Annotated in this window: 45 protein-coding genes and 1 pseudogene (2 of these 46 cut by a window edge); 11 read left to right on the top strand and 35 right to left on the bottom strand. The window is 63.3% G+C overall.

From position 1 onward, the window contains the following. Both cysS and C7446_RS06165 read right to left on the bottom strand, forming a co-directional pair. Positions 1-207, bottom strand: partial view of a cysteine--tRNA ligase gene (gene cysS / locus C7446_RS06160; protein WP_211327873.1) — the beginning only. Its footprint begins 1,182 nt before the window's first position; 207 of the gene's 1,389 nt are visible here — the first part of the coding sequence; the start codon lies at positions 205-207; its stop codon lies off the left edge, out of view. Between the two features lie 5 nt (positions 208-212). Then, entirely contained in the window at positions 213-1,895 is a 1,683-nt protein-coding gene (locus C7446_RS06165; protein ID WP_121172215.1) for a glutamine--tRNA ligase/YqeY domain fusion protein, read from the bottom strand. A 193-nt stretch (positions 1,896-2,088) separates the two neighbouring features. On the opposite strand from C7446_RS06165, the gene C7446_RS06170 reads away from it, so the two are divergent. Then, on the top strand, positions 2,089-2,586 hold the full coding sequence (locus C7446_RS06170; RefSeq protein WP_121172216.1) for a peptidylprolyl isomerase: 498 nt from the start codon (positions 2,089-2,091) through the stop codon (positions 2,584-2,586). Between the two features lie 53 nt (positions 2,587-2,639). After that, positions 2,640-3,386, top strand: coding sequence for a UDP-2,3-diacylglucosamine diphosphatase (locus C7446_RS06175; protein WP_121172217.1), 747 nt, complete (start codon positions 2,640-2,642; stop codon positions 3,384-3,386). 1 nt (position 3,387) lies between these two features. Here the strand turns inward: C7446_RS06175 and C7446_RS06180 are convergent, their stop codons facing one another. Together C7446_RS06180 and C7446_RS06185 are read right to left on the bottom strand one after the other, a co-directional pair. Next, positions 3,388-7,239, bottom strand: a complete 3,852-nt coding sequence (locus C7446_RS06180) for an ATP-binding protein (protein ID WP_121172218.1) — start codon at positions 7,237-7,239, stop codon at positions 3,388-3,390. Positions 7,240-7,269: 30 nt separating this feature from the next. Next, positions 7,270-7,890: a MiaE family protein gene (locus C7446_RS06185; protein WP_121172219.1), complete on the bottom strand. Its 621-nt coding sequence runs from the start codon at positions 7,888-7,890 to the stop codon at positions 7,270-7,272. A gap of 295 nt (positions 7,891-8,185) precedes the next feature. On the opposite strand from C7446_RS06185, the gene C7446_RS06190 reads away from it, so the two are divergent. The 3 genes from C7446_RS06190 to C7446_RS06205 all read left to right on the top strand — a co-directional run bounded on the left by C7446_RS06190 (position 8,186) and on the right by C7446_RS06205 (position 11,737). Then, positions 8,186-8,788, top strand: a complete 603-nt coding sequence (locus C7446_RS06190) for an outer membrane beta-barrel protein (RefSeq protein WP_121172220.1) — start codon at positions 8,186-8,188, stop codon at positions 8,786-8,788. Positions 8,789-9,447: 659 nt separating this feature from the next. Further along, a complete protein-coding gene (locus C7446_RS06200) occupies positions 9,448-11,154 on the top strand; it encodes a proline--tRNA ligase (protein ID WP_121172222.1) in 1,707 nt (568 codons plus the stop codon). A 25-nt stretch (positions 11,155-11,179) separates the two neighbouring features. Next, a complete protein-coding gene (locus tag C7446_RS06205; protein WP_121172223.1) occupies positions 11,180-11,737 on the top strand; it encodes a lytic transglycosylase domain-containing protein in 558 nt (185 codons plus the stop codon). 30 nt (positions 11,738-11,767) lie between these two features. Here the strand turns inward: C7446_RS06205 and rfaH are convergent, their stop codons facing one another. After that, complete coding sequence (gene rfaH / locus C7446_RS06210) at positions 11,768-12,286, bottom strand: transcription/translation regulatory transformer protein RfaH (RefSeq protein ID WP_245977719.1); 519 nt, start codon at positions 12,284-12,286, stop codon at positions 11,768-11,770. 147 nt (positions 12,287-12,433) lie between these two features. Here rfaH and C7446_RS06215 point away from each other — a divergent pair, with 147 nt between their 5' ends. After that, entirely contained in the window at positions 12,434-13,648 is a 1,215-nt protein-coding gene (locus C7446_RS06215) for an AmpG family muropeptide MFS transporter (protein ID WP_245977722.1), read from the top strand. Between the two features lie 8 nt (positions 13,649-13,656). Here C7446_RS06215 and C7446_RS06220 read toward each other — a convergent pair whose 3' ends face one another. Further along, the gene (locus C7446_RS06220; protein WP_121172226.1) at positions 13,657-15,486 is read right to left on the bottom strand and encodes an SEC-C domain-containing protein; all 1,830 of its coding nucleotides are present in this window, start codon (positions 15,484-15,486) and stop codon (positions 13,657-13,659) included. Between the two features lie 133 nt (positions 15,487-15,619). Here C7446_RS06220 and C7446_RS06225 point away from each other — a divergent pair, with 133 nt between their 5' ends. Further along, positions 15,620-17,533 (top strand): hypothetical protein, encoded by a 1,914-nt coding sequence (locus C7446_RS06225; RefSeq protein ID WP_245977723.1) that lies wholly within the window; start codon positions 15,620-15,622, stop codon positions 17,531-17,533. Positions 17,534-17,632: 99 nt separating this feature from the next. Here C7446_RS06225 and C7446_RS06230 read toward each other — a convergent pair whose 3' ends face one another. The 16 genes from C7446_RS06230 to rpoE all read right to left on the bottom strand — a co-directional run bounded on the left by C7446_RS06230 (position 17,633) and on the right by rpoE (position 37,466). After that, a complete protein-coding gene (locus tag C7446_RS06230; RefSeq protein WP_121172227.1) occupies positions 17,633-18,268 on the bottom strand; it encodes a superoxide dismutase in 636 nt (211 codons plus the stop codon). Between the two features lie 258 nt (positions 18,269-18,526). After that, complete coding sequence (gene ppc / locus C7446_RS06235; protein ID WP_121172228.1) at positions 18,527-21,232, bottom strand: phosphoenolpyruvate carboxylase; 2,706 nt, start codon at positions 21,230-21,232, stop codon at positions 18,527-18,529. A gap of 64 nt (positions 21,233-21,296) precedes the next feature. Then, positions 21,297-22,193, bottom strand: coding sequence for a nucleoside triphosphate pyrophosphohydrolase (gene mazG / locus C7446_RS06240; protein ID WP_121172229.1), 897 nt, complete (start codon positions 22,191-22,193; stop codon positions 21,297-21,299). Then, a complete protein-coding gene (gene relA / locus C7446_RS06245; RefSeq protein ID WP_121172230.1) occupies positions 22,190-24,460 on the bottom strand; it encodes a GTP diphosphokinase in 2,271 nt (756 codons plus the stop codon). Before relA ends, mazG begins: the two co-directional genes overlap by 4 nt. A 38-nt stretch (positions 24,461-24,498) precedes the next feature. After that, the gene (locus tag C7446_RS06250; RefSeq protein WP_121172231.1) at positions 24,499-25,899 is read right to left on the bottom strand and encodes a methyltransferase domain-containing protein; all 1,401 of its coding nucleotides are present in this window, start codon (positions 25,897-25,899) and stop codon (positions 24,499-24,501) included. Positions 25,900-25,903: 4 nt separating this feature from the next. Continuing rightward, complete coding sequence (gene cysM, locus C7446_RS06255) at positions 25,904-26,803, bottom strand: cysteine synthase CysM (RefSeq protein ID WP_121172232.1); 900 nt, start codon at positions 26,801-26,803, stop codon at positions 25,904-25,906. 117 nt (positions 26,804-26,920) lie between these two features. Then, complete coding sequence (gene pdxJ / locus C7446_RS06260) at positions 26,921-27,718, bottom strand: pyridoxine 5'-phosphate synthase (RefSeq protein WP_121172233.1); 798 nt, start codon at positions 27,716-27,718, stop codon at positions 26,921-26,923. A gap of 73 nt (positions 27,719-27,791) precedes the next feature. After that, positions 27,792-28,505 carry a DNA repair protein RecO gene (recO, locus tag C7446_RS06265; RefSeq protein WP_121172358.1) on the bottom strand — a complete coding sequence of 238 codons (714 nt, stop codon included), beginning with the start codon at positions 28,503-28,505 and terminating at the stop codon, positions 27,792-27,794. A 194-nt stretch (positions 28,506-28,699) separates the two neighbouring features. Further along, positions 28,700-29,632 (bottom strand): GTPase Era, encoded by a 933-nt coding sequence (era, locus tag C7446_RS06270; RefSeq protein ID WP_121172234.1) that lies wholly within the window; start codon positions 29,630-29,632, stop codon positions 28,700-28,702. After that, entirely contained in the window at positions 29,629-30,330 is a 702-nt protein-coding gene (gene rnc, locus C7446_RS06275) for a ribonuclease III (protein ID WP_121172235.1), read from the bottom strand. The genes era and rnc overlap by 4 nt, the downstream gene beginning before the upstream one ends. A 66-nt stretch (positions 30,331-30,396) precedes the next feature. Next, positions 30,397-31,212: a signal peptidase I gene (lepB, locus tag C7446_RS06280; protein WP_121172236.1), complete on the bottom strand. Its 816-nt coding sequence runs from the start codon at positions 31,210-31,212 to the stop codon at positions 30,397-30,399. 81 nt (positions 31,213-31,293) lie between these two features. Next, positions 31,294-33,111 carry a translation elongation factor 4 gene (lepA, locus tag C7446_RS06285; RefSeq protein WP_121172237.1) on the bottom strand — a complete coding sequence of 606 codons (1,818 nt, stop codon included), beginning with the start codon at positions 33,109-33,111 and terminating at the stop codon, positions 31,294-31,296. Between the two features lie 257 nt (positions 33,112-33,368). Further along, a complete protein-coding gene (locus C7446_RS06290) occupies positions 33,369-34,757 on the bottom strand; it encodes a DegQ family serine endoprotease (RefSeq protein WP_121172359.1) in 1,389 nt (462 codons plus the stop codon). A gap of 330 nt (positions 34,758-35,087) precedes the next feature. Next, positions 35,088-36,098 (bottom strand): MucB/RseB C-terminal domain-containing protein, encoded by a 1,011-nt coding sequence (locus tag C7446_RS06295; RefSeq protein ID WP_121172238.1) that lies wholly within the window; start codon positions 36,096-36,098, stop codon positions 35,088-35,090. Beyond that, entirely contained in the window at positions 36,099-36,761 is a 663-nt protein-coding gene (locus C7446_RS06300) for a sigma-E factor negative regulatory protein (protein ID WP_121172239.1), read from the bottom strand. Between the two features lie 99 nt (positions 36,762-36,860). Next, on the bottom strand, positions 36,861-37,466 hold the full coding sequence (gene rpoE / locus C7446_RS06305) for an RNA polymerase sigma factor RpoE (RefSeq protein WP_121172240.1): 606 nt from the start codon (positions 37,464-37,466) through the stop codon (positions 36,861-36,863). Between the two features lie 309 nt (positions 37,467-37,775). Between rpoE and C7446_RS06310 the strand changes: the two genes are divergently transcribed. After that, positions 37,776-38,852: a 3-deoxy-7-phosphoheptulonate synthase gene (locus C7446_RS06310; protein WP_121172241.1), complete on the top strand. Its 1,077-nt coding sequence runs from the start codon at positions 37,776-37,778 to the stop codon at positions 38,850-38,852. 61 nt (positions 38,853-38,913) lie between these two features. On the opposite strand, the gene dinG is transcribed toward C7446_RS06310, so the two are convergent. Both dinG and C7446_RS06320 read right to left on the bottom strand, forming a co-directional pair. Then, the gene (gene dinG / locus C7446_RS06315) at positions 38,914-41,064 is read right to left on the bottom strand and encodes an ATP-dependent DNA helicase DinG (RefSeq protein WP_121172242.1); all 2,151 of its coding nucleotides are present in this window, start codon (positions 41,062-41,064) and stop codon (positions 38,914-38,916) included. Positions 41,065-41,095: 31 nt separating this feature from the next. Further along, positions 41,096-42,379 (bottom strand): annotated as a pseudogene (locus tag C7446_RS06320) (DEAD/DEAH box helicase); the annotation flags it as partial. Between the two features lie 1,490 nt (positions 42,380-43,869). On the opposite strand from C7446_RS06320, the gene C7446_RS06325 reads away from it, so the two are divergent. Continuing rightward, a complete protein-coding gene (locus C7446_RS06325; protein ID WP_121172243.1) occupies positions 43,870-44,103 on the top strand; it encodes a hypothetical protein in 234 nt (77 codons plus the stop codon). 5 nt (positions 44,104-44,108) lie between these two features. Next, positions 44,109-44,921 (top strand): exodeoxyribonuclease III, encoded by an 813-nt coding sequence (gene xthA, locus C7446_RS06330; RefSeq protein ID WP_121172244.1) that lies wholly within the window; start codon positions 44,109-44,111, stop codon positions 44,919-44,921. A gap of 27 nt (positions 44,922-44,948) precedes the next feature. Here xthA and C7446_RS06335 read toward each other — a convergent pair whose 3' ends face one another. The 8 genes from C7446_RS06335 to C7446_RS06370 all read right to left on the bottom strand — a co-directional run bounded on the left by C7446_RS06335 (position 44,949) and on the right by C7446_RS06370 (position 52,316). Beyond that, complete coding sequence (locus C7446_RS06335) at positions 44,949-46,250, bottom strand: tetratricopeptide repeat protein (RefSeq protein ID WP_121172245.1); 1,302 nt, start codon at positions 46,248-46,250, stop codon at positions 44,949-44,951. 11 nt (positions 46,251-46,261) lie between these two features. Further along, a complete protein-coding gene (locus tag C7446_RS06340) occupies positions 46,262-47,038 on the bottom strand; it encodes an energy transducer TonB (RefSeq protein ID WP_121172246.1) in 777 nt (258 codons plus the stop codon). Continuing rightward, positions 47,038-47,442, bottom strand: a complete 405-nt coding sequence (locus C7446_RS06345; RefSeq protein ID WP_121172247.1) for an ExbD/TolR family protein — start codon at positions 47,440-47,442, stop codon at positions 47,038-47,040. Before C7446_RS06345 ends, C7446_RS06340 begins: the two co-directional genes overlap by 1 nt. Continuing rightward, entirely contained in the window at positions 47,435-47,968 is a 534-nt protein-coding gene (locus C7446_RS06350; RefSeq protein ID WP_121172248.1) for a MotA/TolQ/ExbB proton channel family protein, read from the bottom strand. Before C7446_RS06350 ends, C7446_RS06345 begins: the two co-directional genes overlap by 8 nt. Continuing rightward, positions 47,952-49,355 carry a MotA/TolQ/ExbB proton channel family protein gene (locus tag C7446_RS06355; protein ID WP_121172249.1) on the bottom strand — a complete coding sequence of 468 codons (1,404 nt, stop codon included), beginning with the start codon at positions 49,353-49,355 and terminating at the stop codon, positions 47,952-47,954. Before C7446_RS06355 ends, C7446_RS06350 begins: the two co-directional genes overlap by 17 nt. After that, positions 49,352-50,182: a DUF3450 domain-containing protein gene (locus C7446_RS06360; protein ID WP_121172250.1), complete on the bottom strand. Its 831-nt coding sequence runs from the start codon at positions 50,180-50,182 to the stop codon at positions 49,352-49,354. Before C7446_RS06360 ends, C7446_RS06355 begins: the two co-directional genes overlap by 4 nt. 425 nt (positions 50,183-50,607) lie before the next feature. Continuing rightward, the gene (locus C7446_RS06365; RefSeq protein WP_121172251.1) at positions 50,608-51,567 is read right to left on the bottom strand and encodes an electron transfer flavoprotein subunit alpha/FixB family protein; all 960 of its coding nucleotides are present in this window, start codon (positions 51,565-51,567) and stop codon (positions 50,608-50,610) included. Next, entirely contained in the window at positions 51,567-52,316 is a 750-nt protein-coding gene (locus tag C7446_RS06370) for an electron transfer flavoprotein subunit beta/FixA family protein (RefSeq protein WP_121172252.1), read from the bottom strand. The genes C7446_RS06365 and C7446_RS06370 overlap by 1 nt, the downstream gene beginning before the upstream one ends. Positions 52,317-52,611: 295 nt before the next feature. Here C7446_RS06370 and C7446_RS06375 point away from each other — a divergent pair, with 295 nt between their 5' ends. Then, positions 52,612-54,297 carry an electron transfer flavoprotein-ubiquinone oxidoreductase gene (locus C7446_RS06375; protein WP_245977727.1) on the top strand — a complete coding sequence of 562 codons (1,686 nt, stop codon included), beginning with the start codon at positions 52,612-52,614 and terminating at the stop codon, positions 54,295-54,297. Positions 54,298-54,315: 18 nt separating this feature from the next. On the opposite strand, the gene C7446_RS06380 is transcribed toward C7446_RS06375, so the two are convergent. The 3 genes in view from C7446_RS06380 to C7446_RS06390 are tightly spaced (at most 11 nt apart) and all read right to left on the bottom strand, a layout consistent with a single transcriptional unit that may run on beyond the window. Further along, complete coding sequence (locus C7446_RS06380; protein ID WP_121172253.1) at positions 54,316-55,164, bottom strand: sulfurtransferase; 849 nt, start codon at positions 55,162-55,164, stop codon at positions 54,316-54,318. Between the two features lie 8 nt (positions 55,165-55,172). Beyond that, the gene (locus C7446_RS06385) at positions 55,173-57,377 is read right to left on the bottom strand and encodes an ATP-dependent helicase (RefSeq protein ID WP_281272341.1); all 2,205 of its coding nucleotides are present in this window, start codon (positions 57,375-57,377) and stop codon (positions 55,173-55,175) included. Positions 57,378-57,388: 11 nt separating this feature from the next. Next, positions 57,389-57,671, bottom strand: partial view of a DUF1285 domain-containing protein gene (locus C7446_RS06390; RefSeq protein ID WP_121172254.1) — the final stretch only. 314 nt of this gene lie beyond the right edge of the window; only the last 283 of its 597 coding nucleotides appear in the window; the start codon falls outside the window, past its right edge — the gene reads right to left on this strand; the stop codon is at positions 57,389-57,391.

Genomic DNA, 57,671 nt, shown 5'->3' on the forward strand with positions numbered 1-57,671 from the left:
GATGTCGGTAATATTGCGCACATAGTCAACGGTATAACCGTGAGCACGCAGATAGCGCACGATGACATCGAAGGCCACCAGCACCCGGGCATGCCCCAGATGGCAGTAGTCATAAACGGTCATGCCACAGACATACATGCGCACATGGCCCGGCTCGATCGGCTGAAAGGGCTCCTTGCGTCGGGTCAGCGTATTGTAGATCTGCAACTCGCTCATGAGCCCTGCCTTTTCTGGGCCTTGGCCCAGCTGTCCTTGAGACTGACCGTGCGGTTGAAGACAGGACGTTCAGGGCGAGTATCGTGCCGATCGGCACAGAAATACCCCACCCGCTCGAACTGATAGCGGCTTTCCGGGGACACATCGGCCAGCGCCGGCTCTCCCCAGGCGTGCACGACCTCGAGCGAGCCTTCATTGAGATGTTCGAGAAAATCGACATCCCGATCCCGATCGGGCTGCTCCACCTGGAACAGGTTATCGTAGTTGCGCACCTCGACCGGGATGGCATGGGCAGCACTGACCCAGTGGATGACACCCTTGACCTTGCGCCCTTCGGGGTTCTTGCCCAGCGTCTCGAAATCGACGCTGCAGTGCAGTTCGCTGACTTCACCCTGCGCGTCGCGGATCACCTCATCACAGCGGATCACGTAGGCGTTGCGCAGACGGACCTCACGCCCCGGCGCCAGTCGAAAGTACTTCTTCGGCGGCTCTTCCATGAAATCGTCGGTATCGATCCAGATCTCACGGGTCAGCGGCAGCTGCCTGGTGCCCATGTCACTGCGAGCCGGATGCCCCGCCACCTCGAACACTTCCTCGTGCTCATCGGGCACATTGGTCAGCACCACCTTCAGCGGCTTCAGCACGCACATCGCCCGCGGCGCGTTATCCTCCAGATCACTGCGAATGGCGTGATAGAGCATCTGGATGTCGACCAGACTGTCAGCGCGCGTCACCCCGATCATGTCGCAGAAATGACGAATCGAGGCCGGTGTATAGCCGCGGCGACGCAGGCCGGCAATGGTCGGCATACGGGGATCATCCCAGCCATCGACGATACCGCGCTCCACCAGCATCCTGAGCTTGCGCTTCGAGGTTACCGTATAGCTGAGATTGAGACGCGCGAACTCGTACTGTCGCGGTCGGCCTGGCACCGGCAGATGCTCGAGGAACCAGTCGTAGAGCGGCCGGTGGTCCTCGAACTCGAGCGTGCAGATCGAGTGGGTCACGCCCTCGAGGGCATCGGACTGACCATGGGCGAAATCATAGGAAGGATAGATCTTCCACTGCTCGCCGCTCTGATGGTGACTCGCATGGCGGATGCGATAGATTACCGGATCACGCAGATTGATATTGGGCGAGGCCATGTCGATCTTCGCCCGCAACACCTTCTCGCCTTCCGCGAACTCACCGTTGCGCATCCGCTCGAACAGCGCCAGATTCTCCTCGGGCGAGCGATCACGCCACGGGCTGGGGCGCCCCGGTTCGGTCAGGGTGCCGCGATATTCGCGGATTTCCTCGGCGTTGAGATCGTCGACATAGGCGTCACCCTGGCGGATCAGATGACAGGCCCAGTCATGAAGCTGGGCGAAATAGTTCGAGGCGAAGCGGACTTCCCCCGCCCACTGAAAGCCCAGCCAGGTGACATCCTCGCGGATGGAATCGATGTAAACCTGCTCCTCGCTGACGGGATTGGTATCGTCAAAGCGCAGATTGCAGCGGCCACCGAACTGCTCGGCAAGCCCGAAATTGAGACAGATCGACTTGGCATGACCGATGTGCAGGAACCCGTTGGGTTCGGGGGGGAAACGCGTCACCACGGTTTCATTGCGCCCGGCCTCGAGATCCTCGCGGACCTGGGTACGGATAAAATTCGGTGCGCTGGTGCTCTCGTCACTCATGGGGCGTAACTGGGCCTCCTGACGGCTCTTGGGGGCAGGCCGGGCTGGTTGTTTCGCCCGAACAATCAAAACCGTTATTATAACGTGGCCGCTGCCGGGCTTCACCAGGCAGTCGAAATGCCCTGTGTCGGGATCATCTGTGCATCAGTGGTTGCCGGCACCTCCTGTCATCGCCTCAGTCGGGAAATCTTGCATGATCGTGTTCACCACCAGTGTCGGGGATATCACAGTCGAGCTCTTTCATGAGCAGGCCCCGCAGACCACCGCCAACTTCGAGCGCTACGTGCGTGATGGCCATTTCGACAATACCCTGTTTCACAGGGTGATCGATGGTTTCATGGTTCAGGGCGGCGGTTTTACCACCGACTTCGAGCAGAAACCGACCCGGACCCCGATTCGCAACGAGGCCGACAACGGGCTGAAGAATACCCGCGGCCGGCTGGCGATGGCCAGAACCGGCGACCCGCATTCCGCAACTGCCCAGTTCTTCATCAATGTGGCTGACAACAGCTTTCTCGACCACAGTGCGCCCACTCCTCAGGGCTGGGGGTACTGTGTCTTCGGGGAAGTCGTCAAGGGCATGGATGTGGTCGATACCATTCGTGGCGTGGCCACCACCCGTCGTGGCATGCACGCTGACGTGCCCAGCGAGGACATCGTCATCCACCGGGCCCGCATTGCCGAAAGCTGATGCCCGCCCCGCGTCCGGCGCTCGCGAGTGCGCCGGCCCTGACCGGAGACTTCATGACCATACTCTTCGTTGCCGATCTGCACCTGCACTCCGGCATCCCGGGGATCGCCGACGGCTTCATCGCTTATCTGCGCCACCGGGCGGCCGGGGCCGAAGCCCTGTATATCCTGGGCGATCTTTTCGAGGGCTGGATCGGGGATGATGGCTGCGGCCCCTTTGAAAATCGCATCATCGACGCACTGCGCCAGTGCAGTGATGCCGGCACGGCGGTCTACTTCATGCACGGCAATCGTGACTTCCTGATCGGGGAGGAGTTTGCCCGGCGTGCCGGGGCCACACTGCTGGATGATCCTACTCCGATCGAGCTCGAGCCAGGCAGCCCGGCCCTGCTGATGCATGGCGACAGCCTGTGTACCATGGATGAGGAGTACATGCAGTTTCGTGCCATGACCCGCGATCCCGAGTGGCAGCGGCGCACGCTTGCCATGCCGCTCGAGCAGCGTCAGGCACTGGCCGGCCAGCTGCGCGAACACTCGGCCAGTGCCAACCGGGACAAGCAGGACGAGATCATGGACGTCACTCCCCAGGCGGTCATCGATATCATGGCCGAATGGAACGTGAGCACCCTGATCCACGGTCATACCCACCGTCCGGCCGAGCATGAGCTGACCCTGCCCGACGGCACTCCGGCACGGCGCCATGTGCTGGGTGACTGGCACGCTGACTCCGGCTGGCAGCTTCGGCTCGAGCATGGTCGGCTGACGCTGGAGAGATTCACCCTTTCGGCGCTGACCGACTGAATCAGTACCGATCGCCCGGCAGCGACTGGCCGCCGGGCCATTGCCGCCAGCGTTCGGGCACCGCCCGATCACGCGGACCAAGCGCCTTCAGTCGCTCGGTCAGGACCGGTTGCCAGCGTGCGCTCCCTTCCAGCCGGATACGCCACTCCAGCGTCATCAGTTCACCATGCAGCGAACCATGACGACGTGCCGCCGACATGGCCTGATCCAGCAGCCATCCTGTCCGATTTCCGGCCCCCTGCTGCTGATCCAGACGTGCCGCCAGCAGTAACAACTCCGCCAGATAGAGCAGATCATGCTCCTGGGCAGCCGCCAGATGACGGCGCAGGTAATCCGCTGCACGCTCTCCCTCCCCGAGCAGCAGACACCCCTCGATATACCAGACAATCGGATGGTCCGGCACTTCATGACCGACCTGCATGGCAATCTCGCCCATTGCCGCCTCCAGTGGCTCCGCGGAAAGCTGTTCGCCCTGGCGGATACGGCACCACTCGAGGATGCAGTGAGCATGATGCTGCCAGAGCATTCCCTCTTCATGCTCTGTCAGAGCCATGACTTCATTGGCTCGCGCCCGGACCTCGTCAGGCATGCCCAGATGACGATAAAGCACGGCAGCCCGGATCAGGACCAGCGCCCGGGTCCGTGAATGCTCCAGTGACTCGGCCAGCCGTACGGCGGATTCGATCCACAGCACGGCCTGCTGATACTCGCCCCGCATGCAGCATGTCATCGCCCGATAGCCACAGGCACACGCCCGGGGATGCTCGCTCCACGGCAGCTCATCGGGTAACGATACCTGATGCAGCAGGTCCAGCGATTCGAAACGACGGCTGGCCTGGTGCAGGCTGCCTCCCCAGTAATCGACATAGCCCCGGGCATATTCCGTGAGATAGCGATAACAGGGCCTGTCGAGCTGCGCTGACAGCTGCTGCAGGTGCCCGAGCATGGCACGACTGCTTTTCAGTCGCAGCCGAGTGCTGAAAACCAGCCATACTCCCCAGCAGATCATGAACTGCTGTTCCGGATCCCTGTCATCTCCCGCCATCTCGCTTCGCCTGCGTGCCTCCACCAGGCTCTGGACCGCAATATTCGAAACATGTCCCTCGAGAGCAAAGCCGAGTCTGGCGCGCAGTATCAGCAGTGTCAGACGGGGCCCCTGCACGGCACTGTTGGTCAGACACTCCAGCCCCCGCTCGGTCATCCGCAGCGCCATGCTCAGTGCCGCCCGCGCCAGCGCCTCACGGGCGGCCAGCAGATAGTAACGAGCCGCCCGCTGACCGGCACCACTGCGCTGCAGATGCTGGGCGAAATGGCCTGGATATCGACTCAGCCATTCAGGCTGATGCTGCTCGAGATAGCCGATCAGATGATGGTGGGTCTGTCGCCGCGTTTCGATCGGACAATCATGATAGGCAACCTCCTGTAACAGCTGATTGGTAAAACGGTAATCGAACTCCGTAGCGACAGAGCATGAGGTGATGATCTCGAGGTGCTGCATCCGCCGGATGCCTTCCCGCAGGAAGGCGGAATTCCCGGGACCCAGACACTCCCGCAGCACATCAAGACTAAACTGCACGCCCAGCACTGCCGCAACATGGGCGACACGACGATGGACATCCAGCTGATCGATCCTGCCCGACAGCAGGCCGTGCAGCCCTCCGGGCAGGGCTTCCAGCTGCTGGGGGTGTCCGACATCGCGATCATGGACAAACCAGCGATACAGCTCACACAGATAGAGTGGCACCCCGCCACTGCGCTCGATCAGACGCCGGCACGAGACTTCATCCGTACGGATGCCGCAACGCTGCGAAAGCCGTGACAGCAGCACTCGACTCTGAACGGTATCCAGCGGCTGCAGGTTGATCTGGCAATCCCAGCCGGAACGGGAGGTAACCAGGTCCTGGCTGCCCTGACTGGCTACCAGCATGACGCGGGAGTTGATCGGCAGCCGGGTCTGCACCCTGCTCAGCACGCCGCGCGAGGCCTCATCAAGCCACTGCAGGTCATCGATCATGACCACCAGCGTACGCCCGGATCCGATGCTCAGCAGGGTCAGCACCAGGCGGGTCATCAGCTCGAGCGCCTCGCCACCGTACTCCCCGGGCTTGTGCAGCTCGGGCATCAGTATGGCTCTCAGACGTGCCCGTCGGCGCTCATCCCACCAGCCGGTCAGATGCCTCGTCATCCACTGATCCAGCACCTCCTCCGCAAGCGCCTCGCCCAGCTGCCAACGCAGCAGCGAGGTTACCAGATGACAGGGTTCCTGCTGGGAGAGCCGGGTCGCCGCCAGCCAGAAAAGCGTCACGTGCTGACTGCATTCGACCTGACGAAAATTCACCATCAGCGCGCTCTTGCCCATGCCGGCAGCACCGCGAATCAGCACATTCTGTCGCACCCCGAGCTCTACCCGGTCAAGGGCCTCACGAAGCTCATGGCGTTCATGATCCCGGCAGTGCAGCTCCGGCAGGGAGGTATCAACATCCTTCGCTTCGGCAAGCTTCAGGGCGTTGAGCCTGACCTCATCATCCAGTGTCACGGTCCGCGTCTGCAGCCGCGGCTGCAGGTCAATTGCCGGTGGCATGTGCTGACTGGCCAGCCGGGAAAGCACCAGCTCACCCTCACGGGCGGCATACAGCAGCTCCAGCGCTGACTGGGTGACCTGCCCCAACGGATCGATCAGCCGGCGTTCGGGCATGTACAGGACCCGCCCACTGTGCAATCCCGCCGAGAGTTCAAAATCCGGCAGGGAGGTGCCATCGGCCGGCCAGCGCCTGCCGACTTCTGTCATCAGATCCATTCGGCAGCGTTCATGGAGCGCTACCAGTTCCATCAGCTGACGCGCCGGCCCATGGGTCCCGAAACACGCCATGCCGATACCCGCGGTACTGCCCCGGACCCAGTGCCCTCCGAGCGCTCGACACCGCTGCTCCAGCCACGCCATCAGATCGCGCAGCAGCAGCATCACGTCAAGTTCCCAGTGGCGGTCAACCTCTCCGATCTCACGAAATGTCAGACGCATGGCCAGCACCGTCACCTGACGATGATCCAGCTCGGCTTCGCTCGGGATGTTGCCCTGGCCGGGAAGCGCGTTATCCAGAAATTCCGGGACGACTGCCGAAGGTTCATCATGAGCCGCCTGGCGCAGGCTGGTGAATTCCTCGGGGGGCTGACGACCGAGCAGTTCCAGCTGCTGCAGATGGGCATCATGATGGGCCTGTGCGGAGGCCTTGTGCCCTGCTGCCAGCAACTCACTGATCAGACGCTGATGGAATGGCGTATGATCGCTGAATCGCTCGGCCAGATGCCTGAGCTGGGCCAGCGAATGCGTCTGCTGAGATGCCAGCACCCGTTCGGCGAACTCCAGCACCCGCTGACGGCATCGATGCTGCTGCTGCAACAGCCAGCCCCGGAATTCGGCGCACTGGTTCAGCCTCAGCGCGGCGGCCGGCTCGCCATGGTAAAGCTTGAGCACTTCATTCAAGCGCGTTGCGCTAGCAGGCTGTTCGAGCAGTGCCTCGAGCATGCCGGTATCGAGCCGCCAGTGGACGGGTATTTCCAGCCGGATCGTGTTGCGTGTAACACCCAGCTGACGCTCGAACTCCGCACCCAGTACCCGGCGCAGCGTGTGCAGGGCATGACGCAGATTGTTACGAGCACTGCTGACCTGATGCTCCGGCCACAACAGTCTCGCCAGTTCGACACGCTCGACCGGCGGTGGCTGCAGCAGCAGGTACACCAGCAGCGCGCGCACCTTGTCATAGCCGAAATCTACCGCCCCCTCGCCGTTTTCCGCCTCGACGGCGGTGCCCAGCAGGGTGATACGCAGCGAAACCGGCGGCCGTGACCCGCTCATGTCGATCTTCGACCCCTCGGCCGGTGCGCCTCAGGCATGGACGGGTACACCGCTGTGAAAACGGAACTCCTGATCCTCGGACTCGATCAGCTGACGTTCGCACTCTGCAAAGAACTGTACCCGCTGCTCGATGGGGGCTGCCGCATATTGCTCCGCAAGTGCCAGATAATCCTCGAAATGCCGCCCTTCCGACTTGACCAGTGCACGATAGAAACGCGCCAGCTCATGATCCAGATGAGGAATCAGCGCCGCGAAGCGCTCGCATGACCGGGCCTCGATGAAGGCCCCGATGATGAGCAGGTCTATCAGCCGCCCCGGCTCTTCACGGCGCATGTGCTGACGCAGGCCCTCGGCATAGCGGGAGGCCCCGATATGTTCATAATCGATGTTGCGCTGACGCATCAGCTTGACCACCTGCTCGAAATGCAGCAGCTCCTCGCGTGCCAGCTGGGACATGCTGGTCAGCAGATCGGGATGATCCACATAGCGGAACATCAGGTTCATGGCAGTGGATGCAGCCTTCTTTTCGCACTGGGCGTGATCGATCAGCAACAGCCGCTCGTGCTGCAGCGCCTCGCTGACCCAGGCTGCAGGCGTGCGGCAGGGCAGAAACGTCAGCAGGCTGTCGGGCAGGGTTACGTCATCATTCATGGGGGTTCTTCCTGTTACCGGACCTCGATCCGTATCGGGCTCGGCCGATATGACCGTGATGATGCCATTCTAACCGCCACCCCGGTTACCGACGACCGCAATTCCCCGGCATCCCTGCGTTACGTCAGCCTGAAGTAACACTGCTTCGGATTCACAAACCAAACATCACCCTTCTACACTTTACTCGGCAGCAAAAACAGTGTTAAAAAATGGTTTTGAAACGCTGTTCACATAAACGCAATGTTTCTCATGGCAGGACGCCTGGTCTTGTAGAATCAAAGCAAGGAGATCATCAATGAAACGTATTGCGCTCGCGACCGCTCCGCTGCTGGCCACTTCACTGCTGGCAGCCCCCCTCGCCAACGCCGCTGATGACACCTCGAGCGGAATCTATTCCGGGGTCGGCGTCGGTAACACCATTTCCCACGACTGGGATCCCCAGGATTTCGGCGGCAACGATGGCCCCAGTAGCCGTGTGGATGACAACAACGATGCAGCTCAGAACGCCTTCATCGGCTACAAGTACAATGACTGGTTCTCCACCGAGATCGGCTATACCGACTTCGGCAAGATCGGCTTCACCGGTGGTGGTGAGGACGGCGGTTACCAGACCAAGGCCTACACCCTCAGCGCCCTTGGCGAGCTGCCGATCTGGAACGGCCTGAGCGGCTATGCCCGCGTGGGTGCTGCCTACTGGAAGGCCAATGGCCGCGGCAACTTCGCCGATGGCAGCGACGTCTCCAACGAATACGGCACCGATCCGATCTACGGTCTCGGCCTGAAGTATCAGTTCAGCGAAACCATGCCGCTCTTCGGTCGTCTCGAATACACGCGCTACGACCTCGACAGCGACTTCAAGCTCGACACCACCATGGCCTCGGTGGGCGTGCAGTTCTGAACAGCCCGCTCAGGGCAAGGATGGAGCAGCCTGGCTGCTCCATCTCCCGCAAGGGCGTGAAGACAGGCTTCACGCCCTTTTTTTCGCCTGATATTGCGACTCGGCAACCACCCTGCGGACTCGACCGTGTTCAGCAATCCCGTCTGCTATCCACCGGCTGCGGCACACAGGGCCCGGTACCGTTCTCGTATCCCTGATCGTTGACCCTGGGGGGTGTCATGCGCAGGTCCGTATCATCCCCGATCATGACCGGCTCCTGGCCCACGCAACCACTCAGCGTCAGCAACAGGCATCCCGTTACATACCACTTCTTCATGTGCTCGGCTCCCCTGCTCATTGTCTGTCAGTGCAGGCGCCATGCAAGCTTTCGGGCACAGATCCGGTGCACCCCCTGTCGATTTCATGACGCTGCCCTTCCACAGTAGAGCATGAAAGCCGGTCCGGACGCTGTCATTTCCCTTCCGTCATCCCTGCCTTGCCGTTCCGGTCGGCCTCGAGCATGCCGGCAGGGTGACCGGCACCGGCAAACCGCCGGGACAACCCGAATCGGACCATACTTTGCCGGGCCTCTGTGGTTGACCGTACAATAGCGGGCATTGCGTCGATGCCGACACCGACCAGTCAGCCCACCATCAAAGAATCGGGGAATTCGCGGACCCATGCGCGCCAGTCAATTGCTGCTTTCAACCCTCAAGGAAACCCCTGCTGATGCCGAGATTGCCAGTCATCAGCTGATGCTGCGCGCCGGCCTGATCCGTCGTCTTTCGTCCGGACTGTACACCTGGCTGCCGCTGGGACTTCGAACCCTGCACAAGGTCGAACAGGTCATCCGCGAAGAGATGGATCGTGCCGGCGCCCAGGAAGTGCTGATGCCATCGATTCAGCCTGCCGAACTGTGGCAGGAATCCGGCCGCTGGGATCAGTACGGCAACCTGCTGCTGAGAATCCGGGACCGGCACGAACGTGACTTCTGCTACGGGCCGACCCACGAGGAAGTCATCACCGATCTGGTACGCAACGAGATCCGCTCCTATCGTCAGCTGCCGTCGAACTTCTACCAGGTCCAGACCAAGTTCCGCGACGAGACCCGGCCCCGCTTCGGCGTCATGCGCGCCCGCGAATTCATCATGAAGGATGCCTACTCCTTCGATGTCGATGAAGCCGGCATGGCACGTTCCTACCAGGCCATGTACGACGCCTACGTCCGGATATTCACTCGGCTGGGACTGGATTTTCGTGCCGTCCAGGCCGATAACGGCGATATCGGCGGTTCCGGGTCACACGAGTTTCAGGTGCTGGCGGAGTCCGGTGAGGATGCCGTGATCTTCTCTACCGGCTCGGACTATGCCGCCAACATCGAGAAGGCGGAAGCCGTGCCTCGCGAGCAGGAACGGGCAGCGCCGGTCCAGCAGCTTCGCCGGGTCGACACCCCCGATGTGCGCACCATTGCCGCACTGGTAGAGGGCTTTGACCTGCCGATCGAGAAGACGATCAAGACGCTGGTGGTGCACGGTGCCGAGGGCGGTCTGGTCGCGCTGCTGGTGCGCGGCGATCATACCCTCAACGAGGTCAAGGCCGAGCACCTGCCGGAAGTAGCCACTCCGCTGACCATGGCCGGTGAAGCCGAGATCCGGGCAGCGGTCGGCGCCGGCCCCGGCTCCCTTGGCCCGATCGGAATCGGCATGCCGCTCGTGATCGATCGCAGCGTCGCCATGATGAGCGACTTCGGCGCCGGAGCCAATACCGATGATCAGCACTGGTTCGGCATCAACTGGGAGCGCGATCTGCCGTTGCCGAAGGTCGCCGACATTCGCAATGTGGTGGAAGGTGATCCATCGCCGGATGGTCAGGGCACGCTTGCCATCGCCCGCGGCATCGAAGTCGGCCATGTCTTCCAGCTGGGTACCAAGTATTCGGAAGCCATGAACGCTACCGTACTGGATGAGAACGGTCGGGCCGTCCCCCTGCTGATGGGCTGTTATGGCATCGGCGTGACCCGGGTGGTCGCTGCCGCCATCGAACAGCATCATGACGAGCGCGGCATTACCTGGCCGGCCCCCCTGGCCCCCTATCAGGTAGCGCTGGTGCCGATGAATGCCCACAAGTCGGAAGCGGTGCGCAACGAAGCCGAACGGCTCTATGCCAGCCTGACCGAAGCCGGTTTCGAGGTGTTGCTGGATGACCGCGACGAACGCCCCGGCGTCAGGTTTGCCGACCTGGAACTGATCGGGATCCCGCATCGCATCGTGATCGGTGATCGCGGTCTCAACAACGATGAACTCGAGTACAAGGGGCGCCGGGACGATGACGTCACCATGGTGCCACGTGCAGACGTGGTGGAGATGTTGCGTACGAAACTGGCATGACCTCCCCTGGCCGGCAGCGGGGCTGATGGCCGCGCTGCTGTTGCTGCCCGTCCGGGGCATGGCGGCGACCATGCCCCCTGCCGACATCCCCCGAGAGCTGCTGCAGACCCTCAAACAGACCCTGGCCTCCGATCACGGCTTTCGTGATCACTATGCCGCGGAAGTCTGGCTGATGGACATGCAGCATCGGCTGAGCGATTTTCTGCCGGAGACTCAACAGCGCCTGAAGCTGCTGGAACTGCTGCGGCGTCAGGCCTGGCGCACGCAACTGGACCCGCAGCTGATTCTGGCCCTGATTCAGGTCGAGAGCCGGTTCGATGCCGAGGCCGTGTCGACGGCCGGCGCCCGGGGGCTGATGCAGGTCATGCCCTTCTGGAAACGGGAGATCGGGCGCCCGGGGGATGATCTGAGCGACCCTGCCACCAATCTGCGCTACGGCTGCACGATCCTGGCCTGGTACCTGCAGGACGAACATCACGACCTGACACGAGCCCTGGCACGCTACAACGGCAGTCTCGGTCGAACCGACTACCCGGAACGGGTCATGCAGGCCTGGACCAGCCGATGGTGGCTCGAACGCTGACTGCCCGGGCCCGGGATCGGATGCCGAGGCTCAGAGGGAACGCCGCACCTGTCCGATCGAAAACTGCATCTGATGCTCCCGCTGCAGGATATTGAGCAGCACGATGACACGCTCCTCTCCCTTGCGATCGAAAAACACCCCTTCCATCTCGCGAAAGGGCCCCTCGGTGATCTCGATCCGATCACCAGGGCGGAAGTAGTGCTCGCGGCCCTCTTCGTCCACGCTCCGGGCGTGATGGCGCAGGGTGTCGATCAACTCATCAGGGATCGGTGTCGGTTCATTACCGAAGGCCACCAGCTTCAGCACCCCACGTGTGGAACGAATCGGACGCCAATTGTCGGAGAGACGATCGAGACGAATGAACAGATACCAGGGAAAGAGCGGTTCACGCACCGTCCTGATGCGTCCCCGCTGGCGACGTTCGATATCGATCACCGGATGAAACAGCTGATAGCCCTGGCGGGTCAGGTGTTCTGCAGCACGAAAGGACTCTCCACCCTTGCACTGGATGGCATACCAACGGGGCTGCTCGATATCGGCGGTGCTCAAGGGGATGCCTCCTGATATGGCCTGACGCCTGCGGCTCTGCGAGAATCAACGGCCCCGCCGTCACCCATGTATCAAAGGATCGGACGACACACCTTGATTTCAGCACGCTCATTGAAAGCCGTCGTAATCCGGCATGGTATCACGTTCATGATGGGACTGGCCTCCGGCCTCCCGCTGCTGCTGACAGGCAGCGTCATGCAGGCCTGGATGACCGATGCCGGGGTCTCGCTGGATGCCGTGGGCGTGCTGGCACTGGTCGGGATTCCCTATACCCTGAAATTTCTCTGGGCGCCGCTGCTCGATCGACTGCCACCGCCACTCATGGGCCGCCGGCGCGGCTGGCTGAGCCTGATTCAGTTCGTACTGGCCCTGTTGATCATGCTGCTGAGCATGTTTGACCCCGGTCATCTGCCGCTGGCGGTAGGCGTGATGGCGCTGCTGGTCAGCTTCTTCAGTGCCAGTCAGGATATCGTCATCGACGCCTATCGACGGGAACATCTGCCGGAGCGCGAGCTGGGTCTGGGGTCAAGCTTTTATGTCTACGGCTACCGTATCGGCACCCTGATTGCTTCCGGCGCCGGTCTGATGCTGGCCGATCAGGTCGGTTTTCAGACGACCTATCTGATCATGGGCCTGCTGCTGGGGGGCTGCATCCTGATCACCCTGCTGGCTCCCGAACCGACAGCCGCACAGCCCGACACGTCACTGGACTGGCGCAATACCTTCCTGGAGCCGATTCGCAACTTTCTTGATCGATCGGGGGCCTGGTGGCTGCTGCTGTTCATCCTGCTTTACAAGCTGGGCGACTCCGTGGCCACCAATCTCACCATCCCCTTCTACAAGGAAATCGGTTTTTCCAATACCGAGATCGGCACCACCGTCAAGCTGTTCGGCGTCTGGATGATCATGGCGGGCACCATGCTGGGCGGGGCGCTGATCGTCCGGCTGGGCATCTACCGCTCACTATGGTGGTTCGGGCTGCTGCAGATGGTCTCCACTGCAGGGTTCATCTGGCTCAATCATGTCGGACACTCGCTGACCGCCCTGGCTGCAGTCGTCAGCTTCGAAAACCTCGCCGCGGGCATGGGCACGGCCGCCTTCGTCGCCTTCATGGCAGCGCTGACCGACAAGCGCTTCACGGCCGGCCAGTATGCGCTGCTCTCCTCGATCATGGGGCTGCCGCGGGTCATCATTGCCTCGCCCAGCGGTGTACTGGCAGACGCCGTGGGCTGGGACCTGTTTTTCCTGATCTGCACCCTGGCGGCCCTGCCGGGCCTGGCCATGCTGTGGCGCTTCCGCGAATGGCGTGACCAGCTTGAAGCCGGTCGCCAGCATGACCAACCGGCAGAAGCAATTGAGTGAACGCCCCGCTAGCCGGTTCGCAGGGCCCGGGTCAGCCATGCCAGCGCACCGGGAGTGGAAATCCACTGCTCGCGCATCAGCACCCGATACTGCCAGGCCTCGGCGCGTGAACCGGGAAGCGGCGTATCCTCGCTTGCCGGTTCACGTCGCGGATTATCCCGGGTCAGTAGCGAAAGAATATACGGGTTCACCTCGTTGACCCGCTCGAGTATTTCGAGCGCCTCCTCTTCTCGCGCCAGACGGTAAAGCGCCAGTGCCTGACCGATCAGCAGTCCCAGCCACTGCTGTTCTTCCCCGGCCTGCCGGGCCGCCATGGCTTCACTCATGCGTACCGCTTCCTGATTGTGTCCCGCCCGCAACAGCTGCTCGAGCAGTACTTCCCGCAGGCCAAGCGGATCACTCCCATCAAGCGCCAGCAACCTTTCCGCCAGCGTTCGGGCACGCTCCCCACTGCCACGTTCAAGCCCGAGAATCAGTGCCAGACCAAGGCGGAACAGCGTGGCGTTATTGCCCTCGGCAAACAGGAACCGGCGGCCGCTGCGCTCGATCACGGTCAGCCATTGTGACAACCGCTCATGCAGCGGTGTAAAAAAGGGGGCAGCCATCCAGGGCAGATTGCCCATGCGGCTGGTCAGTGCCATGGCCAGCTCTTCCAGAATCGGCGGAGACGCCAGCCAGCCGGGATGACGCAAGAGTGCGTCCAGCCAGTCACCGGCATGGCCCCAGACATCCTGTCCGGGCTCCAGCTCGTACTCATCACCCGACATGGCACGAAAGACCCCCTGCCAGGCCTCGTAATGAGCGATATCGATATCATCGAAATGATACTCCAGCCGCTCTTCGGCATTGACCGCAAGCGATAATGGCGGCGCCGGCCCAAGCTGCCCCAGCATCTCCTGCAGATCACTCAGCGGCAGTGCCAGCTCCTCTTCGGAGTGGATCATCTGCTCAGCCAGGGCAGCAGCAGGATTGGCCGCCAGTTCTTCCAGAAAGGCCAGCTGCTCGCCCTCGATATCGTCACGTCGTGACAGGCGACGGTACCAGAAACCGGCTCGCTCCTTTGCCTCGCCCTCATGGCCCTCGTGCAGCAACAGCATGATTTCCAGCCATGCCAGGGCAGGCGCGTTGGGCAGGGTCTGCAGGGCCCGCAGAAAGGTCTGTCGGGCATTGCCGAGATCGTCACTGTCCAGATACATCAGACACTGACGCTCAAGCGCCGCACCGCGCAGGAAGGGCGGCCCGTGATCAACGGCGCTGTCCAGCAGGGCCGTCTTCTTGCGATTGAAGCCGCGTTCCTGGTAAAGGTCGGTCAGCAGTTCCAGTGCAGGTTCCGACTGCTCCGGCATGCCGCACCAGTCAGGACACTTGAAAAACACTTCAAGAATCAGCTGGGCACGTCCCGGCTGGCCGTTCTCAGCGGTAATGATACCGGCCTCGAGCAGTGCCTGGGCCGGCACCTCCGGAAACTGCAGCGCCCGACGCAGGGTATTGCCCCGCCAGCGGCGCAGCGACAGCATCCACATCAGATGCGCTGGCAGCGGACCGGGCAGCGTTACCTGCTGGCAGCAGTCGCGATGGCGCCGCCCCGAATCGCACCAGCAGGGTTCCTCGGGCCCGGGCCGCGCCAGCGGCTCGCTGGCGAAATCTTCACGTAACAGGGGTGTCTGGTTCCACAACTCAGGCGCCAGCGCCTGGGCCAGCGCCAGATCGCCGCCTACCAGCGCACTCCCCTCATGGCGGGCCCAGTGCATCAGCGATGGATAGCTTTCATCCTCGCGGATGCTATCCAGTGCCCCGCTGGCATATCCCAGTAACAGATCCACCCACTCTGCAAGCATTCAGGCACTCCCCGCCAGCCACTCAAGCCTTTCCCCGCATCGTAACATGCCGGTCGAACAGCGCTATGACTGGTTCACTGCGCAGGCCAGTGATACCTTGTGCCCGCCCGTCGACAGCGCATCAGGTAATGCCGTGCAGTCTCCGTTTGTTCTATTCCGACGCCCCCGTCGCAACCGTAACAGTGACAGCGAGGATATCGCCCAGATCCGGCTGGAACGCGAGGGTCGCAACGAGATCCGACGCATCACGGCAGCCGTTGAAAAGGTGCCCTGGTCGGTCAGCACCCTGCAGATCCTCTGGACAGCCGGTCCGGTTACCCTGATCGGTGCCTGGGGCGGCTATCTGCTGGGATACGGCAAGGCGCCATCGATGGAGAACTACATCTTCTTCATCTCGTATACGGTGATCACCGGTGTCGCCGGCATCATTGCCAACCTTGTCTATCATCTCACCCGCGGCCGTCAGTATGAACGTACTGCCGACAAGATCTCGCATGTCATCGACGAACTGCCCGAGCTGATTCTCACCACCCGCAATCTGATTGTCGAAAGCCTCGAAGGCGAAGCGCGACGGCGGGAGTCCGCGGCGATGCTGTTGCGCAAGCAGGATCTCTCCCCGGAAGGCGTCGAACTGGCCGCACTGGAACTGCTCGATGATCGCGACAGCGCTCGCATCATCGCCCAGATTGACATCTATCGGCGCGTTGGCCTGCAGGCCCGCATCCAGGACATGATCGAGCTGTACCGGGATACCATCGACCCCCAGCTCAGCGAGCTGACCGAGGTTGCTCCGGAAGCGATCGCCCTGCTGCGCGACCGCTTCGCCGGGCATGCGCCCAACCTGCACCACGGGGTGCCACGCGATGACAACTTCATCGAACGCATCATGGCGGCCATCGAGGAAGATAACGAGCTGCTGATGACCCTGCAGGACGTTGAAGAGGTGCTCCTGCTGGCCTTCGAGCTGATCAGCGGCCGCGAAATTCCCATGCTGACGTTCGAATACCGCGGACGCTGGCAGCTGGCACGCACTCTTGATGCGCTTGAAGAGTCCCGCTCACGCTATCGCATCAGCCAGGCCACCGGCCTGTCGCGTCTGAAGGCACTGACGGTCTATCTTGCCGAACAGTCCGGTACCCTGGTCGAAGATGCCGCTCAGGGACTGCGTGCCGAAGCACTGGCCCAGCGTTCCCGGGAAGCGATGGATGCCCTGGCCGAGCAGATTCACCAGCTGGCAGCACGGGTACGTCAGGGAGAGACAGGGCTGCGCGGTGAACTGCGCAATCGAGCCAATATCCTGACCAACGCACTGAAACTGTTTCGCAGCGTTCATGAAGCCTACGAACAGGTGGGCCGCAACCATGCCAGCCTGCTGCGCATGTCGGAACGCTGGGACCGCATGACCAACACCGAATCGGATGACGCCACCCGGCTGCAGGTGGGCCCGGGCAGTCGCGGTCTGCGCATCCGGGAAAAACGCATCGAACTCGATGATGCCGCCAAGGCACAGGTCTGCAAGCACCTCTTCCGTCATCTGCGTGACACCCGATTGCCGCATCGGCGCTTCGAGCATCAGACCACCCTGCCACAGGATCATGCCGGTGACGTCGAGGCCGCCAAGCGACTGGCGATCGAAATCGCCCTTGCCCTTGAACCCCACATCCAGCTCTCTCGCCCCGAGGTACAGCGCGCCATCTATGCCAGCAATGCTGCCTACTTCGGTCAGCTCGAGCCCAACCTCTCCGCCTCTGCCAAGGCGGCGCTGGGCAGTGCCATGGTCAAGGAAGTCAACGAGGATCTCTCACGCAGTGCCGAATCACTGGCCGTTGCGCTGGTACGACACTACCGGGTCGCCCTGCCACCCGAGGCCATCGAGTTTCTCAAGAATACCTATGGCGCCCGGGAGAATACGCTCAACATGGTGTCCAATTACGACACCCGCATGCATCGCAATATCAGTCTGCTGACCCACCGGCCGCCACTGATCGGCACACCAGCCCGTCACTGGTATCGGGCACTGGTACGCGCCCGCCGCGCGCTGGGCTGAGTACTGCCATGAAAAGAAAACGGCGTGCCGGAAATTCCGGCACGCCGTCATCATGCTGCCGAGCTCACCGGGAGCTCGGCACTATTCGTCGATCAGCGATCAGCTCGTGGCTGCGTTGTAACGCTTCTCGACTTCGGCCCAGTTGACCACGTTCCAGAACGCCTTGAGGTAGTCAGGACGACGGTTCTGGTAGTTGAGGTAGTAGGCATGCTCCCAGACGTCGACACCGAAGATCGGCTGGGCATCCGCACCACCGTAGGCCTGTGCCATCAGCGGGCTGTCCTGATTGGCCGTCGAGGTGATCATCAGCTCGCCGTTCTTGACGCAAAGCCAAGCCCAGCCGGAGCCGAAACGACCCTTGGCAGCAGCTTCGAACTTCTCGGCGAAGGCATCAACGCTGCCGAAGGCCTTTTCGATGGCGCCCATCAGGGTCGGGAATTCCTTCAGCCCCTTGGCATTGGGCGTCATGATTTCCCAGAACAGGCTGTGGTTGGCATGGCCACCGGCATTGTTGCGCACTGCAGTACGCTGTGCTTCCGGTACCCGATCAAGCTGCTGCACCAGCTCTTCGGCCGACAGACCGGCCAGGTCATCGGGCAGCTTCTCCAGCGCCGCATTGGCGTTGGTGACGTAGGTGTTGTGGTGCTTGTCGTGGTGGATCTGCATGGTCTGCGCATCGATATGGGGTTCCAGCGCATCAAACGCATAGGGCAGATCGGGAAGCTGATAAGCCATGGATGAACTCCTTCTTGCTGAACCGCCCGCAGGCGGATGGATAAACGACGCCTCGAACCCTGACGTCCAACGGCTGTAGCAAGGGCTGCGCCGCATACGCAGCCGAAACTGCCGTAATACTGTCGACCTTCGCCGGGAACCCGCCGGCTGCTCGACAAGCTTCCTGTATGGTCATTAAGTTAGGAGGCTTATCGCACTTTTCAAGGGCGACGGCGATGATTTCATGCATCGCCGTCGCCACCGGGCCGGATAACGCCCCTAACCGGTATTGCGCAAGCCCGCGGCAATGCCCGCCATGGTCACCATCAGCGCCCGCGAAAGCTCGTGCGAGATGGCGCCATCGGCATCCCGGTTGCGCTGCAGGAGTTCGGCCTGCAATCCGTGCAGCGGGTCGATATAGGGATTGCGCACCTCGATCGCCTGACGAATCAGTGGCGTGTTCTCCAGCAAGCGTTCCTGATCGCGAATCTTCAGCAGCACATCGATCAGATTGCGCAGCCGTTCCCGCAACGACTCGCCAAGGCGCATCAGGGGCGGCTCATCGATCAATCGATGCTCATAATAGGCCGCAATGTCCAGGTCGGACTTGGCCAGCAGCATCTCCAGCATATCGAGATAGGTGCCGAAGAAGGGCCACTCGTTCATCATCTCGCGCAGCCGAGCCATGCCCTCTTCACTTTCGATCCGTCGGGCAAAGGCCTCACCGCTGCCCAGCCATGCCGGCAGCATCAATCGGGTCTGGGTCCAGGCAAAGATCCAGGGGATGGCCCGCAGGGTCTCGACGCCTCCCTCCTGACGGCGCTTGGCCGGCCGAGAACCCAGCGGCAGGCGAGAGAGTGCGGTTTCCGGCGTGACGGCCCGGAAATAGGGGACAAAATCCGGATCCTCGCGTACCACGCTGGTATAGACGCCGTGAGCGCGGGAGGCGAGCTGATCCATCTCCTCGCGCCAGTGTGCCTTCGGCTGCGGCGGTGGCAGCAGCGTGGCCTCCAGCACGGCGCAGGCATAGATCTCCATTGAGCGCACGGCAATACCGGACTGACCGAACTTGAAGCGGATCATTTCGCCCTGCTCGGTTACGCGCAGGCTGTTATCCACCGAACCCGGTGGCTGCGACAGGATGGCGGCATGAGCCGGACCGCCCCCGCGGCCCACGGTACCACCGCGACCGTGAAAGAGCGTCAGCGCCACACCCTGCTCCCGACAGATCTCCACCAGTTGCTCCTGGGCACGATACTGTGCCCAGGCCGCCGCCAGCTGGCCGGCATCCTTGGCGGAATCCGAATAACCGATCATGACTTCCTGACGGTCCTGGATCCAGCGCCTGTACTCGGGCAGTGACAGCAGTCGATCGACCACATCGCCGGCGCGATCGAGATCATCCAGTGTTTCGAACAGCGGCGAGATGGGCAGACGCACATCGCCTCCCATCTCCTTCATCAAAAGAGCCACGGCCAGCACATCGGAGGGCTGACCGGCCATCGAGATCACATAGCTGCCCAGGGATTCGGCGTGCTCGTTACCGATCACCCGGAAGGTTTCCAGGGTCTCCCGGGTTTCCTCCGAACACTCCCAGTGAGCCGGGACCAGTGGCCGGCGGGAGCCGAGCTCTTCGAGCAGGAAACGCTGGCGCTGCTGCTCGTCCCATTCGCCATAACTGCCAAGATTCAGGTAATCGAGCAGCTCTTCGAAAACGGCGGTATGCCGGGAGGATTCCTGCCGCAGATCGAGCCGGGTCAGGGTGACGCCGAAACATGCCACCCGCCGCAGGGTATCCAGCAGCGCCCCGTTGGCGATGGCATCCAGACCACAGTCGCACAGCGAGCGATAGCAGGAGAGCAGCGGGGCGTAGAGCTGTTCGCGGGTTTCGATCACCTCATCGTGATGGGAGAAGGGTTCACCATCGAGACGCGCCTGGGCCCAGTCACGGGTCAGTTCGACGCGCCTGATCAACCGCTTGATGATCTCGCGGTAGGGTTCGGCCGCCTCGCCGGCCTCGGCACGCAATACCGAGGTGGCACGCCACATCGACAGTTCATGGCGCAGCTGTTCGAGATCACGCAGATAGAGATCCGCTGCCATCCAGCGACCCAGCAGCAGCACTTCGCGGGTCACTTCGGCAGTGACATTGGGATTGCCGTCACGGTCTCCGCCCATCCAGGAGGCAAACCGGATCGGCGATGCATCCAGTGGCAGTCGTTCACCGGCGTTGCCAAGCAGCAGGTTGTCGAGATCGCGATAGAACTGGGGAACAGCATCCCAGAGCGAATTCTCGATGACCGCAAAGCCCCAGCGCGCTTCATCCACCGGCGTCGGCCGCTCACGCCGGATTTCATCGGTGTGCCAGGCCTGACTGACCAGCTCGGCCAGTCGACCGCGAACGCGCTCGGCCCGCTCCTGCTGATCGCCGGCTGCTTCAAGCTCGCCCAGGCAGTGATCAATGGCATCGTATTTCTGAATCAGGGTACGTCTGACCACCTCGGTAGGATGCGCAGTCAGTACCAGATCGATACGCATGTCGGCAAACCGCTCGACCAGTGACCGCGCATCATGGCCGGCTTCCTGGACCCGACGGAAGAGATCATCCAGCCGGGGCTGACTGCCGGGGCGATAATCCTCGACGCGCCGGAACCGCGAGCGATAGTGCTGTTCGGCAATATTGGCGAGGTTGAGAAACTGGTTGAAGGCACGAGTCACCGGCAGCAGCTCGCCCTCCGGCAGCCGACGCAGATAGTCGATCAGGGCGGCACGCCCTTCGTGACCTTCCTGGCGCCCGCGCTTGGCGAGTGCCCGGATGGTCTCGATCCGGTCAACGAAATCTTCCCCCAGGTCACTGGCGATGGTGCGTCCCAGATTGTCACCAAGGATGCGAACATTATCGCGCAGCGATTCGTGCAGAACGTTATCGGAACCGGCCTCGAGGGGCGGGACATCCGATACGGACGTATTCGATGCCTGACTCATGACGCCTCGTCTCTGGTGGTTTGTCTATATCCTGAACGGCAGTGGCCGCCAGCACAATGCTGGCTTACTCCGCTGGAGAACCTCCGCCGCCACGATCAGCACTGCCGGCTTCATGCCTCTCGCGCTGCTTGACGCGCTGCCAGCACGCTTCCAGATCGTCAAGCGAGGCCGATGACAGCGCGTTACCGTTCGCCGCAAATGCCTCTTCAACGCCTCGGAAACGCCGCTCGAAACGGCTGTTGGTGCCACGCAGGGCCTGCTCGGGATCAATATCAAGATGACGTGCCAGATTGGTCACCGCAAACAGCAGATCACCCAGCTCGTCACGACTGCGCGAGTGATGGCCCCGGTCGATCTCGACTTCCAGCTCGTCCAGCTCCTCGCGCACCTTGGCCAGCGCTCCGCGGTAGTCCGGCCAGTCGAAACCGACCCGGGAGGCACGACGGGCCAGCTTGTTGGCGCGCGAAAGGGCCGGCAACGCCAGCGGGACATCGTCCAGGGCCGAGCGGGCCGCACGCTCGACACGCTCCTCGGCCTTGCGGGTCTCCCAGCGGGCATGCACCCGATCGGTGGCCACATCTTCGGCCGCGACGCCTTCCCGGCGTGATTCGAGCGTACCCTCGGGAAAGACGTGCGGATGCCGGGCGAGCATCTTGGCAGTCAGCACATGCACGATATCGTGAAAGTCGAAACGCCCTTCCTCCTCGCCGAAGCGGGCGTAATACACGACCTGAAACAACAGATCGGCCAGCTCCCCGGGGAGTTCATCGAAGGCTCGCCGCTCGATGGCATCCGCCACTTCGTGTGCCTCCTCGAGCGTATGAGGCACAATCGAATCCCAGTGCTGTTGCACATCCCAGGGGCAACCGTACTGCGGGTCGCGCAGCACAGCCATCAGCTTCAGCAGATCCTCCAGCCGATGGCGCTTTATCTCCCCGTCGTCAGACCGGAGTTCGTTCATGCCGTGTTCTCCTGCTGGCCACCCTGGCGCAGTCGCTTGATGTCGGTCACGTTGGGCAGTTGCTGAATGCGGCTGAACAGCCGACCCAGCACTTCGAGACCGGCCACTTCCAGTGTCAGACGCAGGGTCGCGAGGTTGTCATTGCGATCGGTCGTGGTATTCACGGAAAGCACGTTGACCTTCTCGCTGGAGAGAACCCCCGTCACATCGCGCAGCAGGTTGGTGCGGTCCCATGCCAGGATCTCGATATCCACCGGATACTGGATCGGCTGACGCTGCCCCCATTCGACCTGCACGATGCGTGCCGGCTCATCACTCTTGAGCTGCAGGATATTGGGACAGTCCTGACGGTGCACGGTGACCCCACGACCCTGGGTAATGAAGCCGAGAATCTGATCACCCGGTACCGGGTGGCAACAGTTGGCCATCTGGGTCTTGAGATTGCCCACACCCAGCACGGTAATGGTATCGGCGCCTTCGGTGCCCTTCTCCTGCTTGCGCGGCCGGGTCAACAGCCGATCGATCTGCTCTTCGTCCTCGTCATGCTCGCCGAACAGCTGCTGCGCCTGAGAAAGTACCTGGCCGATACGCAGATCCCCTGCGCCGATGGCAGCAAACATGTCCTCCGCGGTGGCATGGTTGACTGCCCGCGCCAGTCGCTGACGATCGAGGCTTTCCAGATCGAGCCGCCGGAACTCGCGCTCCAGCAGGGTGCGCCCCTCTTCGAGGTTCTGATCGCGGGCCTGCTGCTTGAACCATGACTGGATTTTGGAGCGCGCCCGCGAAGTCTTCACATAGCCCAGGGAGGGATTGAGCCAGTCGCGGCTGGGACCGCCCTGGGTTGCGGTAAGAATCTCGACCTGCTGACCGGTTCGCAGCCGATAGGTCAGCGGCACGATCCGGCCGTCCACCTTGGCTCCCCGGCACTGGTGGCCGACATCGGTATGAACCCGGTAGGCGAAGTCGATCGGCGTGGAAACCCGGGGCAGGTCGATGACATGGCCCTCGGGCGTGAAGACATAGATGCGATCGGGCGCGATGTCGGTCTGCAACCCCTCGCTGAGGTCGGTCAGTTCGCCGACTTCCTCCTGCCACTCCAGCACCTGCCGCAGCCAGGCGATCTTCTGCTCATAGCTGCGGCTCTTGGAGTCGACATCGGTGCCCTTGTAGCGCCAGTGGGCACAGACGCCCAGTTCGGCTTCCTCGTGCATGGCAAAGGTACGGATCTGAATCTCCAGCACCTTGCCCTCGGGGCCGAAGACCGCCGTATGCAGCGACTGATAACCGTTCTTCTTGGGATTGGCAATATAATCGTCGAATTCGGTGGGCACGTGATGCCACAACGAATGCACGATGCCCAGTACCGTATAACAGTCGGTCACCTCGGGCACCAGAATGCGCACTGCGCGCACATCATGGACCTGGGAGAAGTCGATGTGCTTGCGCTTCATCTTCCGCCAGATCGAATAGATGTGCTTGGCACGGCCACTGATGTCATAGCGGGTGATGTGCTGGGCTTCCAGCAGCCCCTTCAGGGTTTCGATGACATCCAGGATATAGCGATCGCGATCCAGCCGCTTCTCCGCCAGCTGGTGGGCGATGGCCTTGTAGTCGGCCTCGTGCAGATAGCGGAAGGAGAGATCCTCCAGCTCCCATTTGATCTGGCCGATTCCCAGCCGATGGGCCAGCGGCGCATAGATGTCGAATACTTCACGTGCCACTCGCAGGCAGCGCTCGCGCGAGGTATGACGTACCTGGCGCAGCATGCAGGTACGTTCGGCAATCTTGATCAGCGCCACCCGGACATCATCCACCATGGCCACCAGCATCTTGCGCAGGTTCTCCTGCTGATTGTGCTGGCTGAGCCGATTTTCCGGGGCCTGCAGCTGGCTGATGGCAGCCATGCGCAATACACCATCGATCAGCCCGGCCACTTCCGGGCCGAAGCGTTTCTCCACACCAGCATGATCGATCAGCCCTTCCCTGACGCAGCGATACAGCACGGCCGCAATCAGGGTTTCCTGATCGAGCTGCAACCCTGCGAGGATTTCGGCCATCTCCAGCCCGATCCTCAGGCTGGCACCGGGGTCACGCCAGCTCGGCAGCTCCTGCTCGGCCTTTTCCGACAGTGCATTCGCCAGCTGACAGGCCTGCTCGAGCCGTTCGGGCTCACGCAGGGCAATCTCTTCCTGCAGACGGGTCAGCCAGGTCGTGACGTCAATGCGACCACGACTGTCCAGCGGCTGATCTTCTCGCACCTTGACCATGGGATGCCCTCGAATTCGGCAGCCTTGTTATTGCCCGATTATCGCTCGTCCACTCGCCTGAGCAGCAGCACGCTCTCCTGGTGCGATGTCTGGGGAAACATGTCTGCGACCGCAGCCCGTTCGATGCGATAACCGCCCTCCACCAGTATGCGAACATCACGCGCCAGGGTCGCCGGATCACAGGAGATATAGACCACCCTGGCCGGTTGAGCCATTGCCAACTGGCGTGCCAGTGTCCGGGCACCGCTGCGGGGCGGGTCGAGCACCACCAGATCCGCCCGGTCCGGCTCGGCGACGGCCAGCGAGGCATACTCGGCCAGATCGGCCACGCGAGCGGTGATCTGCCGCGCCAGCCCGTTGCGCGCAGCGTTGTGCTGCAGCCGATCGACCATGGCGGCACGCCCTTCCAGTGCCGTGACCCGTGCCCCAAGGGCGGCCAGCGGCAGGGTGAAATTGCCGACCCCGGCAAACAGGTCGAGCACCTGCTCACCCGGCCCCACCTCACTCCACTCGAGCACCGTGTTCACCAGCTGTTGATTGACGGCGGCATTGGCCTGCAGGAAGTCCCCCGGTGCCAGCTCGAGCGTCACGGGCCCGTTTCCGGCCACGTTCACGGTCTGCTGCAGCGGTGGCCCGTCATCGAGCCTGTGCCATACGGGCTGCTCGCGCCCGATGCCCATCACCAGGGCCAGCTGATGCTCATCGGCGAAGGCACGCCAGCGCTCGATGTCACCGGGCACCTCGCGCAGCTGACGAATGCTCAGGCAGCACTGCCCGTCCAGCTCGAGCAGTTCGACATGTCCCACGCGGCGTGGCGCCTCGAGCTGCTCGAGCTGATGACGCAACGGTTTTAACAGCGCTTCCAGCCGGGGGGTCAGAATCGGACACTGGGTGATGTTGAACAGGTTGTCCTGACTGCGGCGGCGAAAACCGAAATACAGGGCACCGTCACTGTCCACCCGCACCCCCAGCCGGGCCCGGCGCCGATAGCCGTAACCGGCAGACTGTCGGGCATCATCACCGATCAGTTCGATCTCCGGCAGGATCAGGTCATGATGAGCAAACTGCTCCGTCAGCACGGCCCTGCGATGCGCCCGCTGGGCATCCAGCGCCTGGTGCTGCAGATCGCATCCGCCGCACTGCCCGAAATGGGTGCAGGCTGGCGTAACCCGTTCGGGTACCAGCGCCAGCAGTTCACGCACATGTGCCTCGTCGTAGCGACGATGTTCGGCATGCACGGCCACGATGACCCGTTCGCCGGGCAGCGCTCGCTCGACAAAGAGCGTCTTGCCCTCTGCGTTGCGCGCCACACCCCGGCCATCGTGTGCCTGACGCTCGATGAGCAGCTGCCCGTCCTGTGGCGGTTCACTTCGGGCTGTCGAAGTGCGGCGTCGTTTCGGTCGTTCGGCGACCGGCCGGCGAGTTCCCAGTCGAGCCATGGCGCTACTGCTGCCCGGGCGCATAGAGACCGGTGGAGAGATAGCGATCTCCCCGGTCACAGACAATGAAGGCGATCACGGCGTTCTCGACCTCTTCGGCAATCCGCAGCGCTCCGGCCAGCGCCCCGCCGGAGGAGACACCGGCCAGGATGCCTTCCTCCCTGGCCAGCCGACGCATATGCTCTTCCGCCTCGTGCTGGCCGATGTCGAGCACCCGATCCACCCGGGCCTGATCAAAGATCGAGGGACGATAGGCTTCCGGCCAGCGCCGGATACCCGCGATCTTCGCGCCATCCTCGGGCTGCAGGCCGATGATCTGGACGGCCTCGTTGCGCTCCTTGAGATAGCGCGACACCCCCATGATGGTGCCGGTGGTCCCCATCGAGCTGACGAAATGAGTGATGGTGCCCCCGGTCTGGCGCCACAGTTCGGGCCCGGTCGTCTCGTAGTGCGCCAGCGGATTGTCGTGATTGGCGAACTGATCGAGCGGCTTGCCCCGCCCTTCGCCAATCATCCGCTGCGCCAGATCGCGGGCGCCCTCCATGCCCTCCTCGCCGGTCACCTCGATCAGCTCGGCCCCATAGGCCGCCATTGCCTGCTTGCGCTCGGCGCTGGCGGTCTCCGGCATGATCAGTACCATGCGATAGCCCTTGATGGCTGCGGCCATTGCCAGCGCAATGCCGGTATTGCCGGAGGTCGCCTCGATCAGGGTATCGCCCGGTGCGATCTCCCCCCGGGCTTGCGCATGAGCCAGCATCGACAGCGCCGGACGATCCTTGACCGAGCCGGCGGGGTTATCGCCTTCCAGCTTCGCCAGCAGCACATTGTTGCGACCGGCGGTCATTCGCTTGAGCTGCACCAGCGGCGTATTACCCACGATCTGCTCGAGGGTCGGATATGCCATTGCCTTCTCCTGTCCCGCATGTGCCTTCCGGCCATGGTTCATGCCGCAGGTCACGCCTGCGCGATAGCCGGCATTATACTCGCCCACCCTGAGCGCGTCAGGGCGAACACCGCCCTCTCAGTGTTGATGCGCGTCATCACCATGGTCGTGATCATGCGCTTCCAGAGCCTGTACCAGACCGGCCTCCTGGCCTGCGATGATCAGACGCTTCATTTCCGCCACGGCGTCCTTGAGTCCCACGAACAGTGCCCGGGCAATGATCGAATGACCAATGTTGAGCTCGTTGATGCCGCCGATGGCCGCAATCGCTTCGACATTATGATAATGCAGGCCGTGACCGGCATTGACGATCAGCCCCAGATCACCGGCCATTTCGGCCGCAGCCGCGACCCGGGCGTGCGCCTCCCGAGCCCTGTTGCCGGTGGCTTCAGCGTACTCGCCGGTATGCAGCTCAACGGTCGGCACCCCCAGCTGATGAGCCGCCTGGATCTGTGCAGGCTCGGGATCGATGAACAGGGAGACCTCGCAGCCCGCTGCCGCCAGCCGCTGGCAGGCTGTCCCGATGCGCTCTCGATCACCGGCAACATCCAGCCCGCCCTCGGTGGTCAACTCGGCACGCTTTTCCGGCACCAGACAGACGTGCGCCGGCCGGAGCCGTTCGGCCAGGCTCACCATCTCTTCGGTCACCGCCATTTCAAGGTTCATGCGCGTGTTGAGCATTTGGCTCATCAGCTCGACATCGCGGTCCTGAATATGGCGACGATCCTCGCGCAGATGCAGGGTGATTCCGTCGGCGCCGGCTTCCTCGGCCAACAGGGCAGCCTGTACGGGGTCGGGAAACCGGGTGCCACGGCTCTGACGCAGCGTGGCAACATGATCGATATTGACGCCCAGCTGGATACGCGGTGGATGCATGGCACTACTCCTGTTACAGATTGTTCGCAATCATCCCGGCCGGAGGCCCCGAACCCGGAATGCCGAGATACCTTCATTCGGATCTGGTGTGACGACGTCGCACAATCAGATCCTGCATCAGCTCCCGTGAACGCAGTGGGCGATCGCCCAGCAGGGGCGCCAGTGCAGCCCGGGCCAGCGCCCGGGCCACGCCCGCCAGCCCGGGTGCCTCCCAGTCATCACGCGACAGCCACAGCAGCGCCCGCCCATCCAGACCTGCCTCATCCTGCGCCGCCATCCGAAAGCGGCGCCAGTGTGGCTGATAGATGTAGCGTGCCGAAGGCTCAAGCGGTGTATCGCGCTCCGTCAGAAAGACCGGATCAGCGTCCAGACTCTCCAGCAGGGTAATTTCGAAACGACGCAGCGCACTGGCCCGTCGAGCCGGCACCGGGAGCGCCTCGAGCAATGCGCCATAAAAGATGAAAACCCGCTGTGCCGGGAGCTCCAGCGGCAGACAACGGGTCAGCAGCTCATTGGCATAGAAGCCGCACAACAGACCTTCACCTGCCAGCATGGCGCCCGGGCCTCCGGACTCGATCAGCCGCAGGGTCTTGAGTTCGCCCTCGCCCACCCAGGTCAGGTGCAGCGGAGAGAATGGCTGCAGACGATGCCGCGTTCGACTGCCGGGACGCATGGCGCCCCGTGCCACGGCACGAATCCGGCCGTGCTCCGCGCTGATCAGATCCACCAGCGCACTGGTTTCACGGTAGGCCCTGCGATGTAGTAGATAGGCCGGTTGGGGTTGCATGACCGGGCTCCACGCATTCATACCGGCAATCCTGACTGCCGGAGCAGTGTGATCCGGTGCCGTTGGCAAGCGGCGGTACTGCAGGAACAGCACCCCGGAAACAGATTCAGAAGCAGCCCCGCCACGCGCCTGCGCAGCCAGCCGAGGCTGCCTGCCGACCGCCGGTCGGGGCCGAAGCACCTGCTCCGTCGAACTCAGTCGAGGTCGTAGCCCAGACTCTTCAGCGCCCTGGCGTCATCCGACCAGCCACTGCGCACCTTGACCCAGAGCTTCAGCATCACCTTGCAGTCAAACGCCCGCTCCATGTCGACACGGGCTTCACTGCCGATCTTCTTGAGCCGCTGACCGCTTTCACCGATCAGGATCTTCTTCTGCCCATCCCGCTCGACCAGCAGCAGGGCATGGATATAAATGATCGAGCCTTCGTCACTGAACTGCTCGATCTCGACCGTCATCTGATAGGGCAGCTCGTCCCCCAGCTGACGCATGACCTTCTCGCGTACCAGTTCCGCCGCCAGAAAGCGTTCGCTGCGATTGGTGATCTGGTCTTCGGGAAAGAAATGGACATTGGGCGAAAGATGTCGGGTCACTTCGGTCTCGAGTTCCTCGACCTGGGTGCCATGGCGCGCCGATACCGGCAGGATGGCGGCAAATTCGCGCTTCTGCGACAGCGCCGACAGCCAGGGCAGCAGCGCCGCCTTGTCCTTCATCCGATCGACCTTGTTGACGACCGCAATCACCGGTACCGAGACCCCGCTCAGACGCTTGAGCACGATCTCGTCCTCGTCCGTCCAGCGGTCACGATCAATGATGAAGACCACGCAGTCGACATCCCGCAGCGCCTGGGTGGCAGCCTGGTTCATGAACTGATTGATGGCGCGATTGCGATCACGCTGCATCTGATGCATGCCGGGCGTGTCGACATAGACGGTCTGGAGCTCGCCCTCCGTCTTGACCCCCATGATCTGATGTCGGGTCGTCTGCGGCCTGCGCGAGGTGATCGACAGCTTCTGCCCCAGAATACGATTCATCAGGGTGGATTTGCCCACATTGGGACGGCCGACGATGGCCACGAAACCGCAGCGCGTGGCCGGCGGCGTCGAAAGATCGATTTCTTCTTCACTCATGAGCTTGCTCCACCCGTACCATGACGGGGCTCGAGACGCGCCAGCGCCTGTTCGGCCGCCTGCTGTTCGGCATGACGGCGGCTGGATCCGCTGCCGGTAGTGGCATCTTCCAGGGCACTGACATGGCAGCTGACCCGAAAGGTCTGGGCATGTGCCTCGCCCTCCACCTCCAGCACCTCGTACTGCGGCAGCGCCAGCTGGCGTGACTGCAGAAACTCCTGCAGCCGTGTCTTGGGGTCCTTCTGATTGTCCTGCAGGTTCAGATCCTCGAGACGATGCGCATACCAGGCGAGTACCCGTTCGCGCACCGATTCCATGTCGCTGTCCAGATAGATCGCCCCGATCACGGCTTCCATGGCATCGGCGAGGATGGATTCGCGCCGGTTGCCACCGCTTTTCATCTCGCCCGAGCCGAGCCTGAGTACCGGCCCGAGCTGAAATTCGCGAGCCAGTTCGGCCAGGGTCTGCCCCTTGACCAGACGCGCCCGCAGCCTGGAAAGCTGACCTTCACGCGCCTGGGGAAAGCGTGCAAACAGCGCTTCAGCGATCACGAAATTGACGATCGAGTCGCCCAGAAATTCCAGCCGCTCGTTGTTCCGACCGCCGAAGCTGCGATGCGTCAGGGCCAGCTCGAGCAGTTCGGGCTGATGGAAAGCATAGCCGAGGCGACGGCTCAGATCATCGAATGAGCTGCTCACCGCTTCCTCCGCGCCAGGTTCATGCTGCTCATTAACGCTCTCGTTAGCTGTCAGGTGACTCGTGATTCAGTGCAACAGACGCGCCTGGGTAAAATCGGGCAGTCCACCCTTCCAGTGCATCCAGACGGCAAAGGCCTTGCCGACGATATTGTTCTCCGGCACGAAGCCCCAGTAGCGGCTGTCATTGGAGTGATCGCGATTGTCACCCATCATGAAGTAATGCCCCGGCGGCACCGTGATTTCACGCATCTGCGGGCCGGGGTCATTGGGATTGTTGTAGATCCGGTGATCACGGCCGAACAGATGCTCCAGCAGCAGATCCTCTTCGGGGTTGGCAGCCGGCGCATCGTCGAGCAGCTCCTTGGGCACCGGCTTGCCATTGACGTACAGCTGCTTGTTTTCGTAACGAATATGATCTCCCGGCACGCCGATGACACGCTTGATGAAATCGACATCGGGTTCCTGCGGGAAGCGGAAAACCATGATATCGCCTCGCTGAGGCTCGCCGACATCGAGAATCCGGGTATGCACGACCGGCAGCCGCAGACCATAGGCAAACTTGTTGACCACAATGAAATCGCCGACCTTGAGCGTCGGCCGCATCGACCCCGAGGGGATCTGAAAGGGCTCGATCAGGAAGGAGCGCAGGAGCAGTACTACCAGCAGTACCGGAAAGAAGGAGCGTGCGTAGTCCACATACCATGGATCACGCTGTGCCCGAACCCGCCGGCGGCGTCCGGAGGTCCCGGCGGCCGTTTCGCTGGCCGCATGATCAGCCGCCGGGCCCGGCGCCGTACGAAGCCGCCGCAACAGGACCAGATCCAGCAGCCAGACCAGGCCGGTCACGGCCACGGCGAGCACGAGCAAAAGGGTGAAATCCATCGTCGCTTCCTGTTTCCTGTGCGGAGCCGAACGCCCCGGCGCGAGTCATCGCGGCAGCGGCATCACGCTACTGCGCACATCTCAATCATTGACCTTGAGCACTGCAAGGAAGGCATCCTGCGGAATTTCCACCCGGCCGACCTGCTTCATGCGCTTCTTGCCCTGCTTCTGGCGATCCAGCAGCTTGCGCTTGCGCGAAACGTCGCCGCCATAGCACTTGGCCGTGACATTCTTGCGCAGTGCCTTGACGGTAGAACGAGCGACAACGTGTCCGCCAAGTGCAGCCTGGATGGCAACATCGAACATCTGCCGTGGCACCATCTCCTGCATCTTTTCGACCAGTACACGGCCACGCGAATGCGCCTGATCGCGATGAACAATGGTCGCCAGAGCGTCCACGCGATCACCGTTGATCAGTACGTCCAGCCGCGCCAGTTTCGCGGCCTCGAAGCGCTCGAAGCTGTAATCCAGCGAGGAGTAGCCCTTCGAAATCGACTTCAGCCGATCGAAGAAATCCATCACCACCTCACTCATCGGCAGCTCGTAGGTCAGCTGCATCTGGTTGCCCAGCACCTGCATGTCCAGCTGCACGCCGCGACGCACCACGCACTCGTTGATGACATTCCCCACGAACTCCTGGGGCACCAGGATACTGGCACGCACGATCGGCTCACGAATCTCGCTGACCGTGCCCATGTCGGGCAGTTTGGAAGGATTGGAGACATACATCATCTCCCCGTCTTCCATCACCAGCTCGTAGATGACGGTCGGCGCGGTCGTCAGCAGATCGAGATTGTATTCGCGTTCCAGCCGCTCCTGAATGATCTCCATGTGCAGCGTGCCGAGAAAACCGACACGGAAGCCGAAACCGAGAGCATCGGAATTTTCCGGGATGTAATCCAGCGAGGCATCGTTGAGCGCCAGCTTCTCCAGCGCATCACGGAACTCCTCGTAGTCATCGGCACTGATCGGGAACATGCCGGCGTAAACCTGCGGCTTGACCTTCTGGAAGCCGGGCAAACGCTGTACCTCGGGGGTTTTCGCATGCGTGATGGTATCGCCCACCGGTGCCCCATGGATGTCCTTGATGCCGGCGATCACGAACCCGACCTCGCCGGCACGCAACTGCCCGGTGGTTTTCTGGCGAGGAGTGAATATGCCGATGTCGCTGACTTCCCATTCGCGACCGGTCGATTTCATCAGGATCCTGTCACCCTTTTTCAGGGTGCCATCGAACAGCCGAACCAGGGATACCACGCCCTGGTAGTTGTCGAACCAGGAGTCGATGATCAGTGCCTGTACCGGCGCATCAGGATCGCCCCTGGGCTCCGGAATATCGGTAATCAGTCGTTCGAGCAGGGCTTCCATGCCCAGACCGCTCTTGGCGGAGACCCGGCAGGCATCGGTAGCCTCGAGCCCGATAATCTCCTCGATCTCGTGGGCCACCCGCTCCGGATCGGCCTGGGGCAGATCGATCTTGTTGAGCACCGGCAGTACTTCAAGATCCTGTTCGATGGCGGTATAGCAGTTGGCGACCGACTGGGCTTCGACCCCCTGACTGGCATCCACTACCAGCAGTGCACCCTCGCAGGCGTAGAGCGACCGCGATACCTCATAGGAAAAGTCGACGTGACCGGGGGTATCGATGAAGTTGAGCTGATAGACGGTGCCATCCGCAGCGGTATAGTCCAGCGTGACCGACTGGGCCTTGATGGTGATCCCGCGCTCACGTTCGAGATCCATCGAATCCAGGACCTGCTCGCGGATATCACGCTCACTCAGCCCGCCACAGATCTGAATGATGCGGTCGGCCAGCGTGGACTTGCCGTGATCAATGTGGGCAATGATCGAAAAGTTGCGAATGTGCTTTAGTTTTCCGTCACTTGCGTCAGTTGCCATGTAGTCTATTGCGCCTTTGTGTACATGCATGGGTACACGTTCTGCAGGATAGGTCAGCTCGGCTGACACGAATGGGCGCATTGTATCTATTAAGACGTCCAGCGACCATCTATGGTGGCACTTCGTTCAGCAGAATGGCCGGCAACCTGATCGAGCCGGCCCCGGATGAGCATAGGGCCGGCACCCCTATCGGATGCCGGCCCTGCCATCAACGAAGCGGACCATGTCGCCATGACGGCCCCGTTTCGATTACCGCGTTACTGCTTGTCCTGTGCCTGCAGCCGCAGCGCCACGAACAGCGGCGTACCATTGCGCGAGATACGCACCGGTACCGCCTGGTCCTTCGGCAGCTGGCCGATCACTTCCCGCAGCTTCGACACCGAGTCGATCGCTTGCCGATTGACTTCGACAATCACGTCGCCACGCTGGATACCGGCCCTGGCCGCTGCACCGCCGGCATCGACCCGCTGCACCAGGACACCGTTGTCCACGCCCAGCTGACCGAGCTGATCTACATCGAGACCGGTTACCGCCAGCCCCATGCTGGGCTGATTGTTGTGCTGGCCGCTATCGACCTCGCCACTCTCGTTCTCGTCCGGCCAGTTGCCGACCCTGACGATCACCTTCTGCTGTTCGCCGTTGCGCAACAGCTCGAGATCCACCTTCTCGCCGGGAGAGACCCTGCCGATGATGCGCGGCAGCACATCGGAACTCGAGATGTTCTGCCCCTCGGCCGACAGTACGATATCACCGGATTGCAATCCTGCCTTCGCTGCAGGGCTATCGGGCGCCACCTGCGCGATCAGTGCACCGCGCGCCCTGTCCAGTCCGAACGAGTCGGCCAGATCACGCGACACCGGCTGAATCACCACGCCCAGCCAGCCGCGGCTGACATGACCATTCTCCTTGAGCTGGTCGGCAACATTCATGGCCACATTGATCGGTATGGCGAACGAAACCCCCATGAACCCGCCACTGCGGGTGAAGATCTGCGAGTTGATACCGACCACCTGGCCATCGAGGTTGAACAGCGGCCCGCCGGAGTTGCCCGGATTGATGGCCACATCGGTCTGGATGAACGGCACATAGGTCTCGCTGGGCAGGGTACGATTGATGGCACTGACGATCCCGGCTGTCACCGAATGATCGAAGCCGAAGGGCGAGCCGATCGCGGCCACCCACTCGCCGGTCTGCAGCGAGTCCGAATCGCCGATGTTCAGGGTCGGGAGATCATCGGCCTCGACCTTCAGCAGCGCGATATCGGTCTTCTTGTCCCTGCCGACCAGAGTGGCATCCAGCTCCCGCCGATCGTTGAGCCGGACCTTGATCTGATCGGCCTCGTCGACTACATGGGCATTGGTCAGGATGTAGCCATCCTGGCTGATGATGAATCCGGACCCCAGCGAGTGCAGCTCTTCACTGCCGCTGCCACCGCCCTGCCCCCGACCGAAGCCGGGCGGCATCTGATCGCCGAAGAAGTGACGAAAGATATCCGGCAGCTGACCATTGGGGCCCATGCTGTTGTTGTCCACCTCACGTGTGGTGGAAATATTGACAACCGCCGGGGCCGCCTGCTTCACCAGACTGGTGAAATCGGGCAGCCCCTTGCGGATTTCGGGATTGTCGGCGGCCTTGGCCGGAGACATCAGGCCCGCCACGGCCAGCAGCAGCACACAGACTGCCAGCAGGGAGTACAGTTGCCGCAGGGTACTCCCGAACCTGGCGGAAACAGGTACACGGGGCAGGGTTTGTCGATACATCATCGATCAGGCTCCTGAGCGCTGAAAGGGATCGTTACTCTTTAACGGTTCATGCCAATGCCCTGTCGAATGAATGCCTGCAAGAGCACGGATTCGACAGCTGCACCCTCCCTATTGACGCTGCAGGCATCGCGAAGTTCACAGCCGGTTACAATTTTGGCCTGCAGGGGCATGGCACCCCTGCCACCGCCTGCACAGGAGTTGGCGCAACAGCGCTCAGGAGGAGGGAGAAGCACCGCCGGCAGCGGGTGCGGCCGCGGTTTCGGCTTCTGCATCGTTGCCGGACTGCCAGTCGATACCGGAAACGGTGTGGGTCAGCACCTCGGTGGGCACCTCTCCCACGGCAACCAGCTGCCAGCTCTGTCGGTCATGACTCAGATGGCGGGAGGCCGCGCGGAAGTTTCCCAGCTGATGCACGCCCTCGCGCAGTGATACGGCCTCATCGAGCGGCCCGAGAAAAACGCTGAGCGTTGACAGGCCATCGCTGTAGAGCTGACGGCGCATGGTAACGCCATCAATGACCACTTCGTCATCGACCGGCTGGGGATAGAACCCTGGTGGCAGCCACTGGGGCGACCAGCGGGACTCGGGAAGCCGGCGGCGGTCGGGTAGTGCCAGTTGACCGGCATACAGGCTGACATCGGACAGACTGGCCAGCTGGATCACTTCCAGCGGATCCCCCTGCCGACCCAGCAGTTGCTGTTTCAGCAGCAGGCCGGTCGTGCGATCCAGCCAGAGACGGTGGCCGTAACGCAGCGCATCGCGCGGCTGAATATCAATGACCACCGCCTCGCGATCGGCCACCCGGCTCTGGCCGACCATTCGGAACCGGTAGTGCCGCTTCATGGCCGTTACCACATCATCCTCATCACCACCGGCTCGATTCAGGGCCTCGGCAGCAATCTGCCAGCGACGCTCGAGATGAGCATTGCTGCGGACATCCGGATGAGGGCCATCCAGAAAACGCGTGGTTTCCCATTCACCCTCGTCACTGACGCGATGCCGGATCTCGACGGTACGAATACCACCGGGGCCGATACGCATGGCCACCGCGCGAAAGTCATGGCAGCGGCCCGCCATGATGCTGTAGGCAAACCACTGATCGGCCTGCTCCGGAGTACGCTGCTCCTTCAGGAGGCTGCAATCGATACGACCGGCTGCCAGACCGGTCATCGGCAGAGCCGACATGAGCGTGCCCAGCAGCAGTGCGCCAGTCCGACGATGCATTCAGGGCTGACTCGCGGTACGCCCGCCGCCGGCAGGCTGCACGACCGGCATCCAGCTGTTGCTGACATGGTAGCCGGCCTGCTCGACATGGCGGTTCAGATAGCTCTGCAGCACCTTCGCCTGGGCGCGCTCGTCCTGTGGCGGCTGATCGGTAGCCGTCAGCCAGCCGGGAGTCGCCCCCACGGTCATGGCACCACTGCGCGCCGATCGGTTCAGGGCTGCCGGTTCCGCGCCATCGCCGGCGCGTGATGGCGACCAGTTCCGCGACTCCCGCTGGGTAGCCAGTTCGGACATGCCGGGGTCGCTGCCCTGACCGCCTCGATAGACCTGAACACCGGTAATGACCATGAGACTGACCGCGGCAGCAATGGCGGCACTGCCCACGAACGAAAACGGTGTCCCCCGCCGCCCGGCGGAATTGTCGGTTTCCTCTTCCGTCGCAGCAGTTTCTTCACTGATCCGCGCGGCTACCGCCGCCGAGATATCAGCGTTGACATCAATATCCCGCTCGCGACCGATGGCACTGCGGACCAGATGGTAGCGACGCCAGGTATCGGCTTCCTCGGGCGCGGCATCGAGGGATTTCAACACCCGCCGCAGTTCGAGTTCATCACCCTCGCCATCCATCAGCGCAGACAGTGATTCCCGTACCTTCTGATTCATCCCGAAACCCTCACACTCGGCGTGACCGATTTGCCACTACCCTCATTGACACCGGAAACGCCGACAAGTTTAGTCGCGACGCTTATCCGGCTCGCCGGACTACTCATGTACCACATCATCAGCCTGCTCCGGATGCAACAGCGGACGAATACGGTTATCAACCGCTTCACGTGCCCGAAAGATCCGGGAGCGGACGGTGCCCACGGGACACTGCATGATCTGGGCAATATCCTCATAGGCGAGCCCGTCGAACTCGCGCAGCGTAATGGCGGTCCGCAGATCCTCCGGCAGGTTGTTGATCGCCTCGAATACCACCGTTTCAAGCTGATCGCGGGCGATGGCGGCTTCGGGGGTATCGATATCCGACAGGCGACCACTGGTATCGACCACCTCGGCATCACTGATATCGAGATCGCTGCCCGGCGGACGACGCCCGCGAGCCACGAGATGATTCTTGGCCGTATTGATGGCGATCCGATAGATCCATGTATAAAAGGCACTCTCGTTACGAAAGCGCGGCAACGCCCGGTAGGCCTTGATAAAGGCCTCCTGGGCGACATCCTGGACCTCGGCCTGATCGTGGACATAGCGACCGATCAGACCAATGAGCTTGTGCTGATATTTCTTGACGAGCAGATCGAAGGCGCGCGAATCCCCCTTCTGAGCCCGATCAACCAGCTGCGCATCGGTTTCCCTCACGCCCATCCGTCCCCTCCCGGTCGGAGAGTCCGGTGACCTGGGCATTTCGACCCGGACAGTAACTTGTTGGGTCCCGCTGAATGGGACAATCGTATTGCTATCATGGCGTCAACCTGGTACCCGGGTCGTCATCATCTGCCGACAGTGTTCCCCTTTATTTTCGCTCCATCAAGCGAAACCGGCCCGAGCAATCCCTTGAGACTGCGTTGGCGGCACAAAGTTCCGTGTTAACATCATCGGGAAATTCGCCCGTTCTCCGGGGCAATACGGACTTACCGCTCGACACTTGCCCGGCACCCATCGTACAGGTCCATCATGTCCGAACAGAGAATCAACAACCTGAACGTTACCGCCCAGGATGTGCTGATCACCCCTGACGCCCTCAAGCGTGAGGTCCCGCTCAGCGAATCCGCGGAAAACACCGTCATCGACAGTCGCGAGACCATTGCCCGGATCCTGGATGGCCGCGACCCGCGGCTGCTGGTGGTCATCGGCCCCTGTTCGATTCATGACGCGGAGGCGGCCCGGGAGTATGGCCGGCGACTGAAGGCACTGGCCGACAGCGTCAGCCACAGCCTGTTCATCGTCATGCGGGTCTATTTCGAGAAGCCACGCACCACCACCGGCTGGAAGGGATTGATCAACGACCCCCATCTCGATGACTCGTTCGCCATCGAGGACGGTCTGCATATCGCTCGCGGACTGCTGGTGGAACTCTGCGAAATGGGTCTGCCGCTGGCCACCGAAGCCCTCGATCCCATCTCGCCCCAGTATTTGCAGGACTGCATCAGCTGGTCGGCGATCGGCGCCCGTACCACCGAATCCCAGACCCATCGCGAAATGGCTTCCGGACTCTCCGGGCCGGTCGGCTTCAAGAATGGCACCGATGGCAGTCTCGACGTGGCGGTCAACGCCCTCAAGTCGGTGGCTCACCCGCACAATTTCCTTGGCATCAACCAGCAGGGCCAGGTCTCGATCATCCGGACCCGAGGCAACCCCTGGGGTCATGTCGTGCTGCGCGGTGGCAATGGCAAGCCCAACTATGACAGCGTCAGCGTGGCCCTGGCCGAGCAGGAGCTGGAGAAGGCCGGGCTGAGACCCAATCTGATGGTCGACTGCTCACACGCCAACTCCAACAAGGACCCCTCGCTGCAGCCACTGGTACTGGACAACATTACCCAGCAGATTCTCGAGGGCAATCGTTCGATCATCGGCGTGATGCTGGAGTCCCACCTCGGCTGGGGGGCGCAGAAACTGCCCGATGATCCCGCGCAGCTCGAATATGGTGTCTCGATTACCGATGCCTGCATCGACTGGCCGACAACCGAACGCATCCTCACCGACATGGCCGACAAGCTGGCCGAGGCGCTGAAGGGGCGTCTGGCCGGCTGAGTCCCTGCCGGCCCACCCCGGCATGGCGCCTTGAGCGTCATGCCGGTGGCCCGCCGAGGATTCAGGCCGAAGCGCTGCTGGCCGCGGTTTCGATATCACGCTCGAAGGGTGGCAGTGCATCCAGCAATGCCTTGCCGTAGCGTCGTGTCAGCACGCGCCGGTCAAGCAGCGTGATGCGCCCGGAATCAACCTCCTTGCGGATCAGCCGGCCACAGGCCTGTACCAGCCGAATCGAAGCGTCCGGTACCGAGATACGCATGAAGGGATTGCCCCCGCGCGACTCGATCCACTCCGCCATCGTCGCCCCCACCGGATCATCCGGCACCGAAAACGGCAGGCGGGTAATGATGACGTGCGTCAGGTACTCACCAGGCAGATCGACCCCCTCGGCAAAGCTGGCCAGACCGAAGATGATGCTCCCCTGACCGGCATCCACCCGGGCCCTGTGCTGTCTAAGCAGTTCGTGACGTGGCAGCCGATCCTGGCAGAGCACCCGCGCGGCCACGGCCTCGGTCAGCGATTCGGCTACGGCACGCAGCTGCCGGCGTGATGAGAACAGCACCAGTACCGCTTCATCGGCACCCAGCGCATCGACGAAGTCGACGATGGCGCGCTCGTGCCCCTGACGATCCGACGGATCAACCGCCGCCACCGGGACCGACAACCGCGCCCGGGAGTAATCAAACGGACTGGGCAGCGCCTGGTAACGATAACGACTGGCCAGCCCCGCCCGCTCCTGAATGCGATCGAAACGCCCCAGTGCCGTCAGCGTCGCCGATGTCAGCACGGCACCATAACAGCTGCCCCACAGATAGCGTGCCAGCGTTGGTGCGGCACTGACCGGGCTGGCCGAAAACATGATTTCGCCTTCCTGGGCACCGCGCTGCTGAAAGGAGAGCCAGCGGGCCTGGGGCGGCTCATCCTCACCGCGCTCGTCACTGGTGAAGGCCGTCCACAGCTCGGAGGCCTCGAGCGCCCGACCATGCAGCAGCGCCACCAGGGGCAGCCACTGCTCGGCCTGCTCGCGATCCAGACCGGTGGCCTTTTCGGGATCAAGACTCTCGCGCAGTATCTCGCTGATACTCTCGAGATGCCGCGACAGCTCGGCGAACGGCGTCACCAGCTGCTGCACCACCGTCAGCAGGGAGTCGGGCACCACCCCCAGCGGAAAGCGGTGATGCACACTCTCCTGCTCGCTGGCCGGCAAGCCTTCGGCATACTGCTGGGCCAGGCGGGCTACCTCACCCAGCTTCGGTTCCAGCGTGGCCAACAGGTCAGGGAACTCGCCCAGCAGGCGTGCCACGGTGGGCTGACTGCCCAGCGCCGTGGTGAGCTCGTTGAGCGACTTCTTCAGCTGGCCCAGCCAGCGCAATGCCGCATTGATGCCTAGCCGGTGGTAGAAGTGATCCAGGGCCTTGTCGGGCAGGTGGTGCCCTTCATCGAAGATGTAGATGCACTCCTTCGGCGGAGGCAGCACCATGCCTCCGCCGAGCGACAGATCCGAGAGCACCAGATCATGGTTGGCCACGATGACATCGGCTTCATCCAGACGGCGCCGGGCCCGGAAGAAGGCGCAGGCCCCGAAATGACCACAGCGACGATTGGTACACTGCCGGTGATCGGTGGTCAGTGCCCGCCAGTGGCTGTCGTCGATACTTCCGTGCCAGCTGTCACGATCGCCCTCCCACCGACCAGCGGCATAGGCATCGGCCATCTCGTGCGCCAGCTCGCCCAGCGCCTCCCGGTCCGAGTGCAGCTGCTGTTCGAACATCGACAGGGTCGGATTGGCCTCGGCACCATCCATCACCTGTTCGAGTTTCGACAGGCACATGTAACGACCGCGTCCCTTGGCCAGCGCGTAGTCGAACGTCAGCCCGCTGTGCTCACGCACCGTCGGCAGATCCTGATGCAGCACCTGCTCCTGCAGGGCCACGGTTGCCGTCGAAATCACCAGTCGCTTGCCGTGGGCACGCGCGATGGGCAGCGCCGCCAGCAGATAGGCCAGCGTCTTGCCGGTACCAGTACCGGCTTCGAGCACACAGACATGCTCGTTGCTGGTGCGGCACCCGCTGTCGTCACGCTCGATATCACCCAGCGTCCGGGCAATCTCGGCGATCATCAGCCGCTGGCCGTAACGCGGCCTGAGCTCCAGCGCCTCCAGCACCTTCCGGTAGGCCTCCTGGATCTCGTCCTTCAGAGCCGTATCGAGCATTCAGGCTCCCTGTCGGCAGGCTTGCCGTACATTACTGCTGATCATCAAGCAGATGGGCCGGCGGCTGTTCACAGGGCAGCTTGTCATCGATGAAGCGCTCGATCTCGGGCAGCGCAAAGGCATCCTCTTCGCCCACGAAGCTGATCGAAGTGCCCTGGGCACCGGCACGGCCGGTCCGGCCGATCCGATGGACATAGTCCTCGGGGTCTTCCGGCAGGGTATAGTTGATGACATGGCTGACATCGCTGATGTGAATGCCGCGCCCGGCCACATCGGTCGCCACCAGCACCGCCACTTCACCTTCGCGGAAGCGCTCCAGCGTCTTCAGCCGCTGTTTCTGCGGCACATCGCCGGAGAGCATGGCAACGCTGATGCCGGCCTCGCGCAGCTGCGCCTCGAGATCGCGCACATGGTCGCGCCGATTGGCGAACACCATGACCCGCTCAAGCTGTTCACGCTGGACCAGCCGTGTCAGCACGCCGAGCTTTTCGCTGTCACTGACCAGATAGACCCGCTGATCGATGTTGGGCGCCGCGCTGGTATCCACGGCAATCTCGACATGCTCGGCCTCATGGGTCCACTGTGCGGCCAGGTTGAGAATATCGCGGGTAAAGGTCGCCGAGAACAGAAAGGTCTGACGCTCCTCCGGACGCGGCGTGGCACGAATGATGCGCTTGACGTCGGGAATGAAGCCCATCGACAGCATGCGATCGGCCTCATCGAGCACCAGCACCTCGACCTGGGAGAGATCGGCATCGCGCTTCTGGTGGAAATCCAGCAGCCGGCCTGGCGTGGCCACCAGAATATCCAGCGGCCTGGTCAGACGCTGGCGCTGCTTCTGATAGTCCATGCCTCCCACGGCGCTGGCCACCTTCAGTGACGTGTGCCGCATCAGTGCCCTGGCATCCTTCTCGATCTGCAGTGCCAGTTCACGGGTCGGAGCAATGATCAGGGCGCGTGGCGCACCCGGCTTCTGGCGGCCCGGCGCCTCTTCCTCGAGGAAGTAGGCCAGAATCGAGATCAGAAAGGCCGCCGTCTTGCCGGTCCCGGTCTGTGCCTTGCCCACGACATCGCCACCCAGCAGGGTATGCTTGAGTGCTTCCGCCTGGATCGGGGTGCAGTACTCGAACCCCTGGTCGATGATGGCACGCATCAACGCCTCGGGCAGCTCGAAATCCTGGAAACGCCACTGGCCGGCTACGGCCGGAGGCTGATAGCCGGAGAGGTCAACCTGGCCGCCACGCGACTTGTCACGGCCACCGCGGCGTGTCTTGCGCCGGCGACGCTTGGGCTTGCGGTTGCCAGCTTCGCTCGACTCGTTGCCAGCGCCCTCTCCGGCTTCACCCTGGGAACCGGTTGTCGCCGCAGCGGCAGGCTGCGCTGCCTGCTCGCCGGTCTCGCTGTCACTACCGGCCTCCTGCTGCGCGGACTTGCCGGAACGACCGCGCTGACGCGATGGTTCACTGCCCTTCGAGGACGAGTCGGTCGTCTCGGCTGCCGGCCCTTGCGATGAAGCGCTCTCCTCTTCCCCGGCCTGTGACGAGGCTGCCTGAGACGTATCGTCTTCGTTGCCTGCAGTTTCCTGCGTCGCCGATGCCGCGTCCGCCTGACGCCGCTGACGCTGACCGCTGCGTGAACGACGATTGCTGCCGCTGCGCCGGTTACCGCCGTTGTCACCGCTCTCGGCCTGCTGCCGTGAGGATCCGGAAGTACCTTCGCTGCCGGCATCGGCCTGCGCTTCGGGCTGTTCGGCAGCGGTCTGCGCCCTGCTGGCGCCATTGCTGTCAGCGCTAGCGGCCGAAGACACCTGCGAGGCTTCCGCCGGCGACTCATCGCGCTCGGCCGAGGGGGAGTTTCGGGTACGTGCCGCGCTGCTGCTGCGCTGCCCGGAAGATTCGGCCCCGCCATTGTCCGACTCGGTACCGCGTGCAGGGACGTCATCGGCTACCGCCGAGGGCTCGACTGTCGAGGGCGCGGCCCCGGCCTGCTGCCGCACGGTGCGACTGCCTGCTGCCTGCTGATCACTGCCCTGGTGCTGATCACTGCCCTGGTGCTGATCACCGCTCTGGTGCTGATCACTGCCCTGCTGCTGATCACCGCCCTGCTGCTGATCGCTCCCGGCATCCGCCTTGCGGGCACTGCTCGTCTGCCGGGCAGCAGCCCCATCGTCGGCCGGGGCAGCCGCGGCACCGGCCTGCGCAGCGCTCGACTCATCGGATGGCGATGAGGCCGGTGCCGGCCTCTTCGGATCATTCGATTCCGAAGAAGGCTGCGCCGCCTGCCTGTCTGCTTCGGCATCGCGGGCACTCGACCGCTCGCTATCGCCTGACTCATCACTTGATGCAGGCTGCCTGTTCGGGGTCGTCTCCGCTGAAGCGTCGCTGTCGCGCTGGCGGCTTCGTTCGGATGCCTCCCGATGCTCTTCGTCAGCCACCGGTCGCTCAGCCGATGTTTTCGATCCGCGGGAGGGGGTGTTCTTGTCCGACTCGCTCATATGCCGTCGTTCACCTTTCAAGGTATTGAAGCCGGCTGGCGGGCTGTACGCCTGCAATGGCGTAAACCGGCCTCGGAGCGCTGCCGCGCTCGACGAGACCGGCTGCTGGCCGCTGCCCCGAAGGGGGCGCGGCAGGCGACCCGCTACAGCCGCATGACTCGCTAGCCGGCGTATTGTACCAGTCTCGCGCCGTACTCGCGCCTGTTGTCAGCGAGGTACTGTCCTTTCCGATCACCACAGTGTATCGCAACGATTTCCGCCCGGTGCACTGCTCCTGGTAGAATCATTCGGGACAGCAACAGGAGTTGGTCATGACCAGACGCAAGAAGACCCGATCGATCGCCGACAAGGTGACGATTCGTACCGGACGACGCAAGGATTACCGCAAGTGGCGGCATGACAATCCCGAGGCCGTACGCTCCAGCGATCGCTTCTCCAGGAAAAAGCAGCAGCAGCGCAAAAGCCAAGCCGCACGCAAGCAGGAACGTCAGCGCCGCGAGGCCGCCTCGCTACCGCTGCACAGTGACAATGATCGGGAAACCTGAAGATCATGCGACTGGTTTCTTTCAACATCAATGGCGTACGTGCGCGCCCGCACCAGCTTCAGGCTCTGGTGGAACAGCACGCCCCCGAGGTCATCGGTCTGCAGGAGACCAAGGTTCAGGACAGTGAATTTCCGCTCGCCGAGATCGAAACACTCGGTTACCACGTCCACTACCACGGCCAGAAGGGACATTACGGTGTTGCCCTGCTGACCCGCACCATGCCGGAGGCCGTTTTCTACGGTTTTCCCGATGACGACGAGACAGCGCAGCGGCGCATGATCGGCGCTCGACTGATGACCTCCCGGGGGCCGCTGACGGTCTGGAACGGCTACTTTCCGCAGGGGGAAAGCATCCATCATCCGGTCAAGTATCCCCACAAGCGCCACTTCTACCAGCAGCTCACGCGTCTGCTCGAGGAGGATACGCCGCGTGACGAGGCCGTGGTGGTCATGGGGGATTTCAACATTTCGCCCACTGACAGCGATATCGGCATCGGTGAGAGCAACCGTCGCCGCTGGCTGCGCGAAGGCAAGACCAGCTTTCAGCCCGAGGAGCGTGAATGGCTGGGTCGCATTCATGACTGGGGCATGACCGACAGCTATCGCCATTGCCATCCGGCAGTCGATGATCGCTTCAGCTGGTTTGACTATCGCTCGAAGGGGTTCGAGCGCGAACCCAGGCGAGGCCTGCGTATCGATCTCATCCTGACCAGCCAGCCCTTGCTGGAGCGGGTGCGCGATACCGGGATCGACTACGAGCTGCGGGCCATGACCAAACCTTCCGACCACGCGCCCGTATGGGTCGATCTCGAGACCTGACAGACAAAATCGCCACGGCCCCGAGCGTCAGCCCGGGGCTGCGGCAGGCTTATCGCGCTTTTTTCCGGAGTGCGAAGCACCACCCGCCCCCTCGAGCGCCTGTAGCCAGGCGCGGGCCTGATCGGCACTGTCGCCCTGCTGCGCGGCCTGACGGAAGGCCCGGCGAGCCTGATCATCCTCTCCCAGCTCATGGGCCGCCACGCCCCTGAGCAGCCAGAGCCGACCCGGCTGCTCGGCGCCCTGTTGCAGGGCCTGCTCCAGGGCCTCTATCGCACGCTGCCAGTGTCCCCAGCCATAGGCCAGTTCGCCCAGCTGACGCCAGTCGGCGGCCTCACCTGTACGTTCGGCCAGGCGCTGCCAGGCCTCCAGGGCCCTGTCACGTACCCGTGCCCGGGTCCAGGCCTGAGCCAGCAACCGGCGGTGCTCGACAGTGTCCTTCAACTGTTCATTGCTCAGGGCCGCATCCAGCAGTTCACCGGCACGTGCCGGCGTGCCACCGGCCATGTGCAACCGGATGCGCTGCATCAGATCATCGCGCCCCTGCAGGATGCCGCGCTGCCAGCCGGCCTCCCAGATGGCAGCCGCCCGACCCGGTTGCCCGCTGCGCTGATAGAGCGCAGCCGCACGCCGCCAGTCTTCGGGGTCGGCATCCTGTTCATCCAGCTGCGCTTCGATCATGGCCACCGCTGCACCACTGTTGCCGGTATGCTGATAGACGGTTGCCGCCAGCTGGCGCTGCTCCGGACTCAGTGACGCTGAATCGCGACGCGCCTGATCGATCCACTCGCCGGCGGCCTGCCAGGCACCGCGCTCGGCATCGACCTGCGCTGCCGACCAGAGCGCCCCGGTAGGCAGTGAAGCCTGCCCTGCCCAGCGATGATACAGTCGCGACGCCTCATCCAGCTGATCCGCACGGGCGCGCAGCGCCGCTTCCTGCTGGAGCCATTCCAGCCGTCTGGCATAGGGGGCCACCTCCATGCTGCGGGCCTGCGACAGCAGCTCCGCCGCCTGAGCGGGGTTGCCTTCACGCCTCGCCGCGCTGGCCGCCAGCTGCAGATAGAGCGCCCGGGCCCAGCCATCGGCCCCGCTGTCATCCAGCCGCTCAGCCCGGGCCTGCCCCTCGCGCAGCACCTGCCCGGTATTGCCCGCCGAAAGCTGCTGCTGCAGCTGCTGCAATTGATTCACCGTTGCCTGTGGCAAGGCCGGGCCATCCGCATGCGCCGGCAACACCAGCCCCATCATCAACACCAGCACGGCACTGGAGCAAGACAGCCAGCGCAGGGCGGTGCCGACGGCAATCCGAAACCTTCGACCGGGTTCAGTCACCATGCCCTGACTCCTCAATTCAGTTCGAAGACCAGCTTCTGGCGCGTGCGCACCGGCTGATCCTGCGCCTGATAGGTCGACTGCGAGACGGCCTGGCGCGCCGAATCGACAAAGATATCCCCGGGCCGCGAATCCACCACGCGAATGGAGTCATTACTGACATGACCATTCGGACGGATCACGAACTCCAGCACCACGTAGCCCTCCTGACCCCGCCGGCGGGCACGCATGGGATATTCCGGGCGCACCTGGTTGGTGGGTTCTGCCGAAGCCATCGGTGCCTGACTTTCGGCAGGCGCACCGCTCTGCTGGCTGGCTGGTGACGAGGATGCCTGCTGCGCGCTGTCGGACGACTGCTCGGCATCCGCCTGCTGCGTGGACTGCTGCGACCGGGGCTCGCGACTGGGCTGCTGCTCGGGTTGTGGCTGAGGATCGGGCCGGGGCTCCGGCTGCTGCACATCCAGCTGTGGCAGCGCCTCATCCGGCGAGACTTCGGGCTTCGATTGCGGCGGCAGCGGTGTCTGCTTCAGGGCTATATCGCTTTGCACATCGGAGGCGGGCTGCGGTGCCGCTGCCGGCCGCGGTGGCGCCGCCGGAGTCGAGGCGCTGGTCGCCGAAGAAGGCGTTTCGCTGCTCTGCGGTGCACTGTTGCGTGGCGCATCCACCATGGCCACCGACAGCTGCTTCGGCGGCTGACGAGGCGCCTGTGGCGGCGCCACCAGCAGCGCCAGCCCCAGAAACAGTGCCAGCGCCAGCACCATGCCGCCGGCCAGTGCAAGCAGTCGCCGCATCAGTCGCCTCCCTCCGAGGCGGCCACGGCAATGTTGTCGACACCGGACTGACGAATGCGATCCATGGTGCGAATCAGCAGACCGGTCCGGGACTGTTGGTCGGCCTGGATGACCACGCTGCCATCACCGTCGCCCATGGCACCGGAAACCGCCTCGCCGACCCGATCGGCATCCACTGCTTCACCATTGACCCAGATGGCCCCTTCGGGCGTGATCGCCACCATGACCTGGGCATCCGGCCGGGCACTGGCAGTGCTGGCCTCGGGACGCTGGATATCGACCCCGCTCTCCTTGACGAAACTGGTCGTCACGATGAAGAAGATCAACATGATGAAGACCACATCGAGCATCGGGGTCAGATCGACCCCGGCTTCCTCTTCCTGCTGCATGCGACGTCTACGCATGACGGTCCTCCACGGCACGGGCGAGCCGATCATGCAGACGCTGATCCTCGCGGCGTACCAGATATTCGAAACGGCTGGTAAACAGCAGGCCCACCACGGCCACCGCCATTCCCGCCAGGGTAGGCAGCGTGGCGCGGGCCACGCCATCGGACATGCTGCGGGCCTGGCCGATGCCGGTCAGCGAGAGCGAGTCGAACACCTGAATCATGCCGGTGACCGTGCCCAGCAGCCCCAGCAGCGGACAGAGCGCGACCAGCAGCTTCAGCCACGGCAACGGACTGCGCAGCGACGCGAGCAGCTCCCGGCACCAGCATTCCCTCAGGGTACGGGCACTCCAGCTGACATGTTCGTGACGCGCCTGCCAGCGTTCGATCAGCGCCCGGCGTTCGTGGCGATAGCGCCGCTGCCAGTACAGCAGCCGCTCGATGCCGAGAGCGAACATCACCATGGCGGTCAGCGCGATGGCAACCAGAACCGGCCCGCCGGCCTCGACCAGACGAACAATGGGGTCAATGACCTGATCCATGCTCTCTCTCGCGATGCTCCCGGACATCCGCGGCCAGCGACTGCTCCTGACGATCGAGATATTCCGCCAGAGCCGCGCTGGCGCGGCCTTCGACGCTGTTCATCAGCCGCCGGCTGCGACTGGCCAGTGCGGTATGGGCAAACAGCAGCGGAATGGCCACGATCAGCCCGATCACCGTGGTCACCAGCGCCTGACTGATGCCGCCCGCCATGACCTTCGGATCGCCGCTGCCGAATACGGTGATCGACTGGAAGGTCCCGATCATGCCGGTGACCGTGCCCAGTAGCCCCATCAGCGGGGCAATCGCCGCCATCACCTTGATCAGCGCCTGCCCCCGTTCCAGTCGCGGCTGCTCGGCCAGCAGCATCTCGTCGAGTCTGGCCTCGAGCACTTCGGGATCATGATAGCGCCGGATACTGCGAAAGCGGGTCAGGACACGACCGAGCGGATTATCCTCCTGCAGATGATCCAGGTTCCTGACCTGACGGCGCAGGCGGCTACCGGTTACCAGCAGGTACCCCAGCTGCACCAGCGCTGCCAGAAGCCCCAGCGCACCCAGCGCCAGAGTGACATAACCGATCACACCCCCCTGGCCCAGACGCTCCAGCAGCGTGGGCTGCTGGGCCAGCGCCCGGAGTACATCCCCCTGGGTGGGATCGACTGTAACCCGCCCCTGGCCATTTTCGGCAAAGTCGGCCAGCTGACTCGCTGCCGCTCCTGGCGTGTGTTCGGCCACTGTCAGGGTCTGGCCCTGTTCGGGAAGCTGAAGCAGATCGGGCGGACTGAAGGCATCCACACCGCCGACCCGAATCACCGGCCGCTGCCGTACGCTGCCATCCTGCCCCGCTACCGCCCGGGTTTCGCGGGTCACGCTGCCGCTGGCGGCGATCAGCGATGCCATGCGGTCGGTATAGCCTTGCAGATCCGTCAGCGAGGGAATGGCATCTTCTTCGATCGCCTGCGGCAGCCGATCGGACTCTCCCAGCATCAGCCAGCTGCCCTTGAGCTCATCCCGGGTCCGGTCGATCTGCTGACGCAGTACATCAAGGACCGGCATCAGGTCGCCGCTGCCCGACTGGCGCTGCTGGCTGATATCCTCGAGCGCCTGCTGCTGCTGCTGACGCCGTTGCTGAAGCTGCTGCTGACGCTCTCGGGCCTGCTCAAGACGCTGCTGCGCCTGTTGCACGGCCTGACGCAGCTCGTCACGGTTGTCGAGCAGCCGGGAAAGACGCTCGCTGTCGCGCTGCTCGGCCGCCCGGGCCTGCTGCTGATACTGCTGAACCACCTGGTCAAGCGAGGGTGCCGCCCAGCTTCGGCCCATCATCAGCATACCGGCAGTCATCATCACTACTGCCCATATGACACGACGCCCGACATGCCCACTCATGAATCGCTCCCGTTATTGCCCGCGGCGGATGCCGTACCACTCCGACGGTCACTTTCCGGCCTTTCGTCATTTTCCGTCGAAGCGCTGCTGCTCTCCCCGGCACTGTCGGATAGCGCAACCGACAGCGGCAGGGAGAGCAGTTCGGGACTGCGCTGATCATTGGCAATCTTCACGCCCCGGCGCACCTCTTCCAGTGCATCGCCGTCAAGGGGCTGCCACTCACCGCTGCCGGCCTGCCAGATACTGCCGCGATGACCGTCCAGCGTCAGGTAGTACCAGCCCACGCGACCCAGTCTCAGATACTGCACCCGGGTGTCTGCATCACCGTGCAGCGGCCCCTGCCATGCTTCGATGCCGGTACCGTAGTCCAGCTCCTGCTGCCAGGCGGACAGTACCCGCTTGAGCTTGTCGGCCCGGGACATCGAAGCCTCGCCCAGCATGCGATCCAGGCTGTCGAGCCGAGCCATGCGCTCACGCTGGTGAAAGGGGATGTCCGCCCTGACCAGCGCCCGAAGCTGTTTCACCATATTCTGGAGGGTGGCGGGCAGCGCCTCATCCGTGGCATCCATCGAAGCCAGCGCCTGACGCTGCCGTTCGATGCGCTGCTGCTGGCGCTCCAGCATCGGCGCCACGGTCCGATTGTGCTGCTCGAGCCGGTCCGCCGATTCGCGGGCATCCCGCAGCTGACGCAGCAGCTCCCGGGTTTCATCATCGGCGTTATCGATCTTCTGCTGCAGAACCTGCTGTTGCTGCTGATGCTGACGAGTGGCATCACGTACCGGTGAATCGGCTTGGGCAGGCATTGCGGCAGCCATCGTGCAGGCCATGCTCAGGCAGGCTGTCGCCAGCCGCCGGACACCGGGATCATGCAGTAATAACCTCACTCGGTTCTCCTGAAAGACAGCCAAACTCGGATTTCAGCTCGCCATGATTCGAACACGATGCAGCTCCATGGCACTGGCCGCCATGGCACACGCTGACCGGCAGGATGGGACTGCTCGTTCGGAAATCAGGGCAGCGCGACAGCGCCTCTGAAAATTGCCTTCCAGGGTAATAGAAACAAGAACAATTATCAATTGTTGTTGATCAGCATTGGCAGCAGCACCTCCGTCATGATGGCCGGATACACTACGGGCTGCTCCGTCGGGAGCAGCCCGTAATGCCTGCCATTATCTGCTGGCGTCGCACCTGCCCCGTGACGCCCTGTCAGGGATGAAACGGCATCATCGACGCCGGATGCCGGACGCCGGGGTCACGACTCATGCCGAGGAAGCTTCTCGACCAGCTCCGGGAGGATCTCGAACAGATCGGCGACCAGCCCGTAATCCGCCACCTGGAAGATCGGCGCCTCCTCGTCATGATTGATGGCCACGATTACCCGGGAATCCTTCATGCCCGCCAGGTGCTGAATCGAGCCGGAGATGCCCACTGCAATATAGAGCTCCGGCGCCACCATCTTGCCGGTCTGACCGACCTGCATGTCATTGGGCACGTAACCGGCATCCACGGCAGCCCGCGAGGCGCCGATACCGGCCCCGAGGCGATCGGCCACGGCCTCGATGAGGCGGAAGTTGTCGCCACTGCCGAGGCCGCGGCCACCGGAGACAACCACCCGGGCCGACGAGAGCTCGGGCCGTTCGCCGCTGACCAGCTGCTCATCGACCAGACGCGACAGTCCGGTATCCTCCCCCGCGGCCAGCGCTGCCACGGGGGCCGCCTCCTGCGCCCCCACGGCATCGAAGGCAGTCGGCCGGATGGTCAGTACCCGCAGCGCATCATCACTCTGTACCGTAGCCAGTACGCTGCCGGCGTAGATCGGTCGCACGAAGGTATCGGGGCCCTGAACAGCCACCACCTCGGAGAGCTGGGCGACGTTACACAGTGCCGCCACACGCGGCATGATGCTGCGCCCGGTAGTGCTGGCCGCCGCCAGCAGGTGGGTATACTCCCCGGCCATGCCGGCCACCAGGGCCGCGGTGTTCTCGGCCGCGGCATGATCGTAGTGCGCTGCCTCGCAGCAGTGCACGCGCTGTACACCGGCCAGCCGCGCCACCTGCTCGGCAGCACGCTCGGCGCCACTGCCGACAACCAGCACCTCGATCGCTTCCCCCAGCGCGGCTGCCGCAGCCACGACCCGTGCGGTAGCGGCATCCGGTTCGCCACTGCTCTGCTCTGCCACGACCAGGGTGCGGACGGTCTGTTCACTGCTCATCAGATCACTCCGGCTTCGTTCTTCAGGCGGTCTACCAGTTCATCCACGCTATCGACCCGTACCCCGGGCTGCCGCTCGGCGGGATAGTCGACACGCAGGGTGCGTACCCGGGGGGCCAGATCGACACCCAGGCTCTGCGCCGCGCGCGACTCGATCGGGCGCTTTTTCGCCTTCATGATATCGGGCAGTCGGGCAAAGCGTGGTTCATTGAGGCGCAGATCGACACTGATCACGGCAGGCAGCTGCAGTGCCAGGATGCGTAATCCACCGTCGATCTCGCAGGTCACCGTAACCGACTCGCCCGCCACCCTGATGTCGGACGCATAGGTGGCCTGCCCGCATCCCAGCATGGCGGCCAGCATCTGCGCCGTCTGGTTGTTGTCGGAATCGATCGACTGCTTGCCCAGCAATACCAGCCCGGGCTGCTCTTCTTCGACCACCCCGGCCAGCAGACCGGCCACGTGCAACGACTCCAGGGCCTCATCATGCTCCAGGTGCAGCGCCCGATCCGCGCCCAGCGCCATGGCCGAGCGCAGCTGTTCCTGAGCAGCCTTAGGTCCGATGGTGACCGCCACCACCTCGCTGGCAATGCCCTGCTCCTTGAGCCGCACGGCCTCTTCAAGCGCGATCTCGCAGAAGGGATTCATGGCCATCTTGGCATGCGCCAGATCGACGCCGGCATGATCCTCGCTGACGCGTACCCGAACGTTGTAATCGATGACGCGCTTCACCGCGACGAGTACTTTCATGACACCCTCATGAGTTGGAAAAACTTGCCGGCGCGACGATACGAGCGCCGGGAAGCGCCCGCTCGCCACGCTCGACAGACGGACCAGCGAAGCCGCGTTCCGGGCTATCGCGGGCAGTGTGTCTCGACATGTCCGATGGGCGATGTGTTGATGGCAGCAAAAAATGGCACAATCGGTATGGCACTGCCATCACTGCCGAACATATCGCGTCAGCACGGCAGTGTAACATGCCGGATGGCCATGAGCCGGTCCCCCTGTCTCGCCCACTTGTTCATCAGAGAGTAGCTGGTTGCCCATGACTGCAACGGATTTCGCGACCTCCCGAATCGACACCCCGATCGAAGAGCGGGAGAGCATGAGTTTCGATGTCATCATCGTGGGTGCCGGTGTGGCCGGCCTTTCCGCGGCCTGTCGGCTGATGCAGCAGGCCGAAGCGAACGGTAGCGAACTCTCCGTCTGCGTCCTGGAGAAGGGAGCGGAAGTCGGTGCGCATGTCCTGTCCGGCGCGATATTCGACCCGCGCGCCCTGACCGAGCTCTTCCCCGACTGGGAGACACTGGGCGCACCACTACATACCCCGGTCGAGCGCGACGAGTTCTACCGTCTCGATGAAGTGCAGGGCAGCACGCTGCCGGCAGCGCTGCTGCCGCCCTCGATGCACAACAGCGGCAACTACATCATCAGCGCCGGCGAACTCACCCGCTGGCTGGGCGAACGGGCCGAAGCGCTGGGCGTTGATATCTTTCCCGGATTTCCCGCCCAGTCGCTGCTGGTCGATGACGGCGGCGGCATTGCCGGGGTCATGACCGGCGACATGGGAGTGGACCGCGACGATCAGCCGAAGGCCACCTTCATGCCGGGCATGGCGCTGTACGCCCGCTATACCCTGTTTGCCGAGGGATCACGCGGCCATCTCGGCCGGCAGCTGATCGAGCGCTTCGAGCTTGACCGCGACAGTGACCCGCAGCACTACGCCATCGGCCTCAAGGAGCTCTGGGAGGTACCCGCCGAGCAGCATCAGCCCGGGCTGGTCGTGCACGGCGTGGGCTGGCCGCTGCAGGGCAATGCCCAGGGCGGCTCGTTTCTCTATCACGGCCCCGATCGACAGGTGATGGTCGGTCTGATCATCGATCTCAACTATGCCAACCCCTGGCTTTCGCCCTTCGACGAATTCCAGCGGCTCAAGCATCATCCGAACTTCGCCCGCCATCTCGAGAGCGGCCAGCGCATCGGTTTCGGCGCGCGCTCAATCACCAAGGGTGGCTACAACAGCCTGCCACGCATGGCCTTCCCCGGCGGGCTGCTGATCGGCTGTGACGCCGGCACACTCGACTTTTCACGCATCAAGGGATTGCACACGGCGATGAAATCGGGACTGCTGGCCGCCGACAGCGTGACCGAGGCCTTGCAGATGGGCGATGACGCGCCGTCTACACTGACCGATTACGGCCAGCGTCTCGAGCAAAGCTGGCTGGGCGAGGAACTGCGGCGCAACCGCAACTTCGGCCCCGCCCTGCACCGCTTCGGCGATACCCTGGGTGGTGCCTGGAACTGGCTCGATCAGAAGCTCGGCGGACGCCTGCCGGTTCTCCATGACCGCACCCGCGATCACGAAGCCATGGAGAGCATCGAGCAGCATGCGCGCATCGAGTACCCGCGCCCTGACAACCGGCTGTCGTTCGACAAGCCGAGTTCGGTTTACCTCAGCAACACCAACCATGACGAGGATCAGCCCAGTCACCTGCGGCTGAAGGATGACCGCATTCCCATCGAAACCAACCTGCCCCGTTACGCCGAGCCGGCCCAGCGCTACTGCCCGGTCGGCGTTTATGAGGTGGTGGAAAACGAGCAGGGCGCCCGCTTCCGGATCAACTTTCAGAACTGCATTCACTGCAAGACCTGTGACATCAAGGATCCGTCACAGAACATCGTCTGGACACCGCCGGAAGGCGGCGGCGGGCCCAACTACCCGCACATGTAACCGACCGGCCGGCCGGCTTCAGATATCCGGACGGCGGCTCGGATGTTCGGTCGCCACCGGCCGGCTCGGGTCACTGCTCCACTCGCTCCAGGAGCCGGGATAAAGCTTCGGCAGTGGCCGGCCGAGCGCCGCGTGCGCCAGAATGATCAGACAGGCACTGATGCCTGAACCGCAGTAGGCAATACTCTGCTGTCCGGTGGCCGGCAACAGCTGTTCCAGTTCGGCACTGTCGATCAGGCAGCTGGTATCGTCCAGCATCGAGGCACCCGGCAGATTGTGCGCCCCGGGGATATGACCGGCGACCGGATCGATCGGCTCGTTGTCACCGCGATAGCGGGTCGCCGGACGGGCATCGAGCAGCAGCGCGTTACCGCTGGCCACCTCATCGGCAGACGCGATCATGTCGTGGTTGAACTCCGGCTGCCAGCCGCTCGGCGTCGGCAGCGGGGTCTCGCCGCTCTCCAGCCGCCCGCCATCGGCCTGCCACACCTGAATGCCACCGTTGAGCACATGCACGTTTTCGTGCCCGGCCCAGCGCAGCATCCACCACGCCCGGGCAGCGGCCAGCTGGCCACCGGCATCGTCATAAACCACGACCCGCACGCCGGGATCGATCCCCCAGTGCTGCAGGGTCTCTTGCCACTGCGCCGGGGCCGGCAGCGGATGACGCCCGCCATGGGCACCACCCGGCGGTGCCGACAGCTCGCGGTCCATGTCAGCGTGCAGCGCCCCCGGCAGATGCCCTTCCAGCCACATCCGGCGGCCGGCTTCGGCATCATCCAGCCGTGCCCGGCAGTCGAGAATCAGCAGCGGGCGTGGGTCACGCTGCCAGAGTGCCAGCGTGGAAATATCAATCAGGGCAGCCATGGCAATCCTTACTTGTTGACAACGCGTTCAATGGGCGCGCGGGCCGCTACCAGCCGGCGACGCCCTGCTCGACTGAAACTGACCTCCAGAATACAACGCTCCCGTTCGCCTTCCACGATTTCAATCGCACCTTCACCGAAAACGGCATGATGAATGCGCTCACCGGGTCGCCATCCGGATACACCGGCCGCATGCGTCCCGCCGGACCGTGATTCGCCAGCCGTTACCGTCAGGGGACTGCCCACGGCCTGCAGGTAGCGCTGTACCAGTGCCGGCTGCGATACGGCAGGTGTGCTGCCATCATACGCCTTCAGCTGCCGATCGATACGCATGCAGTCCGGCCAGGCGGTTTCGCCGATGAAGCGGCTGGCCTGCCGCTGCCCGCCATCCCGGCAGAGCAGCAGCGACTCCCGCGCCCGGGTAACACCGACATAGAAAAGCCGGCGCTCCTCCTCCAGGGCCGCATCACTCAATGGCGCTTCGCGGCTGTAGGCCGGGAAATCCTCCTCGTTGAGGCCCCATAACACGACCATGGGCCACTCCAGCCCCTTGGCACCGTGCACCGTGGAGAGCAGCACCCCCCCTTCGGCCACCTCGACGGGATTCTTGAGCAGCGCGATAAAGGCCGTGGGATCATCCGCCAGCTCACCGGCCTGCTCGATCAGTACATCCAGCAGCCGGATATCCTCCTCTCCCTTGTCGCGTCGGGCCGCGGCACGACGCAGCAGCTTTTCGGCATCCAGCGTATCGACCACGTGCGCAAGCAGCCGGGCCGGTGACCAGGCAGCAAGTGACGGCAGGTCACACAGTAATGTCCAGCGCTTCTTGAGGTTGCGCCGCTGCACGGGACGCAGGCCGCTCAAGAGCGGCGAATGCTTGTCCGGCCACTGCTGATGTTCCGCCAGCTGCTGGCAGAGTCGCTCGAGCCGCTCGCGTGCCACGAAGGTCGTGGGCTGCTCGAACAGCAGCTGCAGATGCTGCGGGTCGCGCAGCAGCGAGGCATCCATGGCCAGCTCCAGAAAGCCGGCAAGCGCTCGCACCAGCGGCAGACGAAACACGAACCGATCCTCGCGCCCGAGCCGAAAGGGAATGCCCTGGCGCAGGAAATGCAGCTGCACCGGCACCGTCAGCGTCCAGCTGCGTACCAGAATGGCTACTTCATCCAGCCGTCGGCCACCGGCCACCCAGTGCTGCACCTGCTCGATCAGCGCGCGGGTGCCACTGCACTGATCGATCCGGGTCACCGGATTATCGGGGGCCGCCAGCGTCAGCTGATCGGGACGGCGCTGATTGGCAAGAATGGCGTGGTTGGCCACCAGGGCCAGGGCATGACCATGGCGAAAGGTGAAGCTGAGAGCATAGTCACGCGGTCTGCCAAACAGCGCTTCGAAGCGCTCGCCCATGGCATCGGGACGCGCCCCTCGCCACTCGTAGATGCACTGGTTGGCATCGCCGACCGCCATCACGCTCGCCCGGCCCCCGCTCAGCATCGCCAGCAGCTGCAGCTGGGCCTCGTTGATGTCCTGATACTCATCGACCACGACATGATCCAGAAAGCCGCCGACCCGATCGCGCAGGGCCCGGTCGCGCCGCAACGCTTTCAGTGGGCGATAGAGCAGATCGGCATAGGTCATCAGCCCCTGACGCTCGAGCAGGCCCTCGAGCGCCCGGCAGGCCGCCGGAAAGTGACCGGTATCGCTGCCGTAATCCAGCCGCTCATAGAGCCTTTCAGGCGCACAGCATTCCGCCTTGACCAGATCACAGAACTGGGTGAGGGTTTCCAGCCGTTCGGTTTCAAGTGCCGTTTCCAGGCGCTCCGGGTCATCCTCGAGCACCTGCTGCAGGGCCTGCTTGAGGAGCCGCTCATGCTGCCAGTCGGCTTCCAGCAGCTGTCTCGGTTCCAGCACGCCCCAGCGGGTCAGGGTCGTGGTCAGCCGGTGGCCGATGGAGTGAAAGGTCCGCACCCGCGGCAGCTCGGCACCGGATGGCGCATGCTGCTGCAGACGGCGGGTGAAATCCTCGCGCGCCGCGCGGTTGAACATCAGCACCATCAGCCGCCCAGCCGGCACCCCGCATCCCAGCAGATACAGCACCCTGGCCACCAGCGTGGCAGTCTTGCCGGCCCCTGCCACGGCCATCACCCGGGCATGGCCCTGGTCGTGATGAACCACGGCATGCTGCTGCTCGGTCAGTTCCGGATCGGTTGCCGCCACGCTCTCCCCGTTCAAGCGGATGTGCCCCGGGGCGGGGCATCAATCATGTCCGGCGGCGGATAGCCCAGCGGCTGCCAGACACCGTCACTTTCCAGGCCGAGTTCATGACGGTCCTCGATCAGGCGAATCTCGCCCTGCTCGATCAGGGTCATGAAAACACTGTTGCCGAGCCGGGCATGCAGGCCGAAACGCACTGCCACGGTCGGAGGCCGCTCCTTTTCGTCGCGCTCGAGCCGGTGCGTGGCCCCCAGCGCCAGACGGTCCCCCGTGCCGGTGGTCAGCCACCAGACCGGC

This window comes from Kushneria sinocarnis (assembly GCF_003633775.1).
Classification (GTDB): Bacteria; Pseudomonadota; Gammaproteobacteria; order Pseudomonadales; family Halomonadaceae; genus Kushneria; species Kushneria sinocarnis.

Excerpts from the sequence above, each read along its gene's own strand:
- C7446_RS06185 (WP_121172219.1), bottom strand. The coding sequence starts at position 7,890 with ATGAATGATGACGTAACCCTGCCCGACAGCCTGCTGACGTTTCTGCCC.
- C7446_RS06205 (WP_121172223.1), top strand. The coding sequence starts at position 11,180 with ATGGCCGCGCTGCTGTTGCTGCCCGTCCGGGGCATGGCGGCGACCATG.
- C7446_RS06355 (WP_121172249.1), bottom strand. The coding sequence starts at position 49,355 with ATGAGTGGGCATGTCGGGCGTCGTGTCATATGGGCAGTAGTGATGATG.
- C7446_RS06380 (WP_121172253.1), bottom strand. The coding sequence starts at position 55,164 with ATGGCTGCCCTGATTGATATTTCCACGCTGGCACTCTGGCAGCGTGAC.
- C7446_RS06345 (WP_121172247.1), bottom strand. The coding sequence starts at position 47,442 with ATGCGTAGACGTCGCATGCAGCAGGAAGAGGAAGCCGGGGTCGATCTG.
- era (WP_121172234.1), bottom strand. The coding sequence starts at position 29,632 with ATGAGTGAAGAAGAAATCGATCTTTCGACGCCGCCGGCCACGCGCTGC.
- C7446_RS06230 (WP_121172227.1), bottom strand. The coding sequence starts at position 18,268 with ATGGCTTATCAGCTTCCCGATCTGCCCTATGCGTTTGATGCGCTGGAA.
- C7446_RS06310 (WP_121172241.1), top strand. The coding sequence starts at position 37,776 with ATGTCCGAACAGAGAATCAACAACCTGAACGTTACCGCCCAGGATGTG.
- pdxJ (WP_121172233.1), bottom strand. The coding sequence starts at position 27,718 with ATGCATCCACCGCGTATCCAGCTGGGCGTCAATATCGATCATGTTGCC.
- C7446_RS06220 (WP_121172226.1), bottom strand. The coding sequence starts at position 15,486 with ATGCTTGCAGAGTGGGTGGATCTGTTACTGGGATATGCCAGCGGGGCA.
- C7446_RS06190 (WP_121172220.1), top strand. The coding sequence starts at position 8,186 with ATGAAACGTATTGCGCTCGCGACCGCTCCGCTGCTGGCCACTTCACTG.
- recO (WP_121172358.1), bottom strand. The coding sequence starts at position 28,505 with ATGCAACCCCAACCGGCCTATCTACTACATCGCAGGGCCTACCGTGAA.
- mazG (WP_121172229.1), bottom strand. The coding sequence starts at position 22,193 with ATGAACGAACTCCGGTCTGACGACGGGGAGATAAAGCGCCATCGGCTG.
- C7446_RS06250 (WP_121172231.1), bottom strand. The coding sequence starts at position 25,899 with ATGGCTCGACTGGGAACTCGCCGGCCGGTCGCCGAACGACCGAAACGA.
- C7446_RS06215 (WP_245977722.1), top strand. The coding sequence starts at position 12,434 with ATGATGGGACTGGCCTCCGGCCTCCCGCTGCTGCTGACAGGCAGCGTC.
- C7446_RS06165 (WP_121172215.1), bottom strand. The coding sequence starts at position 1,895 with ATGAGTGACGAGAGCACCAGCGCACCGAATTTTATCCGTACCCAGGTC.
- dinG (WP_121172242.1), bottom strand. The coding sequence starts at position 41,064 with ATGCTCGATACGGCTCTGAAGGACGAGATCCAGGAGGCCTACCGGAAG.
- cysM (WP_121172232.1), bottom strand. The coding sequence starts at position 26,803 with ATGGCATATCCGACCCTCGAGCAGATCGTGGGTAATACGCCGCTGGTG.
- C7446_RS06295 (WP_121172238.1), bottom strand. The coding sequence starts at position 36,098 with ATGCATCGTCGGACTGGCGCACTGCTGCTGGGCACGCTCATGTCGGCT.
- C7446_RS06200 (WP_121172222.1), top strand. The coding sequence starts at position 9,448 with ATGCGCGCCAGTCAATTGCTGCTTTCAACCCTCAAGGAAACCCCTGCT.
- relA (WP_121172230.1), bottom strand. The coding sequence starts at position 24,460 with ATGGTCAAGGTGCGAGAAGATCAGCCGCTGGACAGTCGTGGTCGCATT.
- C7446_RS06180 (WP_121172218.1), bottom strand. The coding sequence starts at position 7,239 with ATGAGCGGGTCACGGCCGCCGGTTTCGCTGCGTATCACCCTGCTGGGC.
- rpoE (WP_121172240.1), bottom strand. The coding sequence starts at position 37,466 with ATGGGCGTGAGGGAAACCGATGCGCAGCTGGTTGATCGGGCTCAGAAG.
- C7446_RS06170 (WP_121172216.1), top strand. The coding sequence starts at position 2,089 with ATGATCGTGTTCACCACCAGTGTCGGGGATATCACAGTCGAGCTCTTT.
- C7446_RS06300 (WP_121172239.1), bottom strand. The coding sequence starts at position 36,761 with ATGAATCAGAAGGTACGGGAATCACTGTCTGCGCTGATGGATGGCGAG.
- lepB (WP_121172236.1), bottom strand. The coding sequence starts at position 31,212 with ATGGATTTCACCCTTTTGCTCGTGCTCGCCGTGGCCGTGACCGGCCTG.
- C7446_RS06175 (WP_121172217.1), top strand. The coding sequence starts at position 2,640 with ATGACCATACTCTTCGTTGCCGATCTGCACCTGCACTCCGGCATCCCG.
- C7446_RS06375 (WP_245977727.1), top strand. The coding sequence starts at position 52,612 with ATGACTGCAACGGATTTCGCGACCTCCCGAATCGACACCCCGATCGAA.
- C7446_RS06365 (WP_121172251.1), bottom strand. The coding sequence starts at position 51,567 with ATGAGCAGTGAACAGACCGTCCGCACCCTGGTCGTGGCAGAGCAGAGC.
- C7446_RS06370 (WP_121172252.1), bottom strand. The coding sequence starts at position 52,316 with ATGAAAGTACTCGTCGCGGTGAAGCGCGTCATCGATTACAACGTTCGG.
- lepA (WP_121172237.1), bottom strand. The coding sequence starts at position 33,111 with ATGGCAACTGACGCAAGTGACGGAAAACTAAAGCACATTCGCAACTTT.
- xthA (WP_121172244.1), top strand. The coding sequence starts at position 44,109 with ATGCGACTGGTTTCTTTCAACATCAATGGCGTACGTGCGCGCCCGCAC.
- C7446_RS06325 (WP_121172243.1), top strand. The coding sequence starts at position 43,870 with ATGACCAGACGCAAGAAGACCCGATCGATCGCCGACAAGGTGACGATT.
- C7446_RS06335 (WP_121172245.1), bottom strand. The coding sequence starts at position 46,250 with ATGGTGACTGAACCCGGTCGAAGGTTTCGGATTGCCGTCGGCACCGCC.
- C7446_RS06350 (WP_121172248.1), bottom strand. The coding sequence starts at position 47,968 with ATGGATCAGGTCATTGACCCCATTGTTCGTCTGGTCGAGGCCGGCGGG.
- C7446_RS06340 (WP_121172246.1), bottom strand. The coding sequence starts at position 47,038 with ATGCGGCGACTGCTTGCACTGGCCGGCGGCATGGTGCTGGCGCTGGCA.
- C7446_RS06360 (WP_121172250.1), bottom strand. The coding sequence starts at position 50,182 with ATGGCCTGCACGATGGCTGCCGCAATGCCTGCCCAAGCCGATTCACCG.
- C7446_RS06290 (WP_121172359.1), bottom strand. The coding sequence starts at position 34,757 with ATGTCTCCGGCCAAGGCCGCCGACAATCCCGAAATCCGCAAGGGGCTG.
- ppc (WP_121172228.1), bottom strand. The coding sequence starts at position 21,232 with ATGAGTCAGGCATCGAATACGTCCGTATCGGATGTCCCGCCCCTCGAG.